At 68.3% G+C, this 55,635-nt stretch carries 60 protein-coding genes and 2 tRNA genes (1 of these 62 cut by a window edge); 32 read left to right on the top strand and 30 right to left on the bottom strand.

Going from position 1 to position 55,635, the window contains the following annotated elements:
* The 8 genes from AC069I_RS06230 to rpmH all read right to left on the bottom strand — a co-directional run.
* Positions 1-91 carry the start of a ParB/RepB/Spo0J family partition protein gene (locus AC069I_RS06230; RefSeq protein WP_478264937.1) on the bottom strand. Its footprint begins 926 nt before the window's first position, so only the first 91 of its 1,017 coding nucleotides appear in the window; its start codon is at positions 89-91; the stop codon falls past the left edge of the window.
* The gene (locus AC069I_RS06225; protein WP_125679348.1) at positions 88-1,017 is read right to left on the bottom strand and encodes a ParA family protein; all 930 of its coding nucleotides are present in this window, start codon (positions 1,015-1,017) and stop codon (positions 88-90) included. Before AC069I_RS06225 ends, AC069I_RS06230 begins: the two co-directional genes overlap by 4 nt.
* A 64-nt stretch (positions 1,018-1,081) precedes the next feature.
* Positions 1,082-1,762 (bottom strand): 16S rRNA (guanine(527)-N(7))-methyltransferase RsmG, encoded by a 681-nt coding sequence (rsmG, locus tag AC069I_RS06220; RefSeq protein WP_478264936.1) that lies wholly within the window; start codon positions 1,760-1,762, stop codon positions 1,082-1,084.
* Between the two features lie 212 nt (positions 1,763-1,974).
* Positions 1,975-2,532: a Jag family protein gene (locus tag AC069I_RS06215; protein ID WP_125679346.1), complete on the bottom strand. Its 558-nt coding sequence runs from the start codon at positions 2,530-2,532 to the stop codon at positions 1,975-1,977.
* A 30-nt stretch (positions 2,533-2,562) separates the two neighbouring features.
* A complete protein-coding gene (gene yidC / locus AC069I_RS06210; RefSeq protein ID WP_478223917.1) occupies positions 2,563-3,666 on the bottom strand; it encodes a membrane protein insertase YidC in 1,104 nt (367 codons plus the stop codon).
* A gap of 4 nt (positions 3,667-3,670) precedes the next feature.
* Positions 3,671-3,976, bottom strand: a complete 306-nt coding sequence (gene yidD / locus AC069I_RS06205; protein ID WP_340686101.1) for a membrane protein insertion efficiency factor YidD — start codon at positions 3,974-3,976, stop codon at positions 3,671-3,673.
* A 4-nt stretch (positions 3,977-3,980) separates the two neighbouring features.
* Positions 3,981-4,400: a ribonuclease P protein component gene (gene rnpA / locus AC069I_RS06200; RefSeq protein ID WP_478223916.1), complete on the bottom strand. Its 420-nt coding sequence runs from the start codon at positions 4,398-4,400 to the stop codon at positions 3,981-3,983.
* Positions 4,401-4,423: 23 nt separating this feature from the next.
* Positions 4,424-4,567, bottom strand: a complete 144-nt coding sequence (gene rpmH / locus AC069I_RS06195; RefSeq protein ID WP_005154511.1) for a 50S ribosomal protein L34 — start codon at positions 4,565-4,567, stop codon at positions 4,424-4,426.
* A gap of 603 nt (positions 4,568-5,170) precedes the next feature.
* On the opposite strand from rpmH, the gene dnaA reads away from it, so the two are divergent.
* The 15 genes from dnaA to AC069I_RS06120 all read left to right on the top strand — a co-directional run bounded on the left by dnaA (position 5,171) and on the right by AC069I_RS06120 (position 21,675).
* A complete protein-coding gene (gene dnaA / locus AC069I_RS06190; protein WP_125679342.1) occupies positions 5,171-6,805 on the top strand; it encodes a chromosomal replication initiator protein DnaA in 1,635 nt (544 codons plus the stop codon).
* Between the two features lie 1,083 nt (positions 6,806-7,888).
* Positions 7,889-9,022 carry a DNA polymerase III subunit beta gene (dnaN, locus tag AC069I_RS06185; protein ID WP_020632653.1) on the top strand — a complete coding sequence of 378 codons (1,134 nt, stop codon included), beginning with the start codon at positions 7,889-7,891 and terminating at the stop codon, positions 9,020-9,022.
* A gap of 37 nt (positions 9,023-9,059) precedes the next feature.
* Positions 9,060-9,950 (top strand): phosphogluconate dehydrogenase (NAD(+)-dependent, decarboxylating), encoded by an 891-nt coding sequence (gene gnd / locus AC069I_RS06180; RefSeq protein ID WP_016330461.1) that lies wholly within the window; start codon positions 9,060-9,062, stop codon positions 9,948-9,950.
* Between the two features lie 9 nt (positions 9,951-9,959).
* Entirely contained in the window at positions 9,960-11,114 is a 1,155-nt protein-coding gene (gene recF, locus AC069I_RS06175; RefSeq protein ID WP_478223915.1) for a DNA replication/repair protein RecF, read from the top strand.
* A 274-nt stretch (positions 11,115-11,388) separates the two neighbouring features.
* Positions 11,389-11,880, top strand: a complete 492-nt coding sequence (locus AC069I_RS06170; RefSeq protein ID WP_340688516.1) for a DciA family protein — start codon at positions 11,389-11,391, stop codon at positions 11,878-11,880.
* Positions 11,881-12,085: 205 nt separating this feature from the next.
* A complete protein-coding gene (gene gyrB, locus AC069I_RS06165) occupies positions 12,086-14,053 on the top strand; it encodes a DNA topoisomerase (ATP-hydrolyzing) subunit B (RefSeq protein ID WP_478223914.1) in 1,968 nt (655 codons plus the stop codon).
* A gap of 51 nt (positions 14,054-14,104) precedes the next feature.
* Positions 14,105-16,630 carry a DNA gyrase subunit A gene (gene gyrA / locus AC069I_RS06160; RefSeq protein ID WP_478223913.1) on the top strand — a complete coding sequence of 842 codons (2,526 nt, stop codon included), beginning with the start codon at positions 14,105-14,107 and terminating at the stop codon, positions 16,628-16,630.
* A 35-nt stretch (positions 16,631-16,665) separates the two neighbouring features.
* Positions 16,666-17,352 carry a DUF3566 domain-containing protein gene (locus AC069I_RS06155; RefSeq protein WP_125679336.1) on the top strand — a complete coding sequence of 229 codons (687 nt, stop codon included), beginning with the start codon at positions 16,666-16,668 and terminating at the stop codon, positions 17,350-17,352.
* 47 nt (positions 17,353-17,399) lie between these two features.
* A tRNA-Ile gene (locus AC069I_RS06150) sits at positions 17,400-17,473 on the top strand.
* 241 nt (positions 17,474-17,714) lie between these two features.
* On the top strand, positions 17,715-17,903 hold the full coding sequence (locus AC069I_RS06145; RefSeq protein ID WP_034321928.1) for a DLW-39 family protein: 189 nt from the start codon (positions 17,715-17,717) through the stop codon (positions 17,901-17,903).
* 37 nt (positions 17,904-17,940) lie between these two features.
* A tRNA-Ala gene (locus tag AC069I_RS06140) sits at positions 17,941-18,013 on the top strand.
* A 77-nt stretch (positions 18,014-18,090) separates the two neighbouring features.
* Entirely contained in the window at positions 18,091-18,531 is a 441-nt protein-coding gene (locus AC069I_RS06135) for a hypothetical protein (protein ID WP_478223912.1), read from the top strand.
* Between the two features lie 131 nt (positions 18,532-18,662).
* A complete protein-coding gene (locus AC069I_RS06130) occupies positions 18,663-18,998 on the top strand; it encodes a hypothetical protein (protein ID WP_478223911.1) in 336 nt (111 codons plus the stop codon).
* A 94-nt stretch (positions 18,999-19,092) separates the two neighbouring features.
* Positions 19,093-20,124: a hypothetical protein gene (locus tag AC069I_RS06125; protein ID WP_478223910.1), complete on the top strand. Its 1,032-nt coding sequence runs from the start codon at positions 19,093-19,095 to the stop codon at positions 20,122-20,124.
* A gap of 84 nt (positions 20,125-20,208) precedes the next feature.
* Positions 20,209-21,675, top strand: coding sequence for a DHA2 family efflux MFS transporter permease subunit (locus AC069I_RS06120; protein ID WP_478223909.1), 1,467 nt, complete (start codon positions 20,209-20,211; stop codon positions 21,673-21,675).
* On the opposite strand, the gene AC069I_RS06115 is transcribed toward AC069I_RS06120, so the two are convergent.
* The 5 genes from AC069I_RS06115 to AC069I_RS06095 form a co-directional block, all read right to left on the bottom strand.
* On the bottom strand, positions 21,590-21,988 hold the full coding sequence (locus AC069I_RS06115; protein ID WP_478223908.1) for a helix-turn-helix domain-containing protein: 399 nt from the start codon (positions 21,986-21,988) through the stop codon (positions 21,590-21,592). The two genes, AC069I_RS06120 and AC069I_RS06115, sit on opposite strands and share 86 nt — an antisense overlap.
* A 19-nt stretch (positions 21,989-22,007) precedes the next feature.
* Positions 22,008-22,943, bottom strand: a complete 936-nt coding sequence (locus AC069I_RS06110) for an alpha/beta hydrolase (protein ID WP_478223907.1) — start codon at positions 22,941-22,943, stop codon at positions 22,008-22,010.
* A 64-nt stretch (positions 22,944-23,007) separates the two neighbouring features.
* The gene (locus AC069I_RS06105) at positions 23,008-23,667 is read right to left on the bottom strand and encodes a response regulator (protein WP_478223906.1); all 660 of its coding nucleotides are present in this window, start codon (positions 23,665-23,667) and stop codon (positions 23,008-23,010) included.
* Positions 23,658-24,722: a sensor histidine kinase gene (locus AC069I_RS06100; protein ID WP_478223905.1), complete on the bottom strand. Its 1,065-nt coding sequence runs from the start codon at positions 24,720-24,722 to the stop codon at positions 23,658-23,660. Before AC069I_RS06100 ends, AC069I_RS06105 begins: the two co-directional genes overlap by 10 nt.
* 60 nt (positions 24,723-24,782) lie before the next feature.
* A complete protein-coding gene (locus AC069I_RS06095) occupies positions 24,783-25,634 on the bottom strand; it encodes an ADP-ribosylglycohydrolase family protein (RefSeq protein WP_478223904.1) in 852 nt (283 codons plus the stop codon).
* 53 nt (positions 25,635-25,687) lie between these two features.
* Here AC069I_RS06095 and AC069I_RS06090 point away from each other — a divergent pair, with 53 nt between their 5' ends.
* Positions 25,688-26,872, top strand: coding sequence for a DNA glycosylase AlkZ-like family protein (locus AC069I_RS06090; RefSeq protein ID WP_478264935.1), 1,185 nt, complete (start codon positions 25,688-25,690; stop codon positions 26,870-26,872).
* Positions 26,873-26,874: 2 nt separating this feature from the next.
* Here AC069I_RS06090 and AC069I_RS06085 read toward each other — a convergent pair whose 3' ends face one another.
* From AC069I_RS06085 to AC069I_RS06075, 3 genes are all read right to left on the bottom strand, one after another.
* Entirely contained in the window at positions 26,875-28,152 is a 1,278-nt protein-coding gene (locus tag AC069I_RS06085) for a M14 family metallopeptidase (protein ID WP_478223902.1), read from the bottom strand.
* A gap of 93 nt (positions 28,153-28,245) precedes the next feature.
* Positions 28,246-28,887 carry a pyridoxine/pyridoxamine 5'-phosphate oxidase gene (locus AC069I_RS06080; RefSeq protein WP_478264934.1) on the bottom strand — a complete coding sequence of 214 codons (642 nt, stop codon included), beginning with the start codon at positions 28,885-28,887 and terminating at the stop codon, positions 28,246-28,248.
* Positions 28,887-29,600: a hypothetical protein gene (locus AC069I_RS06075; RefSeq protein ID WP_478223900.1), complete on the bottom strand. Its 714-nt coding sequence runs from the start codon at positions 29,598-29,600 to the stop codon at positions 28,887-28,889. The genes AC069I_RS06080 and AC069I_RS06075 overlap by 1 nt, the downstream gene beginning before the upstream one ends.
* Positions 29,601-29,673: 73 nt before the next feature.
* On the opposite strand from AC069I_RS06075, the gene AC069I_RS06070 reads away from it, so the two are divergent.
* The 4 genes from AC069I_RS06070 to AC069I_RS06055 all read left to right on the top strand — a co-directional run bounded on the left by AC069I_RS06070 (position 29,674) and on the right by AC069I_RS06055 (position 31,597).
* Positions 29,674-30,198 carry a DUF2020 domain-containing protein gene (locus AC069I_RS06070; protein WP_340686065.1) on the top strand — a complete coding sequence of 175 codons (525 nt, stop codon included), beginning with the start codon at positions 29,674-29,676 and terminating at the stop codon, positions 30,196-30,198.
* 168 nt (positions 30,199-30,366) lie between these two features.
* Positions 30,367-30,819 (top strand): DUF6918 family protein, encoded by a 453-nt coding sequence (locus AC069I_RS06065; RefSeq protein ID WP_340686064.1) that lies wholly within the window; start codon positions 30,367-30,369, stop codon positions 30,817-30,819.
* Positions 30,820-30,986: 167 nt separating this feature from the next.
* Positions 30,987-31,388, top strand: coding sequence for a nuclear transport factor 2 family protein (locus AC069I_RS06060; RefSeq protein WP_478223899.1), 402 nt, complete (start codon positions 30,987-30,989; stop codon positions 31,386-31,388).
* Positions 31,385-31,597: a heavy-metal-associated domain-containing protein gene (locus AC069I_RS06055; RefSeq protein ID WP_478223898.1), complete on the top strand. Its 213-nt coding sequence runs from the start codon at positions 31,385-31,387 to the stop codon at positions 31,595-31,597. Before AC069I_RS06060 ends, AC069I_RS06055 begins: the two co-directional genes overlap by 4 nt.
* A 67-nt stretch (positions 31,598-31,664) precedes the next feature.
* On the opposite strand, the gene AC069I_RS06050 is transcribed toward AC069I_RS06055, so the two are convergent.
* A complete protein-coding gene (locus tag AC069I_RS06050; RefSeq protein WP_478223897.1) occupies positions 31,665-32,384 on the bottom strand; it encodes a hypothetical protein in 720 nt (239 codons plus the stop codon).
* Between the two features lie 89 nt (positions 32,385-32,473).
* On the opposite strand from AC069I_RS06050, the gene AC069I_RS06045 reads away from it, so the two are divergent.
* The 3 genes from AC069I_RS06045 to AC069I_RS06035 all read left to right on the top strand — a co-directional run bounded on the left by AC069I_RS06045 (position 32,474) and on the right by AC069I_RS06035 (position 34,632).
* Entirely contained in the window at positions 32,474-33,034 is a 561-nt protein-coding gene (locus AC069I_RS06045; protein WP_034321953.1) for a peptidylprolyl isomerase, read from the top strand.
* Positions 33,035-33,077: 43 nt separating this feature from the next.
* Positions 33,078-34,040, top strand: coding sequence for a rhomboid family intramembrane serine protease (locus AC069I_RS06040; RefSeq protein WP_478264933.1), 963 nt, complete (start codon positions 33,078-33,080; stop codon positions 34,038-34,040).
* A gap of 103 nt (positions 34,041-34,143) precedes the next feature.
* Positions 34,144-34,632, top strand: coding sequence for a hypothetical protein (locus tag AC069I_RS06035; protein WP_478223895.1), 489 nt, complete (start codon positions 34,144-34,146; stop codon positions 34,630-34,632).
* Here the strand turns inward: AC069I_RS06035 and AC069I_RS06030 are convergent.
* Both AC069I_RS06030 and crgA read right to left on the bottom strand, forming a co-directional pair.
* Positions 34,617-34,994 carry a PH domain-containing protein gene (locus tag AC069I_RS06030; RefSeq protein WP_478223894.1) on the bottom strand — a complete coding sequence of 126 codons (378 nt, stop codon included), beginning with the start codon at positions 34,992-34,994 and terminating at the stop codon, positions 34,617-34,619. The genes AC069I_RS06035 and AC069I_RS06030 overlap by 16 nt on opposite strands.
* A gap of 118 nt (positions 34,995-35,112) precedes the next feature.
* Entirely contained in the window at positions 35,113-35,379 is a 267-nt protein-coding gene (crgA, locus tag AC069I_RS06025) for a cell division protein CrgA (protein WP_034322048.1), read from the bottom strand.
* A 215-nt stretch (positions 35,380-35,594) separates the two neighbouring features.
* Between crgA and AC069I_RS06020 the strand changes: the two genes are divergently transcribed.
* From AC069I_RS06020 to AC069I_RS06010, 3 genes are read left to right on the top strand one after another with little or no spacing between them, the layout of a single operon-like run.
* Complete coding sequence (locus AC069I_RS06020) at positions 35,595-36,710, top strand: class E sortase (protein WP_478223893.1); 1,116 nt, start codon at positions 35,595-35,597, stop codon at positions 36,708-36,710.
* A complete protein-coding gene (locus tag AC069I_RS06015; protein WP_005161850.1) occupies positions 36,710-36,865 on the top strand; it encodes a hypothetical protein in 156 nt (51 codons plus the stop codon). Before AC069I_RS06020 ends, AC069I_RS06015 begins: the two co-directional genes overlap by 1 nt.
* Entirely contained in the window at positions 36,820-37,845 is a 1,026-nt protein-coding gene (locus tag AC069I_RS06010) for an LLM class flavin-dependent oxidoreductase (RefSeq protein WP_478264932.1), read from the top strand. Before AC069I_RS06015 ends, AC069I_RS06010 begins: the two co-directional genes overlap by 46 nt.
* Here the strand turns inward: AC069I_RS06010 and AC069I_RS06005 are convergent.
* The 3 genes from AC069I_RS06005 to AC069I_RS05995 form a co-directional block, all read right to left on the bottom strand.
* Positions 37,842-38,234 (bottom strand): SCO5389 family protein, encoded by a 393-nt coding sequence (locus tag AC069I_RS06005; protein WP_005161845.1) that lies wholly within the window; start codon positions 38,232-38,234, stop codon positions 37,842-37,844. The two genes, AC069I_RS06010 and AC069I_RS06005, sit on opposite strands and share 4 nt — an antisense overlap.
* Positions 38,235-38,344: 110 nt before the next feature.
* On the bottom strand, positions 38,345-39,079 hold the full coding sequence (locus tag AC069I_RS06000) for an ABC transporter permease (RefSeq protein WP_478264931.1): 735 nt from the start codon (positions 39,077-39,079) through the stop codon (positions 38,345-38,347).
* A 15-nt stretch (positions 39,080-39,094) separates the two neighbouring features.
* The gene (locus AC069I_RS05995; RefSeq protein ID WP_478264930.1) at positions 39,095-39,805 is read right to left on the bottom strand and encodes an ABC transporter ATP-binding protein; all 711 of its coding nucleotides are present in this window, start codon (positions 39,803-39,805) and stop codon (positions 39,095-39,097) included.
* 132 nt (positions 39,806-39,937) lie between these two features.
* On the opposite strand from AC069I_RS05995, the gene AC069I_RS05990 reads away from it, so the two are divergent.
* Together AC069I_RS05990 and AC069I_RS05985 are read left to right on the top strand one after the other, a co-directional pair.
* Positions 39,938-41,713 carry a sensor histidine kinase gene (locus AC069I_RS05990; protein ID WP_478223889.1) on the top strand — a complete coding sequence of 592 codons (1,776 nt, stop codon included), beginning with the start codon at positions 39,938-39,940 and terminating at the stop codon, positions 41,711-41,713.
* Complete coding sequence (locus AC069I_RS05985; protein ID WP_478223888.1) at positions 41,653-42,309, top strand: response regulator; 657 nt, start codon at positions 41,653-41,655, stop codon at positions 42,307-42,309. Before AC069I_RS05990 ends, AC069I_RS05985 begins: the two co-directional genes overlap by 61 nt.
* Before the next feature lie 52 nt (positions 42,310-42,361).
* Here the strand turns inward: AC069I_RS05985 and AC069I_RS05980 are convergent, their stop codons facing one another.
* Positions 42,362-43,681, bottom strand: a complete 1,320-nt coding sequence (locus AC069I_RS05980; RefSeq protein ID WP_478231407.1) for an FAD-dependent oxidoreductase — start codon at positions 43,679-43,681, stop codon at positions 42,362-42,364.
* 111 nt (positions 43,682-43,792) lie between these two features.
* Between AC069I_RS05980 and AC069I_RS05975 the strand changes: the two genes are divergently transcribed.
* Genes AC069I_RS05975 through AC069I_RS05960 form a run of 4 tightly spaced genes read left to right on the top strand, consistent with a single transcriptional unit; the run spans position 43,793 to position 46,414 of the window.
* A complete protein-coding gene (locus tag AC069I_RS05975; protein ID WP_378434910.1) occupies positions 43,793-44,437 on the top strand; it encodes an aminodeoxychorismate/anthranilate synthase component II in 645 nt (214 codons plus the stop codon).
* Entirely contained in the window at positions 44,434-45,240 is an 807-nt protein-coding gene (locus AC069I_RS05970; RefSeq protein WP_478264929.1) for an ATP-binding cassette domain-containing protein, read from the top strand. The genes AC069I_RS05975 and AC069I_RS05970 overlap by 4 nt, the downstream gene beginning before the upstream one ends.
* Positions 45,228-45,872, top strand: a complete 645-nt coding sequence (locus AC069I_RS05965) for a hypothetical protein (protein ID WP_478223886.1) — start codon at positions 45,228-45,230, stop codon at positions 45,870-45,872. The genes AC069I_RS05970 and AC069I_RS05965 overlap by 13 nt, the downstream gene beginning before the upstream one ends.
* Positions 45,872-46,414: an AAA family ATPase gene (locus AC069I_RS05960; protein WP_478264928.1), complete on the top strand. Its 543-nt coding sequence runs from the start codon at positions 45,872-45,874 to the stop codon at positions 46,412-46,414. The genes AC069I_RS05965 and AC069I_RS05960 overlap by 1 nt, the downstream gene beginning before the upstream one ends.
* A gap of 381 nt (positions 46,415-46,795) precedes the next feature.
* Here the strand turns inward: AC069I_RS05960 and pknB are convergent, their stop codons facing one another.
* The 7 genes from pknB to AC069I_RS05925 form a co-directional block, all read right to left on the bottom strand.
* Positions 46,796-48,757 carry a Stk1 family PASTA domain-containing Ser/Thr kinase gene (gene pknB / locus AC069I_RS05955; protein ID WP_478224440.1) on the bottom strand — a complete coding sequence of 654 codons (1,962 nt, stop codon included), beginning with the start codon at positions 48,755-48,757 and terminating at the stop codon, positions 46,796-46,798.
* Positions 48,754-50,049, bottom strand: a complete 1,296-nt coding sequence (locus AC069I_RS05950; protein WP_340686048.1) for a protein kinase domain-containing protein — start codon at positions 50,047-50,049, stop codon at positions 48,754-48,756. The genes pknB and AC069I_RS05950 overlap by 4 nt, the downstream gene beginning before the upstream one ends.
* 3 nt (positions 50,050-50,052) lie before the next feature.
* The gene (locus tag AC069I_RS05945; RefSeq protein ID WP_340686047.1) at positions 50,053-51,516 is read right to left on the bottom strand and encodes a peptidoglycan D,D-transpeptidase FtsI family protein; all 1,464 of its coding nucleotides are present in this window, start codon (positions 51,514-51,516) and stop codon (positions 50,053-50,055) included.
* Complete coding sequence (locus AC069I_RS05940; protein WP_340686046.1) at positions 51,513-52,991, bottom strand: FtsW/RodA/SpoVE family cell cycle protein; 1,479 nt, start codon at positions 52,989-52,991, stop codon at positions 51,513-51,515. Before AC069I_RS05940 ends, AC069I_RS05945 begins: the two co-directional genes overlap by 4 nt.
* Entirely contained in the window at positions 52,991-54,385 is a 1,395-nt protein-coding gene (locus AC069I_RS05935) for a PP2C family protein-serine/threonine phosphatase (RefSeq protein WP_478223884.1), read from the bottom strand. Before AC069I_RS05935 ends, AC069I_RS05940 begins: the two co-directional genes overlap by 1 nt.
* A complete protein-coding gene (locus AC069I_RS05930) occupies positions 54,382-54,849 on the bottom strand; it encodes an FHA domain-containing protein FhaB/FipA (protein WP_219146788.1) in 468 nt (155 codons plus the stop codon). The genes AC069I_RS05935 and AC069I_RS05930 overlap by 4 nt, the downstream gene beginning before the upstream one ends.
* Before the next feature lie 160 nt (positions 54,850-55,009).
* Positions 55,010-55,635 (bottom strand): FHA domain-containing protein (locus AC069I_RS05925; protein ID WP_478264927.1); only part of this gene is annotated, 626 nt, incomplete at its 5' end.

Below are 55,635 nucleotides of genomic sequence, written 5' to 3'. Positions count from 1 at the left end.
CGTTCTCGGCTGGGGCCGCCGAACCCGGCGGCGGGCCGGTGGGGATCAGGGCGGCGAGCCCGCGCCCGAGCCCCCCTCTGCGCTCGCTCATGCCGTACCGCTCCTTTCCTTCATCTCCACCCCACGTTGCGCGATCTCCTTGGCCGCGTCCACGTAGCTCATCGCACCCCGGGAACCCGGGTCGTACGCGAGGACCGTCTGCCCGTATCCGGGGGCTTCGGAGACCTTCACGCTGCGCGGGATCACCGTCTTGAGAACAGTGTCCCCGAAGTGGTTCCGGACCTCGTTCGTCACCTGATCGGCCAGCTTCGTCCGGCCGTCGTACATGGTGAGCAGGATCGTGGAGACGCTGAGTTCGCGGTTCAGGTGCGCCTGGACGAGCTCGATGTTGCTCAGCAGCTGACCCAGACCTTCGAGCGCGTAGTACTCGCACTGGATCGGGATCAGCACCTCCTGCGCGGCGACCATCGCGTTGACGGTCAACAGGCCGAGCGACGGCGGGCAGTCGATGAAGACGTAGTCGACGCCGATCTCGTCGAGGATCTCGGACGACAGCGCCTCCTTGAGCCGCATCTCGCGGGACGCCATGGAGACGAGTTCGATCTCGGCGCCGGCGAGGTCGATGGTCGCGGGCACGCAGTAGAGGTTGGGCGACTGCTCGCTCTGGGCCGCCGCCTCGGCGAGCGACACCTCGCCGATCAGTACCTCGTAGATCGACGGCGTGCCGGATCGGTGGTCGATATCGAGCGCGGTGCTCGCGTTGCCCTGCGGGTCGAGGTCGATCACGAGCGTCTTGAGCCCGTGCACGGCCAGGGCGGCGGCGAGGTTCACCGTGCTCGTCGTCTTGCCGACGCCGCCCTTCTGGTTGGCGACCGTCAGCACCCGCCGGCGGTTCGGCCGGGGGAGCGCACCCTCCTTGGGGTGCAGCACGCTGGCGGCGCGGACGGCTTCTTCGGCGATGGGCGTCCAGCCGAGTTCCTGGCCGACGCTCGCAGGGTCGGACGGCGGGGGAGTCACCGGTCTCGAGCCTCCTCTGTAGTGGACGTGAGAGTCGTTCTGCGTTGTTTCACGTGGAACCGGTCTAGCTGCGCCTGCCGCGCGATCGAGACGGTTTGGGGGGCAGACGGTGGATCACGACGACCGTGCTCGGAACCTCGAGCACCTTGGCGCCGCACTCGAAGACTTCCGGTTCGCCGCCGCCGGCCTTCCGGACGGCGGCGCGATCGCGTTCGATTTCCTCTCCAGCGCTCGCTCCTTTGAGGGCGACCAGAGCACCTTGGGAACGCACGAGCGGGAGGCACCAGTTCGCGAGGCGGGCCAACGGAGCGACCGCCCGGGCGGTGACGACATCCGCGCCACCGAGCTCCTCACGTACCTGCCGCTCCTCCGCGCGCCCGCGGACAACGGTGATGGGGAGTTCCAGCTTCTCGGCAACCTCGGCCAGCCAGTCGACGCGGCGGGCCATCGGTTCGAGCAGAACGATATCGAGGTCCGGTCGGCTGATCGCGAGCGGTACACCCGGAAGGCCCGCGCCTGAGCCGACGTCGACCACGCGGGCGCCGTCCGGGATCCGTTCGCCGATCACGGCGGAGTTGAGGACGTGGCGCTCCCACAGCCGGTCGACCTCCCTGGGGCCGATCAGCCCGCGCTCGACGCCGTGCCGCTCCAGGAGTTCGACGTAGCCGACGGCTTGCTCGACGCGGTCTCCGAATACTTCCGACGCCGCGCTCCGTACCGATGCGGCGACCCCGTCCAAGCCCACTCTCGCTCCTCAACCCTCGACGCCGTTTCACGTGAAACGCGCTCCACTGATTGTCCATGACGCTGACCGCAAAGCGGGGAGACAGTCCGAAGTTGTGGACAACTCCACTCGCCCTCGCCCGTTTCACGTGAAACGCCACGCGTGTAATTCATCCGGACAACAAAGAAGCGGCCCGCCGGATGACCGGCGGGCCGCTTCGTTCGAGAAAACCGTCAGGCGGGGAAGATGACGACCCGGCGCTTCGGGTCCTCTCCTTCGCTCTCGCTCTTGACCCCGTCGACGGCGGCGACCGCGTCGTGCACGACCTTCCGCTCGAACGGGCTCATCGGCTGCAGCCGGACACGCTCGCCGGAGGAGACCACCGTCTCGGCGGTCGAGCGGCCGAGCTCGCGGAGCTCCTCGCGGCGGTCCGCTCGCCACCCCGCGATGTCCAGCATCAGCCGGCTCCGCGAACCGGTCTCCTGCTGCACCGCCAGTCGAGTCAGCTCCTGCAGCGCCTCAAGGACGGTGCCGCGGGGGCCGACGAGCTTCTCCAGGTCTTCGCCGCCGTCGATGCTGACGATCGCGCGGCCCGCTTCGACATCGAGGTCGATGTCGCCGTCATAGTCCAAAAGGTCGAGCAGCCGCTCAAGGTAGTCACCGGCGATGTCGCCCTCCTTCACGAGGACGTCGTCGTCGACACCTCCCTTGCGAGCGGTCTCTTCAGCGGCGGCCTCAACGTCGGCCGCGCTGTTCTCCTCGGCGTCGATCGTGTCGATCGTCTCCGCCATTACTGGTCTCCTCTCCGGCCCGGATCGGCGTCAGCGACGCTTCCGGCCCGATTTCTTAGTCGAGTCCGAGATGAGACCGGGCACGTCCGCACCGTTCTCCTTCGAGCCGTTCGTCGACGACTCGGCCGTTCCGTCTTTGGCGTCCTTCTTCTCCGCGGTGGAGGATTCGGTCTGGGCGAAGCCGTGCGGCGAGCCCGCCTTCTTGACCTGACCGCCGGAGGACTGCTTGTTCCTCTTCTGCTGGACCGGCTTCTGACCGGGGCGCGGCGCGGTCGGCTTCTGGCCCGGCTTCGGGCCGAGGTTCGCGCGCTTCTCCTTCTCGGCCGCCTTGCGGGCCTCTTCTTCCTTGTCGATCTTCGTGTAGACGAGGCGCTGCTGCATCAGGGTCCAGCCGTTGTTGGCGAGCCAGTAGATGAGCAGACCGATCGGGAACAGCGCACCGAAGACGAGGACACCGATCGGGAAGACGTACATCGTGAGCTTGTTCATCATCGCGGTCTGCGGGGTGGCCGACTCGGGGTTCTGGCGCTGGACCGAGTGCCGCGCGGTGAGGTGCGTCGCGATACTCGCGACGATCATCAGCGGGATCGCGACCGGAGCGACGCCCCAGTGGAACCCGGGAGCCGCGTTCCCTCCGCTGACCATGTCGACGCCGGTGTAGATGGCGTCGCCGAGGTTGACGCCGAACAGCTTCGCGTGAACGTAGGACTCGACACCGGCCTGGTCGAAGAAGTAGTTCTCGGTCTTCGGGCCGCCATACGGGTTGATGGTGAACATCCGCAGGACGTGGTTAAGGCCGATGAAGACCGGGATCTGAAGCAGCATCGGCAGGCAGCTGCCAAGCGGGTTGACGCCGTGCTCCTTCTGGAGCTTCTGCATCTCCATCGCCTGGCGCTGCCGGTCGTTGGAGTACTTCTTCTGGATCTTCTTCATTTCCGGCGCGAAGTCCTGCATCTTCTTCATCGACCGGACCTGGTTCACGAACGGCTTGAACATGATGCCGCGGACGGTGACCGTCAGGAAGACGATCGCGAGGACCCAGGAGATCGCGTTCGCCTCACCGAACACGAGCCCGAAGACCTTGTGCCAACACCACAAGATGAAGGACACGGGGTAGTAGATGAAGTCGAGCACTGAGCTACTCCTCGATCGGTGTTTCAGGTCGGCGGTGGCGCCACGAGAACGTCTCGGGTACCGGGTCGCGGCCGGGCATGGTCCACGGGCCACAGCGCAGCAGACGCCGGGCCGCGAGATAACTACCGCGGCCGGCGCCGTGCCGGGTCAGTGCCTCGACGGCGTACGCGCTACAGCTCGGGTAGAACCGGCACGCCGGAGGAAAGAAGGGGGAGATCGCCTTGCGGTACAGCTTGATGGGCAGGAGCAGCACCCATGCCACCGGGCCGGGGCGGGCGTCTTCGGTGGTCTCGTTCTCGGTGGCTCGCATGCCGTTACACCGCTGATCCGTTGTCGGGGGCTCGCGTCTGGCGGGACTTCCCGGTGACGGCAGAATGCGCCGAGTGCCCGGACAGCCCGAGGCGTCGCAACGACGCGTCGAGGTCCGAGCCGAGTTCCGCGCTGGACGCGTCCGCGGCCGGTGGTAGTGCCCGTATCACCAACGAGCTCCCCGGCGGCAGTGTTCCGAGCCTGGCGGAAATGAGATGCCTCAACCTGCGGGTGACCCGGTGACGGACCACCGAATTGCCGACGGCCTTGCTCACCACAAAACCCGCCCGTGCCGCTTCGGCGGCATCGGGCGGGTCCGTGGTCAACGCATGGACGACGAGGCGGCGCCTGCCTGCCTTGGCCCCACGCCGCATCACGGCACGGAAATCCTCACTGCGCCGCAACCTCGCGGCGGCCGGCAGCACGACGTCCCTCGACGGCGACCGGATCAGGCGGACAGCGCGCCGCGGCCCTTGCGACGGCGAGCCGCCAGGATGGCCCGGCCGGCGCGGGTCCGCATCCGAAGCCGGAACCCGTGGACCCGGGCGCGTCGGCGGTTGTTCGGCTGGAAGGTGCGCTTACCCTTGCTCACGACTAACTTCTCCTGTTTCTCGGCCGCCGGGAACGGTTCGACCCGTTCCTGGCGTGTCGTGCTGACGCACGGCAGTCTCTGGTGTCTCCTACCAACGTGTGGCCTCGTCACGTCGAGCGACGACAACGTGGGCACGCGAAACGCCCCCGCTGTATACGGGAGACCTTACGAGGGTACGCACCCGCCCCCCGAGCCCGGCAGGCACCCCCTCGACCACGCACCGCGACGGTACGTGGAGAGTGATCACCGACGACGCGAGGGCATCGAATGGCAACACGCCGTACACCGTGAAATGCTTGCGCGCGAGGATGCCTTGTGGCAACGAGCGGGGCTTGTTAGCGTGCCCCTCCCGGGTTTTCGCCGAGGTGGAACGGTGCAGGCGCCCGGGTGTCCTTGGGGATGTGGAGGCGTCCCGTCGGCATACGTCGAGCCCGCAGGTGACGTCACCGCGGGCCGCCGTACATTAGTGCACAGCTGTGGACAACTATGTGGATATTTGCTGTGCGCATGAGTCGATCGGGCCAGGATGACGCTCGACCCGGCGTTTCGGGCCGCTGAGTGATCTCGCCGCAGCGCACCGATGAGGGGAGGGGAGTCAGGCAGGTGTCCGATCACCAGCACAATCTTGGCGTCATCTGGGAACAGGTCGTGCGCGAGCTGTCGGATGGCACCCTCTCCCCGCAGCAGCGCGCCTGGATGCGGGTGACCCGGCCGATCGGCCTGCTCGACGGCACCGCGCTTCTCGCCGCCCCCAGCGACTTCGCCAAGGAAGCGATCGAGCGCGCTCTCCGCGGCGCCATCACCGAAGCCCTTTCGCGCCGGCTCGGCCGCGCGGTCTCGCTCGCGGTGAAGGTCGACAGCACCGAGCCCTCGATGCCTCCGCCTCCGCCCTCGCCCGGCCCCCGCTACGAACCGACGTCACCCAGCCGGGTGGAAAACGGTTCCGGACCGGTGCCGGGTACTCCTCCGCTGCCCGAAGGCGACGGCATGCTGTCCCCGACCAGGCCCCGGCCCGAGCCTCCGAAGCCGAGGCCGCCGAGGCAGCAGCCGGTGGACAACAGCCTCAACGATGGCGATGACAGCGATGAAGAAGTCGACGAAGAGGGCGAGGCCCTCGCCGCCGTGACCGAGATCTGGCCGACGTTCTCCGGCCAGCCGATCGCGGGTCAGCCCTACACCGCGCCGGCGCAGCCGCAGACGTCGAAGACGAAGCTCAACGAGAAGTACACGTTCGACACGTTCGTCATCGGCGCGTCGAACCGCTTCGCGCACGCGGCCGCGGTCGCCGTCGCCGAAGCACCGGCGCGCGCGTACAACCCGTTGTTCATCTGGGGAGAGTCCGGACTCGGGAAGACCCACCTGCTGCACGCGGTCGGGCACTACGCCCAGCGGCTGTTCCCCGGCATGCGCGTGCGGTACGTGTCGACCGAAGAGTTCACCAACGACTTCATCAACTCGCTGCGCGACGACCGCAAGGTCGCCTTCCAGCGCCGCTACCGCGACATCGACATCCTGCTCGTCGACGACATCCAGTTCCTGGAAGGCAAAGAAGGTACGCAGGAAGAGTTCTTCCACACCTTCAACACCCTCCACAACGCGAACAAGCAGATCGTCGTCTCTTCCGACCGCCCGCCGAAGCGCCTCGAAACGCTGGAAGACCGGCTGCGCACACGGTTCGAGTGGGGCCTCATCACCGACATCCAGCCGCCGGAACTCGAAACGCGGATCGCGATCCTTCGCAAGAAGGCCGCCCAGGACCGGCTCGCGGTTCCCGGCGAGGTCCTGGAGTTCATCGCTTCGCGCGTCGAGGCGAACATCCGGGAACTCGAAGGCGCGCTCATCCGCGTCACCGCCTTCGCATCGCTGAACCAGCAGCCCGTCGACGTGGCGCTCGCCGAAATCGTGCTCCGGGACCTCATCCCGGATTCGCACGCACCGGAGATCACCGCGCCGACCATCATGGGCGTCACGTCCGAGTTCTTCGACGTGACGCTCGACGACCTCTGCGGCCCCGGCAAGACGAAGGCGCTCGCGACCGCACGCCAGATCGCGATGTACCTCTGCCGCGAACTGACCGACATGTCGCTGCCGAAGATCGGGCAGACCTTCGGCGGCCGCGACCACACGACCGTCATGCACGCGGACAAGAAGATCCGCAAGGAGATGGCCGAACGACGGCGCATCTACGACCAGGTGCAGGAACTGACCTCACGGATCAAGCAGCGCGCACGGCAGTAGTTTTTAGTCGAGCGCTGACGTAAACGTGCCGAAGGGGCGTCGTTCCGCTTCCCACTCAGGTGGGGCGGAGAGGCGCCCCTTCATCGCGTTTACGTGGGCCTTCGGCCCGAAAGAGGGCGCTCGACGGTGAAGTCTCCGTCGGGCGCGGGGCGCCCTTGGGGAGACCCTGGGGTCACCAGGCATCAGTTCCTTGGCGCACAAGGGTTTCGGGGCTCTCACCGTCCGGGTGGGAGCCCTTCTTCGTGTCCAAAGTGGTCCGGTGGCCGTGTAGGGGCGCGAAGGGTGGGTATGTGGGGAGAAGCGGCGAAGGGCGCGAAGTGGGCGAAGCAGCTTAAGGGTGCTTCGGGATTTTCCTTGTGTACAAAGGAATCCACATGCTGTGGGTAGCTTGTGCACAACTCCGGTGGGCCTGAGAGCTGCGGCGACCAGGATTCCGTCCACATCGCACTCACAGGCAATCCACAGCATTTCCACACCAAGATCCACACGCTGTCCCCAGGTTGCCCACATCTTGTGCACAAGGGTGACGCAGGCTGCACGGATCACTCTCCCGAGCGATTCCGGTCACGAACGCCGCCCACAACCCTGGGTACAAACCGCCCCACAACTGGGGATAACCATGGGGGCAACTGTGGATGACTGTGGACAGATCGAGCGCCGCCCGAATCCATCCACCGACGGCCCGAGCTGTCCACCGTCCGTACACACCAGGAGTCCACAGCCTGGGAGGCGCTCGGACCTGCGCGAACGAGCCTTGTCCACACAATCCACAACGCCTATTACTACTGCTGTCTTTTCTTCTTCTCTAGAAGAGAACAAAACAAAAACAGGCGAAGGACGAATCTGGGGACAGCCGATGAGCCGTGTCGTCTTGTCGACAAAAGCAAGGGGAGGCCGAGGTGACGCGGACCCCGGGGACGGCCTAACGTGGGTCCCTGCACCTGGTCTGCGTGTCGACGTGCGTTCGCGTCCTCGCTCGGGCCGAACAACACCTGCGAGGCACCTGGCCATCGCGCTCTCCGGCCGAGGTGACCCGTTGAGCTTTCGAGCCGTCAGGGGCTCGGCTGTCGAAAGGAAGCGCGCATGAAGATCCGCGTCGAGCGTGACGGGCTGGCCGACGCCGTCGCGTGGGTGGCGAGAAGCCTCCCGTCGCGGCCTCCGGTCCCGGTGCTGGGCGGCGTCCTGCTCGATGCGGGATCCGACGGGACGAGTGACGCCCTCACCGTCTCCGGATTCGACTACGAGGTCTCCGCCACGGTCGGCGTCCCGGCCACCATCGCCGACGGCGGCCGTCTGCTGGTCTCCGGCCGCCTGCTGGCCGACATCACGAAGTCGCTGCCCGCGCAGCCGGTCGAGATCTCCGTCGACGGCGCCCGCGCGACCATCACCTGCGGCTCCGCGCGCTTCTCCCTGCCGACCATGCCGGTCGAGGACTACCCGCAGCTTCCGTCCCAGCCCGCCTTCGCCGGTGAACTCACCGGTGACGCGTTCGGCCAGGCCGTCACCCAGGTCGTCGTCGCGGCGGGCAAGGACGACACCCTCCCGATGCTGACCGGCATGCGGCTGGAGATCTCCGGCTCCTCGCTGACCCTGGTCGCCACCGACCGCTTCCGCCTCGCGATGCGCGAGTTCACCTGGGAGCCGGCCGAGGGCCTGTCCGACGCCGCGGTGCTCGTCCCGGCCCGCACGCTCGCCGAGGCCGCGAAGACGCTCGGTGCCAGCGGAGCCAAGATCCGGCTCGCGCTCGCCAGCGGCGAAGGCCTCCTCGGTCTCTCCGGCTCCGGCCGCTACACCACGACCCGCCTCCTCGACGCGGAGTTCCCGCCGTACCGGCAGCTGTTGCCGGCGCAGCACACGTCGCGCGCGGTCATCGAGGTCTCCGCGCTCGCCGAGTCCATCAAGCGTGTTTCGCTCGTCGCCGAGCGTGGCACCCAGGTGCGGCTGGAGTTCAACGACGGTTCGCTGCGGCTTTCCGCCGGCGGCGACGACGAGGGTTCGGCCGAAGAAGAGCTTCAGGTCGACTACGAGGGCGAGCCGGTGACCATCGCGTTCAACCCGGGTTACCTCGTCGACGGGCTCGGTGCGCTGAACGCGAACCGGGCGGAACTGACGTTCACCACCCCGAACCGGCCGGCGCTGATCAAGCCCGCCGACGAGGAGGGCAACGTCGTCCCCGGCTACCTGTACCTCCTGATGCCGGTTCGCCTCCCGGGCTGACCGGCAGCCACTTCTGTTCGCACCAAAGGGGATCTTCATGGCTCAGCTGGGACTCATCGGCCTCGGCAAAATGGGGTTCAACATGCGTGAGCGGCTGCGCGCGGCCGGTCACGAGGTGGTCGGCTACGACCGCAACCCCGACGTCACCGACTCCACCTCACTCGAGGACATGGTGTCCAAACTGGACGGTCCCCGGATCGTCTGGATCATGGTGCCCGCCGGTGAACCCACCCGGCAGACCGTCGCGGAGCTCGGCAACCTGCTGTCCGAGGGCGACCTCGTGATCGACGGTGGCAACTCGAAGTACACCGACGACAGGATCAACGCGGACCTGCTCGCCGCGAAGAAGATCGGCTACCTCGACTGCGGGGTTTCCGGTGGCGTGTGGGGCAAGGACAACGGCTACGGCCTGATGGTCGGCGGCGCGGCTTCGGATGTCGAGAAGGCCATGCCGATCTTCGACGCGCTTCGCCCCGAAGGCCCGCGTGACGAGGGCTTCTCGCACGCCGGCGCCGTCGGCTCCGGTCACTACGCGAAGATGATCCACAACGGCATCGAGTACGGCATGATGCAGGCCTTCGCCGAAGGCTTCGAGCTGCTCGAAGCCGCGAAGGTCGTCGAGAACGTGCCCGCGGTGATCAAGGGCTGGCAGCGGGGGACCGTCGTCCGCTCGTGGCTGCTCGACCTGCTCGTTCGCGCGCTCGACGAGGACCCGGAGCTGGACGACCTCGAGGGCTACGTCGAGGATTCCGGCGAAGGCCGGTGGACGCTGGAAGAGGCGATCAACAACGCGGTCCCGGCGCCGGTCATCTCGGCCGCGCTGTTCGCGCGGTTCGCTTCGCGCCAGGAGGACTCCGCCGCCATGCGGGCCGTCGCCGCGCTGCGCAACCAGTTCGGCGGGCACTCGGTCAAGAAGGCCGGCGACTAGGCAAGCAGGTTGTATTTAAGACATCTGCAGGTCACCGACTTCCGGTCCTGGCCACAAGCCGATCTCGCGCTCGAACCCGGCCCGACCGTCCTCGTCGGACAGAACGGCCGCGGCAAGACGAACCTCCTCGAGGCGATCGGCTACATCGCGACCCTGGGCTCGCACCGCGTCGCGACCGACGCGCCGTTGGTGCGGCACGGGTGCGAACGCGCGCTGATCAGGGTCGCGGTGGTCAACGAGGACCGCGAGCTGACGGTCGAGCTGGAGATCACGCCCGGCAAGGCGAACCGTGCGCGGGTCAACCGCGGCGCGGTCGGCAAGCCCCGTGACGTGCTCGGGATCCTCCGCACGGTGCTGTTCTCCCCGGAGGACCTGGCGCTCGTGCGCGGGGATCCCGGGGAGCGCCGCCGCTTCATGGACGAGCTCCTCGTGCTGCGCGCGCCCCGGTACGCAGGGGTCCGCGCCGACTACGAGAAGGTGCTGAAGCAGCGGAACGCCCTGCTCAAGACGGCGGGTAAACGGCGTACGGGACGCGAAGACCCGTACGCGTTGTCGACGCTCGACGTCTGGGACGACCACTTGTCGGTGGCGGGGGCCGCGTTGCTGGCGGCCCGGCTCAACCTGATCGCGGACCTCGCGCCGTACGCGGCCGCCGCGTACATGGGGGTCGCGCCCGACTCGAGACCGGCGAAGATCGCGTACAAGTCAAGCCTGGGCGAAGCGATGCCAGAGGGCTACGGCACTCCCGACGGCCCTCGCGCCGACCAAGCGGTCCTCAAGGAAGTACTGGTCGAGGCGCTGAAACGGTCCCGGAATCTGGAGCTGGAGCGCGGGGTGAGCATGGTCGGCCCGCACCGGGACGAGCTCGATCTCATCCTCGGCGAAGCGCCGGCGAAGGGCTACGCGAGCCATGGGGAGTCCTGGTCGTTCGCCCTCGCGTTGCGTCTGGGAAGCTACGAGCTCCTGCGTGGCGAGGCCGGGGAACCGGTGCTTCTGCTGGATGATGTGTTCGCCGAGCTGGACCGGCGTCGCCGGGCCCGGCTGGCGGAGGTGGCGGCAGGCGCCGAGCAGGTGCTGGTGACCGCCGCCGTGGACGAGGACGTGCCCGCCGAACTGGCCGGACATCGATTCCTCGTGGCGGATGGTGAGGTCAACCGAGGGTGATCCCGCGAAGCGGACACCCCGGGTGATCGGCGCCGCAGCAGTTGCCCACCGATCTGGGGACAAACCTGTGGACAGTGTGGATAACACCGTGAACGCGTTATCGCCCCGCGTGACCAAGGGGCCTGATAAGCGGCTTGACACCCCCCGCCCGGGCGGTAACCCGGGTGAGGGAGCTTTGTTCGACACGCAGCGTGAACCGACCGCGGTATCGAACGGCGCAACCGATACTGAAGGCAAGGAACCGGCTACCGGTCGTGACCTCGCGCGCGCCGCTCTGGACGCCGCGAAGGCCAAAGCCAAGGCCCGCGGCGTTGAACCGGGCGTGCGCCGCGGCCGTATCACCGGAGGGGGAGCGGGTTCGGCGGGCCAAAGCCCGCGACGTCGTCGCTGGTCAGGGCCGGGTGCCGACGCCCGCGACCCGCAACCGCTCGGCAGGCTCGCCTCCCGGATCGCGGTCGACCGCGGCTGGAACACGCGGCTGGCCAACGGTCAGGTCTTCGGCAGCTGGGCACGGCTTGTGGGCGAAGAGGTCGCCGAACACGCCCAGCCGGTGGCGCTGAAGGACGGCGAGCTGACCGTCCGCGCGAGCTCGACAGCGTGGGCGACGCAGCTTCGCCTGCTCCAGGGGCAGCTGCTGGCGAAGATCGCGAAGGGCGTCGGGCACGGCGTGGTGAAGAAGATGCGGATCCAAGGGCCGACGGCGCCGAGCTGGCGGAAAGGGCCGCGGCACGTGCCGGGACGCGGCCCGCGTGACACGTACGGCTGATCCGAGTTGCGCTTCGCCGGGACTGTGCCACCAGCGCCCCGAGAACGCGCCCAGAGCGCTTCGCGAACGTCAAGACTCTTCTTTGAACGAATTAGCGCGCCTGTGAGCAAATCAGGGGTGTCCTTGCCGCATGTCTGCGAACGCGGCCAAGTACACTGGGGATGAGCGAGCGTCCGCTCGGGCGAGACGAGGAGAATCAACGCCTGTGACCGAGAACAAGAGCGAGTACAACGCGTCGTCGATCACGGTGCTCGAAGGCCTCGAAGCCGTCCGCAAGCGTCCCGGTATGTACATCGGTTCCACCGGTGAACGCGGCCTCCACCACCTCGTCCAGGAGGTGGTCGACAACTCCGTCGACGAGGCGATGGCCGGTTACGCGACCAAGGTCGAGGTTACCTTGCTGGCCGACGGCGGGGTGCGCGTCGTCGACGACGGCCGTGGCATCCCGGTCGACATCCACCCCAAGGAGCAGAAGCCGACCCTGGAGGTCGTGCTCACCGTGCTCCACGCGGGCGGCAAGTTCGACAGTGACTCCTACGCGGTCTCCGGTGGTCTGCACGGCGTCGGCGTCTCCGTGGTGAACGCGCTCTCGACCAAGCTGATCGCCGAGGTCAAACGCGGCGGGCACAGCTGGCGGCAGGTGTACACCGACCAGATCCCCGGTGAGCTGGAGGATCTCGGCCCCGCCGAGGACACCGGCACCACGATCACCTTCTGGGCCGACGGCGACATCTTCGAAACCACGACGTACAACTTCGAGACGATCTCCCGGCGTCTTCAGGAGATGGCCTTCCTCAACAAGGGCCTGACCCTTTCGCTGCGCGACGAGCGCGTCGCCGACGAAGAGACCGAAGCGGACGCTTCCGGCCAGGCGGCGCGGGTCAAGGAGAAGACCTACTGCTACCCGGGCGGTCTCGAAGACTTCGTCAAGCACATCAACGGCAGCAAGGACCCGATCCACGCGTCCGTGATCTCCTTCGAGGCCAAGGGCACCGGCCTCGAGGTCGAGGTCGCCATGCAGTGGAACAACGGCTTCACGCCGTCGGTGTACACCTTCGCCAACACGATCAACACGCACGAGGGCGGCACGCACGAAGAGGGCTTCCGCGCCGCGCTCACCCGCGTCGTCAACGCGTACGCGCGCGAGAAGAAGCTGCTCAAGGAGAAGGACGCCAACCTCTCCGGTGACGACGTGCGCGAGGGGCTCGCCGCGATCGTCTCGATCAAGCTCTCCGAGCCGCAGTTCGAAGGCCAGACCAAGACCAAGCTGGGCAACAGCGAGGCCAAGACGTTCGTGCAGCAGACCTCGAACGAATGGCTGGCCGACTGGTTCGAGCGCAACCCCACCGAGGCGAAGACGATCATCAACAAGTCGATCTCCTCGGCGCAGGCGCGGATGGCCGCCCGCAAGGCGCGTGACCTGGTCCGCCGCAAGGGCGCGCTGGAGATCGGCGGGCTGCCCGGCAAGCTCAAGGACTGCCGCTCGACCAACCCGTCGGAATGCGAGCTCTACATCGTCGAGGGTGACTCGGCGGGCGGTTCGGCCAAGGAAGGCCGCGACTCGATGTACCAGGCGATCCTGCCGATCCGAGGCAAGATCATCAACGTCGAGAAGGCCCGGATCGACCGCGTCCTCAAGAACACCGAGGTCCAGTCGCTGATCACCGCGCTCGGCACCGGTATCCACGAAGAGTTCGACATCGAGAAGCTGCGCTACCACAAGATCGTGCTGATGGCCGACGCCGACGTGGACGGCCAGCACATCACCACGCTGCTGCTCACCTTCCTGTTCCGGTTCATGCCCCCGCTGATCGAGCACGGGCACGTGTTCCTCTCGCGTCCGCCGCTGTACAAGATCAAGTGGCCGCGGCAGGAGCCGGAGTACGCCTACTCCGACCGGGAACGCGACGCCGTCATCCAGGCGGGTGTCGAGGCCGGCCGGAAGCTGCCGAAGGACGACGCGATCCAGCGCTACAAGGGTCTCGGCGAGATGAACGCCGAAGAGCTGTGGGAGACCACGATGGACCCGGCGAACCGGCTGCTCGGCCAGGTCACCCTGGACGACGCCGCGCAGGCCGACGACCTGTTCTCCGTCCTGATGGGCGAGGACGTCGAAGCGCGCCGTTCCTTCATCACGCGTAACGCCAAGGACGTGCGGTTCCTCGACGTCTAGCGACGTCCCGCTCTTTTGTCCCCTTAGGACTGCTCCCACGAGAAGGACCTCATGACGGAAACCTTGCCGCCGGCTCCGGACCACGACCGGATCGAACCGGTCGACATCCAGCAGGAGATGCAGCGCTCCTACATCGACTACGCGATGAGCGTCATCGTGTCGCGGGCGCTGCCGGACGTGCGGGACGGCCTCAAGCCGGTGCACCGCCGCGTGCTGTACTCGATGTTCGACTCCGGCTTCCGCCCCGACCGCGGGTACAACAAGTGCTCCCGCGTCGTCGGCGACGTGATGGGCAATTACCACCCGCACGGTGACTCCGCGATCTACGACGCGCTGGTGCGGCTCGCGCAGCCGTGGTCGTTGCGGTACCCGCTGATCGACGGTCAGGGCAACTTCGGTTCGTCGGGCAACGACCCCGCCGCCGCCATGCGGTACACCGAGTCCCGGCTGGCGCATCTCGCGATGCACATGCTGCAGGACATCGAAGAAGAGACCGTCGACTTCTCCGACAACTACGACGGCCGCACCCAGGAGCCCGACGTCCTGCCGTCGCGGTTCCCGAACCTCCTGGTCAACGGTGGTTCCGGGATCGCGGTCGGCATGGCGACGAACATCCCGCCGCACAACCTGCGCGAGGTCGCCGACGGCGTCAAATGGGCGCTGGAGAACTTCGAGGCCAGCGACGACGAGCTGCTCGCCGCGCTGCTGGTCCGGATCAAGGGCCCGGACTTCCCGACCAAGGCGATGATCCTCGGCAACTCCGGGATCGAGGACGCGTACCGCACCGGCCGCGGCTCCGTGCGCATGCGCGCGGTCGTCGAGGTCGAAGAGGACGCCAAGGGCCGCACGATCCTGGTCGTGTCCGAGCTGCCGTACCAGGTGAACCCGGACAACCTGGTCGAGAACATCGCGAACCTGGTCCGCGACGGCAAGCTCACCGGCATCTCCGACATCGCCGACGAGTCCAACAGCCGCAGCGGGATGCGGATCGTCGTCACGATCAAACGTGACGCGGTCGCGAAGGTCGTGCTGAACAACCTGTTCAAGCACACCCAGCTGCAGCAGAACTTCGGTGTCAACATGCTGGCCCTGGTCGACGGCGTGCCCCGCACGCTGCGTCTCGACCAGATGATCCGGCACTACGTGAAGCACCAGATCGACGTCATCGTCCGCCGGACCCGTTTCCGGTTGCGCAAGGCCGAGGAACGCGCCCACATCCTGCGCGGTCTGGTCAAGGCGCTGGACATGCTCGACGAGGTCATCGCCCTCATCCGGCGCTCGCCCTCGGCCGAAGAGGCCCGGCCCGCCCTGATGAGCCTGCTGGACGTCGACGAGATCCAGGCGACCGCGATCCTCGACATGCAGCTCCGCCGTCTCGCGGCACTGGAGCGGCAGCGGATCATCGACACCCTCGCCGAGATCGAACTCGAGATCGCCGACCTCAAGGACATCCTCGAGAAGCCCGAGCGGCAGCGCGCGATCATCGCCGAGGAACTGCAGGAGATCGTCGACAAGTACGGCGACGACCGGCGCACCAAGATCATCCCGTTCGACGGCGAGGTCTCGGTCGAAGACCTCATCGCGGTCGAGGACGTCGTCGTCACGATCACCCGCACGGGTTACGCCAAGCGGACGAAAACCGATCTGTACCGCTCGCAGAAACGCGGTGGCAAGGGCGTCCAGGGCGCGACCCTCAAACAGGACGACATCGTCCAGCACTTCTTCGTCTGCTCGACGCACGACTGGATCCTGTTCTTCACGAACAAGGGCCGCGTGTACCGGGCCAAGGCCTACGACCTGCCCGAAGCCAACCGCAACGCGCGCGGCCAGCACGTCGCGAACCTGCTCGCGTTCCAGCCCGATGAGCAGATCGCCCAGGTCATCGAGATCCCGAACTACGAGGTCGCCCCGTACCTCGTGCTCGCGACCCGCCGCGGCCTGGTGAAGAAGACCAAGCTCACCGACTTCGACTCCAACCGCGCCGGCGGCCTCATCGCCGTCAACCTGCGCGAAGGCGACGAACTGGTCGGCGCGGTCCTCGCGGCCGCCGAGGACGACCTGCTCCTCGTGTCCGCGGAAGGCCAGTCGATCCGCTTCCACGCCACCGACGAAGCCCTGCGCCCCATGGGCCGCGCGACGTCCGGTGTGCTGGGCATGCGGTTCAACGACGGCGACGAACTGCTCGGCATCAACGTCGTCCAGCCGGACCGGTTCCTCCTCGTCGCCACCGCCGGCGGCTACGCCAAGCGCACGCCGACCGACGACTACCCGGTGCAGGGTCGCGGCGGCAAGGGCGTGCTCACCATTCAGTACGACCAGAAACGTGGCAGGCTGGTGGGCGCGGTCATCGTCGACGCCGAAGACGAGCTGTACGCGATCACCTCCAGCGGCGGGGTGATCCGGACTTCGGCCGGACAGGTGCGCAAGGCAGGCAGGCAGACGAAGGGAGTGCGGCTGATGAATCTCGACGAAGGAACAACTCTTCTCGCGGTCGCACGCAACGCGGACGAGCCCTCAGACGTCGCCACTGCAGGTAGTGCTGAAGGAGAAGAAACCCCGGCGTCGGAGCAGGAGTAGACGACGCCCACGTACTGGGTAAGGACTGACACCTCGTGACACCATCCGAGAAGCCCGAAGCAGGCGGCGCGCAGGCGGGTTCGTCGAGCCCGCCCTGGCAGCGCGACAGCGGCGCCGGGGAGCCCGAAGGCTCCAGCGAGCAGACGGTCTCGGTGTCTTCGGTCGCCACCGAAGACGTGGCCCACTCGGACCCGAAGCGGGACGCGACGACCGTGACCGACTATCACGGTGTCAGCGGCACTGCCGCGAAGAGGCTTTTCGGCGACAGCGGAGAGGGCGACCCCGCCCCCTCCGCCATCCCGTCGGCCTCCCGCACCCGTGCCGCGCCCACCGCTCTCCGCCGCCCCGGCCGCGGACCGCGTCGCGCCAGCCTGCAGATCAAACGCTTCGACCCCTGGTCGGTGCTGAAACTGTCCCTCGTCCTCGGCGTCGCGCTGTTCTTCGTGTGGCTCGTCGCCGTCGGCGTCCTGTACACCGTCCTCGACGGCATGGGCGTCTGGGACAAACTCAACGGAACCTACTCGTCGCTCGTCGGCGGCGAAGGGGCCGACGCGCCGGCCGACCCGTTGATCAGCGCCGGCCGTGTCTTCGGGATCGCGGCCATCCTCGGCGCCATCAACATCGTGCTGATCTCGGCGCTGGCCACCGTCAGCGCCTTCATCTACAACGTCTCCGCCGACCTTGCCGGAGGCCTGGAAGTGACCCTTTCCGAACGAGAGTGACCCGGTTGCAGGGCGCCGAAAGGCGTCCTGTAATCTTCTCCTCGTTCGGGCCCATAGCTCAGGCGGTTAGAGCGCTTCGCTGATAACGAAGAGGTCCCAGGTTCAAGTCCTGGTGGGCCCACCCGGTTGGCCCGGTCGTGTTTGTGGAAAGCACAAACCACGACCGGGCGTTTGTCATTTCTGGGGGTCGAACCCCCAGACCCCCGCCAGGGAGGGCTTCGCCCCCCTGGACCCCCCAACGTTTGGGCGCGTGGCCGTTGTCGGTGCGGGCCCATTGCCGTGGGGGATCGGTTCCACGTGGAACGTGGTGCAGTAGCATCGGTGGGTAGGCGGAGCAAATCGGCGGAAAGAGGGGGCTTCTGATGAAGAAGCTGTTGGCACTCGCGGTCATCGCGGGCGGCGTGCTGTTCGTGATCAAGCGCAACAAGGCCGCCAAGGCCGAGGCCGACCTCTGGCGTGAGGCCACCGCCCCCACCGAGCGTCCCCTGGGATCCGCTTCCACGAACGGAAGCGCTCCGGCCAAGGCCGCGGACGCGTCCCGCAACAACTGATTTCGGCGCGGGCGGTTATCATGATCGCCTGCGATCCGGGGCTGTAGCTCAATTGGTAGAGCACCGCCTTTGCAAGGCGGGGGTCAGGGGTTCGATTCCCCTCAGCTCCACTCTGGGATTCACGAAGGGGATTCACGAAGGCCACCCGCACCGCGGGTGGCCTTCTCATTTCCGCCAGAATGCGCGCATGGGTGTGCTCTTCGACTACTTCGCCGCACCGGACAACGACGCCGCGGCCGCCACTATCGACCTCGTCGGCGGCCCCGCCGAGGCGTCCTTGCCGACCGTCCAACTCAAGGGTGTGGACCCGTTCGTGCAGCTGGGCACGCTGGAGTCCCTGCTCACCGGTGTCGACTACGAGACCATCATCGGACGCTCCGTCGAACCTGTCGCCTTGGCCGGTGACGGCGTACGTCTGGTCGTCCCGCTGACCGAAGAGCTGTCCGCCGCGCTGTCCGACGCCGACGAAGCGCGCTTACGCGAGGTGGCCGAGCCCTGGTCCCGGACCGAGGAGTTCGATGGCCAGGCCGACCCCGCCGACTTGGCCGCCGTGCTGACCGGCCTCGCGGAACTCGCCCGTACCGCCACGACCAGGGGCGACCGCCTCTACTGCTGGGTCTGCGTCTGAGGAATGACGTTCGTCACCGTACGCGGATGACAAAGTCGTGCGCCCAGCCAAGTCAACGCTGCTTACATGGGGGTGAATCCGGACAGCGAGGTGAACATGGTCAGTTTCGAGACCGACCTCGACGATCTCAGTTGTCGAGCAAGGAACTGCAGAATGCCGCGGACATAGTCAGTACCGCCCATACCGGTGTGCGAGGGCAGGACGTGCCCGCTCCCGACCCGGTCACGGGAGGCCTTCTCCCCGGCTTTTTCGCGCCGGACACCGCTTTCGGGAAAACCCTGGGCATGCGCGGGGTTTCGGCGGCCTACGAGGAACATCGCCAGGCCGTCGAGAAGATGCTCGCGAAGCTGCACCGCAGCACGCAGGACGCGTCCCGTGCCTTGGAGCGGGTTGCCGAGCTGTACGAATCCGTGGACGAGGACAACAAGCAGCGAATGAACCGCGCGGCGTACGGGAACCAGGGGTAGCGCGACTACAGCGAACTCCTCGAGGGGATCTCCCACGATCTCACCGCGGGTGCCGAAAGGCCTTCGCGGCGGTCGATCTCCTTTCCAGAACTGGATGTTCGGCAGCGACGTCGACATGAGCGGCGGTCGCAAGGAACAGGTCCGCGACTTCTTCCTCGAGTTCTCCGAGGCGGCGCTCGTCGGCGAGAACAGCCTGCAGACCATGATCGAGGCCTACGAAGGTCTCTGGAACGCTTTCCAGGACACGAAAGCGCCGCTCGACCGGTCCTTGGTGCTGCTTCTCAAGTGGCGTGGTGAAGGCGCCGAGACCGCCAAGAGCTACATCCAAGGTCTCGTGAACACCTACGCCCGGGTCGGCACCAAACTCACCGTGCTGGAAGCCGACATCGTGGCCGCGCGGGACGCCATCGCGACCGCACGGGCCGATCTGAGCACTCTCGCCGCTTCCTTCCTGACCGCCGCGGAAAAGTACCGGGACGACAAGGAACGGCAGGACGAATCCGCCTTGCAGAAGGCGCTGGCCGCGACCTTCGCCGCCGCTGTCACCGCTCTGCTCGTGGCGGCCGTGCCACCGGCGGCCGGGGCCGGGCTCGCCACGGCGGCCACCTTGCAGGCCGACATCGTCGGGGACAGCCCCGAAATGATCTACAACAGCTTCCACGACGGTGTGGTCAACCTCAGGGAAAGCATGTTCCGCGCGTCGGAGTCGCTGATCTCGAAGATCGACACCGAGATCAACAACCTGCCGATCATTCCCGAACCGCCGGACGTCAGTCCCGGCGAGACCTTCGATCCCGGCAACTTCGCAACGGAGAACACCGACAAGGGATTGCCGATCGGCGCCATCAGCTCCGCACTGCGTTTCGCGGATCCTTGCTGCGCTTCCTACGCCGGCTACATCACCGACCGGCTCCGCTGGCGGCTCGGGTTCACCCCTTCGTTCCAGGAGGCAGGGGAGACCGTCACGCCGCCGGTGCCGCACCGGCCGACGGCGGGCGCCGAAAACGTGGTGCTCAAGGACCGTTCGGAAGAACCGGCTGGACCCGCCGAGGACGAGCGGCCCGAACCGGCCGAATCCGACGATCAGTACTACGAGCAAGGCCTGCGGTACCGGCCTTCCTGGTAGCGAGGCTTGCCCTCAAGCGCGCTTCAGCGTGCACGCTGGCCCGGCGGCGGAGATCATCCGCCGCCGGAGGCGGAGGGTGACGGTATGAAACGTGAAGGCGTCCTGCTCGCGTTGGCGTGCGCCGGATCCTTTGTGGTCATCCTCGACGCGACGATCGTTTCCGTCGCCCTGCCCGCGATCCGGTCCGGCCTTGGTTTCCCCGACGGCGCGCTGACCTGGGTGGTGAACGCGTACACCCTCGCCTTCGCCGGTTTCCTGTTGCTGGGCGGCCGGTTGTGCGACGAATTCGGGGGCCGGCGGATCTTCGTGCTCGGGATGAGCGTCTTCACCGTCGCGCGGCTCGCCGCCGGGCTGGCCGGTTCACCGGAAACGCTGCTCGTGGCCCGCACGGTGCAAGGATTCGGTGGCGCGCTGCTGATGCCGGTGACGTTGTCCTTGCTGACCACGACGTTCACCGAACCCGCCCGTCGCGCGCGGGCCTTGGGAACCTGGAGTGCGGTGGGCGCGGCCGGTGCCGCGGCGGGGCCGGTGATCGGCGGCCTGCTGACCCAGTGGGCGGGCTGGCGCTGGGTGTTCTTCGTCAGCGTCCCGATCGGTGTGGTGGCCGTTCTCGTCGCCGGGGCGGTGCTGCCGCTCCGGGATCGAAGCCGTCCTCGCGGCAGGCTGGACGTGCTCGGCGCGGTGCTGTCGGCGGCGGGACTCGTCGGCGTGGTCTACGCGGTGATGCGCTCTCCGGTCGACGGCTGGGGAAGCGCGTCCGTGCTGCTCCCGCTGTTCGGCGGGCTCGTCCTGCTCGGTGTGTTCCTGGTGCACCAGCACCGGTGGGCGGACGAACCGCTCGTCGCGCTCGGGATCTTCCGGCTGCGTTCGGTCACCAGTGGGAACGTGGTGATCTTCTTGCTGGGGCTGGGTTTCCTCGCCAGTCCGATCCTGCTTTCGCTGTACCTCCAGGACGTCCACGGGTACTCGCCACTGCGGGCGGGACTGGCCTACCTGCCGGTGGGAGTGGCGATGTTCGCCGGCGCGCGGACCGCGAGCGGGTTGTCGGTGCGGATCGGGCCGAGGCGGGCGGCGGCGTTGTACTGCGCGATCGGTGCGGCGGGTTTCGCCGGGGTCGCGGCGCTGGCCGGTGCGCACGCTTCGTACGTCGTTTCCGTGCTGGTGCCGGGAATGGTCTTCGGATTCGGGACGGCCGCGGCCTTCACACCGATCACCGTGGCCGCCACCAGCGGGGTGCCGGAAGGCCAGAACGGCCTGGCCGCCGGTCTGCTGAACACGGTCCGGCAGACCAGCGGCGCGCTCGGCCTCGCCGCGTTGACCGCGCTCGCGGCGGCCGTGACCGCGAGCTCGCCGTCCGGCCTGCCGAAGGGGGAGGCGCTGGTGCACGGCTACACCGCCGCGTTCCTCGCCTCCGCCGCCTGCCTCGCGGCCGCCGCGGTGGTCGCGGCGCTGGCGATGCCGGGACTCAGCTCGCCGCCGCATGGGCGGGCAGGTCGACCCGGTCGCGGAACCAGGGGCAGTCCTCAAGGTTCCCCTCGCGGCGGCAAGTGAGGAGCTCGACCAGGTAGTCGTGCGCGGTGTCGAGCCGCGCACGCTCCCGTTCGATCTCGGCGATCCTGCCCGTCACCACCTCCCGCCAGCGGTGCTGTTCGGCGAGCAGTTCGGTGATCCTGGTCAGGCCGAGCCCGCCGATCTGCCGCCAATGCTTGATCAGCGCGATGCGGTACAGCTGGTCGTCGTCGTAGTACCGCTTGCCCGAGCGGCGGAAGGCCGTGATGAGTCCTCGGCGTTCCCAGTAGTGCAGGGTCGAGATCGCCAGCCCGAAATGGTCGGCGGCCTCGCGAACCGGCGTCAAGGAATCCATGCGACCAGTCTAAGTTAGGTCACCCTAACTTTCGAGCCAGCCAGGTGAAGGTCCACCGGTAGAACTCCGGCGCGGCGAGGCTGGTGTTGATCGAGTGACCGCTGCCCCGCACGATCTTGTCGGCGCCGCAGTCGCCGCTCCCACAGACCAGGGTGTCGTGCTCGCCGAGCACGTACGCCGTCGGGACTGTCGGTGCCGATCGGTTCGCCGCACCGGATCCCACCGAGCGGAGTTCCGCCGACGCCAGCGTGTCCTTGAGGGCTTCTTCGACGGGAATGATCGCGGGGTCGTAGGTGCCGGGGTGGTGGAAGGTCTGCGCGCGGGTGCCGGGACGTGTCGTGAAATAGCCGCGGGCCCAAGGCTTTCCGGCGAACTTCGGGTCCAGTTCGGCCGGGAAGAAGGGTGATTCCGTCGCCGCGGACCGTGCGCCGGGCCGGTCGCGGGGGATGCCGCTGACGATCACGGCGTCGACGCCGCCCCGTCCGGCGGCCCGTTCCGCGACGAGCCCGCCCATAGAGTGTCCATTGAGGACGATCGTGCGGAACCGCGGGCGCAGCTGCCGGACGACCTGGTGGACGGCCTCGCCGCCGGCGTCGAAGTCGAGGGTCTCCGGATCCGGACGGCTGCTGCGGCCGTACCCGAGCCTGTCGAGGTTGAGCGTCGCGTAGCCCGCGCGGGTCGCACTGTCCACATAGGAATAGCGACGCGGCTGGTACGGCCAGTCCCAGTAGGCGCGGTCGTAGGTCCCGCCGTGCAACAGGATCTGGATCGGCGTGCGCGGGGTGAGCTTCCCGCGGACGCAGAGTTCGCCGGCGACCGTCTGACGTTCGCCGTTCACCTGGACCGCGAAGCGGTGTTCGGCGCAGCGGGCCGGTCTTTCCGCGGCGGTCGCCGTCGTGATCCCGGTCAAGGAAAGGAGCGCGGTGAGCAGAGCCGCTTTCGCAGTGAGTTTCATGGCGGAAGCGTCGCTCGCGGGCCGGGGTCGCGTCGTCGTGCCGGCGTGGGGATCGGTGGCTACGTCAGGCGCGCACCATCCCGCTCTGATAGGCGAAGACCACGAGCTGCGCGCGGTCGCGGGCGTGGACCTTGGTCATCGCCCGGCTGACGTGGGTCCGGACGGTCGCCGCGCTGATCACGAACTCCCGCGCGATCTCCTCGTTCGACATTCCCTGCGCGACGCGAAGGACGACTTCGTGCTCTCGTTCGGTGAACGCCGAGCCGTCGGCACGGGGCAGCGAAGGTGACGGCCGAGCGGTGAATTCCGCGATCAGGCGCCTGGTCACGCTCGGGGAGAGGAGCGCGTCTCCCGCCGCCACGACGCGGACCGCCTGGATCAGATCGGCGGGCCTCGTGTGCTTGAGCAGGAAGCCGCTCGCTCCGGCGCGTAGCGCGTCGAAGACGTATTCGTCGAGGTCGAATGTCGTCAGCATGAGGACGCGGACACCGGGAAGCCGTTCGTCCGCCATGATCCGGCGGGTGGCTTCCAGCCCGTCCGTCCCCGGCATCCGGACATCCATCAGCACCACGTCGGGCACGGTTTCCGCGACGACGGCGACCGCCGCCTCGCCGTCGTCCGCTTCCCCCACCACGGTGATCCCGGCTTCCACCCGGAGCAGTGCCGCGAACCCGGACCGCACCAGGAGCTGATCGTCGGCGAGCACCACCCTGATCACGGCCATCGCGCGCTCACCCGGAACCTCCCGTCCTCACGGCCCGCGGTCAGTGTGCCGCCGGTCGTCCTGGCCCGTTCACCCATTCCCCTGATCCCGGCACCGGGGACGTCCGGCCCCGGCGTGCGGACTTCGTTGACCACGTCGAGCCGCAGGCCGCTTTGGTCGGCTCGCACCATCACCTCGGCGGCCGCCCCACCGTGTTTCGCGGCGTTCGTCAGGGATTCCTGGACGATCCGGTACACCGCGCCACCGACCGGCTGCCCGATCCCGGGAGCGTCGAGGTCCAGCGTGACGGCCAGGCCCGCCTGGTTCGCCGACGCGACCAGCGCGGGAATGTCCGCCACCTCGGGCGCCGGCCGGAGCGGGGCGGAGTCGTCACGCAGCAGCCGCACCATCGCGTTCAGCTCGTCCAGGATCGTCCCACTGACCGTGCGGACGACACCGAGCGCTTCCTTCGCCACTTCGGGGTGATCGTCGATCACGTGCTCGGCCATCCCCGACTGGACGTTGATGACCGCCATCGCGTGGCCGACGCTGTCGTGCAGATCCTGGGCGATGCGCAGCCGCTCGCCGAGGACGCGATCGCGTTCCGCCTGTTCTGCGGCCGCGGCCCGCTCACGCCGTCCTCGAAGCGCGTCGGCCGCGAAGACCGCGAAGCCTGCCCAGCCGACGAAGACCAGATCGAGGGCGCCCGCCCCGCCGGTGGCCAGGTTCGCGCCGACGACAATCGCCGCCGTACCGCTCGCGACGGCGTACGCGAGCCGTCGCGGACGCAGGGTTCCGAGCGCGAACAGCGGCACGAGACCGGCGAACAACACCGGACCGTCGGGATAGCCGAGCCCCAGGTAGAACAGCAGCGCAAACGCTTCCGTTCCGGCCGTGACAACCGGAAGCCGCCACGCTGCCGCGAGTGCGAGACAAGCGAGCGCGACGACGGCGAAGCCGAACGCGTCGACCGGGCGTTCCCCCGGCCCGGGTTCGAGATTCGCCGTGCCGACGACGAGCAGCGCGCTCACCGCGAGCCATGCGGCGATTGCTCCGCCCCTGATCAGCCACTTCACCCGCCCAGTCTGCCGAAACCGGACGGCGTGCGCGTCCGCGTTCCGTGGAGCCCGCCTACGTCAGATGTGCAGCAGCCGCTCGTCGAGCGCCGCCAGATGGTCGCGGCCGAACTCGCCGTTCTCCAGGTCGCACCACAGCACCGGCGGCAGATCCTGAGCCACCTCGGGCGAGCGCGACGCGGCGGCCAGCGCGATCGTCGCGACGGTGTCGACGTCACCGGTGAGCGCGACGGCGGCGTGGAGCATTCCGCTCAGGCTCCGGCCGGTCGCGAGGGTGGTCAGCGCGGCGCGCACGCTCATCCAACCCTGCGGCCCGACCTTGCCCGACCACGGCAGCGCCCAGCCGCCGTGCCCGACGTCCTCCGGAAGGATCCCGTCGATCCACCTCGCGACCTCGGAAAGCGGACCCACCCGATGGTGGCAGTAGTGCACGGCCAGCGCGGCGGCCTGCGCCGCGGCGATCCCGGCCGGGGTGTCGTGCGTGATCCTGGCCTGCAGTTTCGCGTGGTAGAGGACGTCGTCGACGGTCGGCAGGAGCCCGATCGGCCCCGCGCGCATGGCCGCACCGCTCTTGTCGCTTTGCGGCTGGAGGCGCCGTAGCAGCTCTTCGCCGTCCCGGACCTCGCTGAGCAGCTGATGGAAACGCGGCGCGTAGCCGTCGTGCGGATCGCGGTGATACGCCCGCACGAACTGCTCGGCGAGCAGCAGCGGCGTCCATCGCCGTCCCGACACGAGCACCTCGGCGATCGCGATCGTCATCTGCGTGTCGTCGGTGTAGCGACCGGCCGGGGCGCCGGGCTGACCGTGATGCGGCACGTAACCGGTCAGCTTGTTGTGTTCGGCGACGAAGCTCGGGTACGCGTGCTCGAAGGATCCTCCGTACGCGTCGCCGATGGCCAGTTCGACCAGCATCCGGTAATCCTGCCAGGCTGCGGGGTGTCGCCCGATACCCATACCGTGGAGTCATGGCGACCGACAAGCTGCGCGCGTGGTGGGCACATCGGCAGGGGCTCGACGGAACGCCGCGCGGATCCTCGGCGGCCGCCGTGCTGGAGCGGACCGGCTGGATGCGCTCGGTCGGCGGATCGGCGCCCTATCTCGGGTTGTTCGCCAGGGCGGGCCTCGATCGCGAAACGGTCGACGCGGACGTCGCGCGGCTCGCCATCCACGAACTGCCTTCGGCGCGTGGCTGCACCTACGTCCTGCCGTCGGTGGATTTCGAACTCGGCCTGACCGTCGGCGCCGCGGCGCCCGCCGGTGAACTCGCGGCCGCGGAGAAATACCTCGGCGTCACGCAGGCCGAGATCGAGCAGTTGTGCGTCACCGTCGCCGATCTGCTCGACGGCGCCGGCGAACCGCTCGCCCCGGCCGCGATCAAGGACGCCGCCGGACCGGTGGTGCGCAATCTCGGGGAAGCGGGCCGCAAACGCGGCACCACCACGACGTTGCCGCTCGCGCTCGGCCTGCTCCAGGCCCGCGGCGACATCCGCCGGGTCCCGGTCGACGGGCGGCTGGACCAGCAGCGTTACGGCTACGTCCGCTGGGCGCCGTCCCCGCGCGGTGGACTGTCCGATATGGACACCGCGCGGACAGGCCTCGCCCGGCGGTACTTCTCGTGGGCGGCCCCGGCGTCGCTGAAGCATTTCCGCTGGTTCTCCGGTTTCACCGCGACCAGTGCGAAGAAGATCGCGGAACAGCTGGAACTCGTGCCGCTCGACGGCACCGATCTCTTGATGCCCGAGGAGATCGCCGACGAGTTCGCCGCGTTCACCGTGCCGGCCGAGCCGTCGTACGCGCTGCTCGCCGGGATCGACGGCGTCCATCTGCTGCACCGCGACCTGCCGCGGCTGCTCGCCGACGCCGACGTCGAACGCCCGGTGCCCGGAGGCCGCGCGGGGGAGACGCTGGGCGGGCAGGCGGACCCGCCGAGTCACGTCATCGTCGACCGGGGGCGCATCGCCGGCTTGTGGGAATTCGACACGGAGACGCGCAAGATCGTCCACAAGTTCTTCGGTGATGAGGACGCCGCGTTGCGCGAGACGATCGCGCGGACCGAGGAATTCGTCCGTGATCAACTGGGCGACGCCCGGAGCTTCGGCTTGGATTCGCCGAAGAGCCGGGCGTCGCGAGTGGCCGATCTCAGGAACTGAGGTCAGCCCTTCGCCTCGTTGATCAGGATGTCGACCGCCTTGTCGTTGCGGGCGGTCTGCTCCGGGATCACCGAAGCGGGCGGGTAGAAGCCGTCGATCCCGCCGTCCTTCGGGTACATCTCGAAGGTGTAGCTGAGGATCTTGTGCTTGCCCCACAACCAGTCGTTGACGTCGCCGTCGGTGACGTACAGATCGCTGGACTGCTCCGGCGTGTAGCCGTTGGTGGCGGCCATCTGCTTGCCGACGTCGGCGAAGCGCTTCGCTTCCTCTTCGTTCAGGCCCGTGTCGGTGTCGGCCTTCGTGTAGCCGTACGGCCAGAGCACCAGTTCCGAGAAGGTGTGGAAGTCGATGTGCGTCTTGATCTGCTGCGCGCCACCGACCACGCGGGAGTCCACGAAATCCGCGACCGCCTTGGTCTCGGGCTCGGAGAACGCCGACGGACCGTGGTAGTCCTCGGCCGACGGGCTGTTGCTCGACCCGCCGCAGCAGTTCCACTTGTAGTCCCAGTTGCGGTTCGGGTCGGTGCCGATCGCGCTGCTGCCCGGCACGGGCTTCCGCGTCTTGCGCCAGCCCTGGTACTCGCCGCCGGAGATGTCGTACTCCGAGCCGTCCGGGTTGACGTTCGGGATCACGTAGATCTCGTGCTCGTCGACCATCTTCTTGATGGCCGCGTCGGTCGCGTAGCCGCTGGTGAACCGCTGCACGATCCGCAGGCACATCTCGGTGGTGAGGTGTTCGCGCGCGTGCTGGTTGCAGGTGAACAGGACCTCGGGTTCGTTCTCGTCCGTGCCCGCGTTGTCGCTGATCTTCAGCAGGTTCAGCTCGCGGCCCTCGTGGGACTTGCCGACGCTGGACAGCGTCGCGATGTCGCTGTGGTCCTTCGCGGCCTTCTGCAGCTCAGCGGTCGTTTCGGCGTAGGTGTGGTACGCCTCGTCGCCCGGAGGGAAGTCGCCCGCGACCGCCGCGGTGCCCGCGCGACCGCTCCGCTGCTTGAGCATGCTGTCGAAGTCGCCGAGCGGTTTCAGGCCGAAGCCGTTCGCGCGCAGGGCCGCGGCCTGCCCCGGCGTGGCGACGACGGTCAGCGCGCCGCCGCGCGAGCCCGCGACGTCGACGCCGGTTCGAGCGACCTCGGTGCGTTTGTCCGGCGTGGACGCGCCCTCCACCGAGTACAGCCCTCTCGCCGGGTCGCCGGTCTGGGCGCTCGCGACGGGCGTCGTGACGGCCAGCAGGGCGAGCCCTGTGGCGGCCAAGGCGCCCCCGATGCGACGGCGTGTGGACATTTCGCCTCCGAACGATCTGGGACAAGGTGTCGTTCACCGTCGCCGAAGTTAATCATCCACGACAACCCGACGATCGTCGTTCCCAGTTACCGTTTACGGCCAGAGGCGTTCTTTGCGCCAGCTTCCGTTCTCGCGCCGGTAGCGGAGCCGCTTGTGCCGCCGGTCGTGGCTCGCCTGCCAGAACTCCACTTCGGACGGCGTCACCAGGTAGCGGGTCCAGGTTTCCGGTGCCACGCCGGGATTCTCCTCGACCCACCGCTCCGCTTCCGCGGCGGCGCGGTCGAGATCGGCCGGTTCTTCGAGCACCTGGGACTGCCTGCCGATGAACGCCTCCACCCGGGACGCCGGCGGCCTGGCGGTGAAATCGGCGGCGGACACTTCGGGATCGGCTGCCGAGACCGGACCGCGCAGGCGCACCTGACGGCCTCGTCCCGGCCAGAAGAAGGTCAGCGCGGCGAACGGATTCTTCGCCAGCTGAACCCCTTTCGGGCTTTCGGAACTCGTCGCCACCGCCCAGGTGTCCCCGTCGACGTCCTTGAGGATCACGACCCGCGCGTCCGGCACCCCGTCGGCGTCCACTGTGGACAGAGTGACGGCGTGCGGTGCCAGTACGTGTGCGCCCGCTTCGTCGAGCCATTCCAGGAAAAGCTCCCGCGGGGTCGCCGGTGCGGCCTCGATGCCGAACTCCGGAAGTTCCTCGGGGAACGAAGGCCAGCCGCGCAACGTGCGGTTCATCAGTACCCCGGCGGGCGCTGCGGCGGATAGCCGGGCGCGGGCGGCGGATAGTGCGGCGGATGCTGACCCGGCGGCGGACCCTGCGCGGGCGGTGGCCCGACCGGGTACTGCGGCGGCTGCTGTGGCTGCCAGCCGGGCGGCGGCTGCTGACCGGGTGGAGGAATGGGCGGCCCTGGCGGCATGGGTGGCTGCTGGCCCTGCGACTGCGCCCACTGCACCTGCTGATAGACCTCGGCGGGCTGCGGGAAACAGAACGTCAGCTTCGCGTTGACCGAACCCTGCACCGCCGCGCCCCACAGCTTCCCGCCGACGAACGCGTACATCTGGGCCGCTGAAACGTCGACGGCCACCATGCGCGTCTCGCCGCCGAACTGGTTGCCGGACTTCGCCGACGCGGCCTGCGCGGCGTCCGGGTACACCCGGTCGCCGATCAGCCCGGCGATGACCACCGAAGCGGCCGTCCAGCCGACCGTGCCCATCACGTTCGCGCGCGCGTGCTGCGTCGCCAGCCCGGTGAAGTCGTACAACGCGGGCGCGGTCACCTCCGGGATCGCCGCGGCGACCACGCAGTAGTTCATCGTCGACATCATCACGGACTCGGTGAACAGCCCCACGACGGCCGCGCTCGGCCCGATCTGCACGGTGTTCAGCCTGCCCCCGCTGCGCTGGATACGTTCTGCCACCGCACCCAGGTACTGCTCCTTGCTGAGCACTGACCCTCCCGAAGACTCCTCGCGCAGCGCCATCGTCGCACGAAAACGGCGATCTGCTTCACTGGACGCCACTATGCGACGTCTTCTGATCTTGCCGCTCGTCGTGCCGCTGCTGGCGGCCTGCGGGCCGACGGAACAGCCGCCGCCCGCGGCGAGTTCGCCCGCGCCGTCGAGCACCGCGGCGCCCAGCATCCCGCCCGCCCCGGAACCCACCGGCAAAGGCCCGTGCCCGTACCTCGGTACCGACTTCGTCTCGGACGCCAACGGGCAGAAGGTCTCCAAGGTCAAGACCTCGGCCGATCAGCCGCATCCGACCTGTTTCTTCTATGCGCTGAGCGGGAAACTGCAGCTCACCGTGCGCGTGTACGTCGGGGAACCCGCCGTGGCCAAGGCGCTGGTGGACCAGGCCGCGCCCATCGACACCTCGAACCCGGCCGACGAACCGGCGGGCTGGAAGGGCGGCTACCAACCTTCCGGGGAAGGCGCCGTTTACGCGGTCGCGAAGGGTGGGAACGCGGTTGTCGTGACCACCAACCAGAAGCAGAGCATCAAAGCACGTACGGTGGCGAAGGAGGCTATCGGTGAGCTGAAGCTCTAGGTAGTGGTATCCACACGTCAGAGTGAAGTTGATCTTGTACTACCCTGTGCCGCACGCGCGAGGTTTCGCGGGACCAGCGCGGGCGCCAGATCCGGCGGAGGCCGCCTTGCGGTGTGGCTCGGCGGCACAAAAGATCATTTCTCCCCATAAGACAAAAGGACAGGTTTCGTGGCTGACACCCTCAAGGAAATCTTGCTCGACTCCAGCCGTCGCCCGGCGGTCGTGAGCGACTTCGAAGGTCTCGTCGACGCCGAGGTCTCGGACAAGGGCGGCGTTTCGGGTGCCGTCGTGAAGACCGGCTTCGCCGCCGTCAAGAAGATCAAGCCGGGCATCATCCCCGCCGCCGTCGACACCCTGCTCGACGACTTCACCGTGGCCCTCGAGCCGTTCTACGGCGACTACAAGGCCAAGGGTGGCAACGACTTCGGCGCCTACCTGGTCGGCCGCAGCGACGAGGCTTCGGACGCGCTCCTGTCGGTCACCGACTCGCGCGCCGAGAAGAGCAGCCGCGACAGCATCAAGAAGGTCTACTCGAAGCTGCGCCCGAACGGCAAGAAGAACGTCGAGGAGGCCCTTCCCCGCCTCGGCCAGCTGATCGACAAGCACGCCGCGAACGCGTGACCCGTTCAGCCACGCGCTGAGCCGAACACCCGAAGGGGCGCCGTCCACTCTCGACATCACGTCGGGAGTGACGGCGCCCCTTCGTAATTCTGACACCTTGTCAAAGCTCGTGCTCCGCAGATATCTTACAGCGTGTAAGAGTTAACTCAGGCGGCTTGGGGAGCACGATGACGCCCTTTCACGGCACCGATCCGAAGAAGTTCATCGCGGACTTCCACGAGTCCTTCCACGACGAACTGGTGAACGGCGACGAAGACGCGGGCGTGATCGTCGACCGCTATCACACGCCGGACATCGTGCAGATCGCCGACGGGCACCGGATGGACCGGGACAAGCTCATCGCGCACACCCGCCCGGTCCGCAAGAACCGGCCCACCGCCCGGATGGAGGTGCACGACGCGGTGGCGGACGGGAACCGGATCGCCGCGCGGAGCACTCTCCACGTGACGAATCGCAAGAGGGACCTCAAACTGGAGGTGTACTTCTTCGGGGAGTTCACCCCCGACGGCCGGATGCGCCGGGGACATACGCTCACCCGCACCGTTCCCGCCGAAGCGGCGACGGCATGAGCACGAGCACCTATGCCGTGCGCGGCATGGCCTGTGGGCACTGCGCGGGTTTCGTCACCGAGGAGATCGAGACCATCGCGGGGGTCACCGCCGTGGCGGTGGACGTCGACAACGGCATGGTGACCGTGACCAGCGACCAGGACCTCGACGTCGCAGTCGTCCGCGCCGCCGTCGAAGAAGCGGGCTACGAACTCGTCCCCGGAACGTGAAAGGGTCGCCCAGGACCGGACAGTGGTCCTGGGCGACCCTTCGCGACAAGCAGAAAAGCGTGAGGCGTCAGTTCTTCTTGTCGGCGGAGCCGGCGTTCGAAGCCTGGTGCCCGTTCTTCGGAGCCGCGGGCTTGGCCGCACCCGAACCCCCAGCCGGACCGGAAGCAGCGGGCTTCGCGGGAGCGGCAGGCTTCGCCGGAGCGGGCTTCGGAGCGGCCGCGGCCGGAGCCGCGGGCTTGGCCGGAGGAGCGGGCGGAGCCTTCGGCGGCGCGGGCGCGACCGGCGGCTCCTGCTTGGAACGCAGCGCGTAGGCGGCACCGGCGCCGACGACCGCGATACCGATCACCCACGGCCAGCGACGACGCTTGCGCGTCCCCTTGGCCGCCGACTTCGCCTCGACGAGCGCGGCCTTGAAGTCCTTCTTCGCCGCCTTGAAGTCCTTCTTGCCCCGGCGCTTGGACTCACCGGCGGACTTCGCGGCCTGGATGGCGGCCTTGCGCGCCTTGCGGCCCGGCTTCCGCATCTCGGAAATCCTGGCCAGCGCCTCCTTGCGAGCCGCCTTGGAGCTGCGCTTGAGCTCCTTGCGGGTCAGTTCCGTCTTCTTCGCGAGCTTCTTGCGCGCGCGACGGCTGGTCTTAGCGATCTCACCGGCGCTCTCGGAGAGCTTCTGCTCGGCTACCTCGACGGCGTGGGCGGTGGCTTCCTTGCCCGCCTCGACAGCACGTTTGCGCAGGCCGAGCGCGCCGGCCTTCGCCGACTCGCTCACCGAATCTGCGGCCCGGGTCATGGCCTTCACCTCATCAATCGTTTTGATTCTGCTTCGTTGCTTGTAACCTATCGTGCCCCTTTTCCCCAGATCTTGCCGCAGATGGCACGATGAAGCTCGTGACTGAAAGCAAGGGATCCCTCATTGGTGGCGCGCTGAAGGCCACTCTGCACACCAACCAGGGTGACATCAACCTGAACCTGTTCCCCGACCACGCGCCGAAGACGGTCGCGAACTTCGTCGGGCTCGCCGAGGGCAGCAAGGAGTACACCCAGCCCAACGCGCAGGGCACGAACTCGGGCCCGTTCTACGACGGGTCGATCTTCCACCGCGTCATCGACGGCTTCATGCTGCAGGGCGGCGACCCGACCGGCACCGGCCGCGGCGGCCCCGGCTACAAGTTCGGCGACGAGTTCCACCCGGAGCTCCAGTTCTCCAAGCCGTACCTGCTGGCCATGGCCAACGCCGGGCCCGGCACCAACGGCTCGCAGTTCTTCATCACCGTCGCGCCGACGACGCACCTGAACTTCAAGCACACCATCTTCGGTGAGGTCGCGGACCAGGCGTCCCGCGACGTCGTCGACGCGATCGGCCGCACGGCGACCGGTCCGGCGGACCGTCCGCTGCAGGACATCGTCATCGAGAAGGTCAGCATCAGCCGCGAGGGCTGATCGTAGAGCCGGTTACGGGGGATTTCGGTAGGTTGGTGGCATCGTGAGCCAACCACCGAATCCCCAGTACCAGCAGGCCGCCATGCCCGGCTGCTGGTGGCACCCGAACCGGCCGACCGGGCTGAGCTGTTCACGCTGCGAGCGTCCGGCCTGCCCGGATTGCCTGCGCGAAGCCGCCGTCGGCTTCCACTGCACCGATTGCATCCAGGCGGGCCGCCAGCAGGACCGCGTCCAGCAGAAGCAGTACCGCGACGCGGGCTACGGCGCGCGCACCCTCGCGGGTGCCCAGCCCGTTCAAACGGCTGTCGTGACGCCGGTCCTCGTGGCGGTCAACGTCGCACTCTTCTTCATCACGGTCGCCCTGGCCGGAAGCCTCGCGAGCAACAACATCTCGGAGTTCTTCCAACTCGGCAATCTGGCCAACGCGCCGACGCTCGCGGGCAACGAATGGTGGCGGATCTTCACCTCGGGGTTCCTGCACTTCGGCCTGCTGCACATCGCGAGCAACGCCTTCTCGCTGTGGTTCGTGGGCCGCCCGCTGGAGATCGCGCTCGGTCGTGTCCCGTTCACCGTGCTGTACTTCGTGTCGATGCTCGGCGGCTCGGCCGCCTGCCTGGTGTTCTCGGACCTCGGAGCGCGCCCCGTGGTCGGCGCGTCCGGTGCCATCTTCGGCCTCATCGGTGCCTACGCGGTCATCGTCGTCAAGCTCAAGCTCAATCCCACCTGGCTGCTCATCATGCTGGGGCTGAACGTCTTCATCACCTTCCAGGTGCCGGACATCTCGATCCTCGGGCACGCCGGTGGGTTCGTCGCCGGTCTGCTGGTGACGTTCGCGCTGCTCTACGCACCGGAGAAAGACCGGCTCAAGTGGCAGATCGGCGGGATCGTGCTCGTCGTCGTGGCGATCATCGGCCTCATCGTCTGGAAAGACGCCCAGACCGTCACCGCCGCCTACTGCGAGTTCACGCCGTTCCAGGGCCAGCAGGTCTACGCCTGCTACCGGTAGTGGCCGATCTTCCCCTGAGTGGGTTATCCGAATACCCGGTGGAGAAGCAACAAGTCCGGGTACCTTCGAGTTGATCATTGACATCATCAACTTGGGGGTTGAGATGAAGATCCGGAAAGCAGCAGCTCTCGCCGCCGTCGCCGTGCTGGCGTCGGCATTGGCGCCGTCGATCGCGCAGGCCGGTCAAGCCGCCGAGACCTGCCAGACGTACACCAAACGCTATTTCCTCGGCTCCGGCAGCGCGATCACGCTGCGTGTCGCCTACGTCGACGCGGCGTTGAAAATCTGCTTCGGCGATCCCGGAGTCACGTCGTCGGCGGCGACGCAGACCGTCGGCACGACGGGGCCGGGCGCGGCCACCGGCTGGGAGATCACCGCGGGCCAGGCGGTGGTCGAGGACCAGCGGCCTCGGCACGTCAAAGCGAAGTTCAGCGGGTCGCTCCGGAACTGCGTCGTCAAGATCAACCCGATCTGCTCGCCGGCCGCGCCGTACGAGATCTTCGGGGAATACGCGCCGCCCGCGGTCGGCCCGGCCGTCCCTGGCTGGTCACACGGCCCGAACGGCGACGTCCACTACTACGACAACGCCTGACCCTTGAGAGCGGTGAGGACGTCCAGGACGTCCCTGGGGTCCTCACCGAGGTCGATCCGGCCGAACACCAGCAGGTGTTCGCCGGATTCGACCTCGAGGGTCAGGCTGTCCCGGCCGAGCCGTCGCGTCGTGCGCACCCGCAGCCGGGCTTCGGACCAGGAGTAGCGGCGCGTGCCACCGACGGTCCTGGCCAGGATTCCGTCGGGTCCGGCGGCCAGCCGGGGACGGAGCAGGGTGCCGTGCAGTGCGAGCGCGCCCACGGAGAGCATCGCGAGCCCGGTCAGGATCGTGCCGCCGGCGTCACCGCCGATGGCCAGCCACAGCACGCCTGCCAGCAACAACAGGGTGATCACCCAGGCCACTACCACAACGTTCCGCTGCGGCGCCCACGAGGTGGGGTAGTTATCCACAGGGGTTATCCACACTGGGGATGAGTCACACCGGTGTAATTAGGCGTCAAGCCGCCATCCGGGGTAATGCTCACCGCCACCGCATCGTCATGAGCAACCCGGCGATCATCAGCACGAAACCGATGGCGAAGTTCGTGTTGCCCAGATCCGCCATGAAGGGGATCTTGTCGCCCGCGATGTAGTTGACGACCAGCCACATCAGGCCGATCAGCATGAGGCCGAACATCACGATCTTGTAGAACAGGTTCGACGGGCCCGCGGCCTTGACCTTCACCGGCGTGCGGCGGTCGGTCGGCGGGGTGTACGCCGTCTTCTTGCGGACCTTGGACTTCGGCATCGTGTTCCTCGCGTACTGTTCGGCTTCCCTGGTGGCGATGACCCGCTTTCGGGTGCGCAACCAGCGCCACGTGCACACGTTAACGTAAACGAGCGCCGCTGGGCACCGTCCGGGACCGGTCGATTTCCCGCACTGTGACAATGGTGTCACACACGGTTCGACACACTGTGCTGGTTCGACACTGCGGCTTGGTTCGAGACTGAGGAGCTTGGGTGGTGGCTGAGCGGGAAGAGCCGGGCGGGGACCGGCGGCGGTACTCCGAACGACCACCCGGTGGCGGCCGTCCGGCCCCCCGGCGTAGGCCGGAGGACGCAATTCCGCCGCGCCGGGCACCGGGAGAGGCGCCGACGCCTCGACGGAGGCCGCCGGACGGCAGGGCGTACGACGGACCTCCGCCGCGCCGCCGGACGGACGCGCCGCCGCCTCGCCGTCGTCCCGCGCCGCCGGGGTCGACCGAGGAGACCGTCGTCTTCGAACCGGTCGGCGGTGGCACCGCGACCGAGGAACGGCCGCCGCCGCGCGAACTGGGCAAGGGCGGCGCCGCGATCCGGACCGTCGGCGAGCTCCTCATCACCGCGGGCCTCGTGGTGCTGCTGTTCATGGTCTACGAGGTCTACGTGACCGACCTCTTCTCCGCGGGCAAGCAGTCCGAGGCGAGTTCGGAACTGGACGGCGAGTGGGGCAAGGACCGGCAGCTGCACCCCGATCTGGTCGACGGGAAGGCGTTCGCCAGGATCCACATCCCGGTGTTCGGCGCCGACTTCAACTTCACCATCCAGGAAGGCACCACCGAGGCGGCGCTCGAAGTCGGCCCCGGCCACTACAAGGGCACGGCGCTGCCCGGCGAGCCGGGTAACTTCGCCATCGCGGGCCACCGTGTCGGCAAGGGCGCGCCGTTCAACGATCTGGACAACCTCAGCTCGTGCGACCAGATCATCATCGAGACGCAGACCGACTTCTACATCTACAAGGTGCTGCCGTACAAGGACGAGGTCGAGGGCTGGGCGGCGGGCAAGGGCGCACAGCCGAAGTGCAAGAACGTCGGGACCCTGCGCGACCCGAACGCCGTCGACGGCGGCCCCTACGGCGAGACCAACGGCCGCCGCATCGTGTTCCCGTCCAAGGGTGAGACGGTGAACCCGGTGCCGTACAAGGACCCGGAGATCCTGCCGAAGGCCGAGCAGGTCTCGCTGCTCACGCTGACGACGTGTCACCCGAAGTTCTCGGCGAAGGAACGGCTCATCATCCACGCGGTGCTGGCTCAGCAGGTTCCGAAGAACCAGGTCGGCTCCTACGCCGAACTCCTGCCCAAGATCTCGGAGGCGCGCTGATGTACGGCTGGATCTGGCGCAAGCTGCCGGGCCCCTTCGCGGTGAAGCTCGCGACGGCCGTCGTGCTGGCGCTCGGGATCGTGGCGCTGCTGATGTTCGTCGTCTTCCCGTGGCTGGAACCCCGGCTCTGGTTCAACGAAGTGAGCGTCCAGTAGACGCGCGGTTCGGCGTCTTCCTTGTCTCCGGGCGGTTTCCCGGGCAGGAGGACGCCGATGTCCTGCGCCGGTCGGTCGACGCCGCCATCGCCGCGGAACGGGCCGGGTTCGACGACGTGTGGTTCGCCGAGCACCACTTCATGCCGTACGGCGTCTGCCCGTCCGCGATCACCCTCGCCGCGCACGTGCTGGGCCGCACCGAGCGGATCGCCGTCGGCACCGCGGTGAGCGTGCTGTCGGTCGCGCATCCGGTGGCGCTCGCCGAACAATGGTCGCTGCTCGACGCGGTTTCGGGCGGTCGGCTGCGGATCGGTGTCGGCCGGGGCGGGCCGTGGCAGGACCTGGAGGTCTTCGGCACCGGCGCGGCCCGCTACGAAACCGGGTTCGAGGAGAGCCTCGATCTGTTACTCGCCGCGATGACGTCGAAGACTGTCTCGGCGGACGGGGAGCACTTCCGGTTCCGGGAGGTGCCGATGGTGCCGCGGCCGGAGCGGGCTCCGCGCATGGTCGTGGCCTGCGGGGACGCCGGCTCTCGCGCGGTCCGGCTCGCCGCCGATCGCGGGCTGCCGATGCTGCTCGGGCTGCACACCGACGACGACGGCAAGATCGAAACGCTTGCCGCGTACGGGGATTCCGCCGCTGAACACGTCTCGACGGTGATGTGCCAGGTCGGGGACGACGCGCTGGACGTCGTGCGGTCCGCGCTGCCGGGCTCCCTCAAGGAGGGATTCGCCGGGCATGTGTACCTCGACGGCAAGCGGGGGCTGGACAAGGATCCGGTCTCCTACACCGACCGGCTGTGCGAGATGCACCCGATCGGCGGCGTGGAGTACTGCGTCGACCGGCTGGGAACGAGCATCCGGCGTACCGGGGTCTCCCACGTGATCATGATGGTGGAAGCGTCCGGTACGCCGGAGGGAACGCTCGAGAACATCACGCGGATCGGGGAAGAGGTCCTTCCCGCGCTACGCAGGGGTTAGCAGTCGCGGAGTTCCGGGCTCTGGTTCAGCAGCTGGCCGCGGACGGAGACGAACGCGCGGTAGCGGTCACTGTCCACTTGGGACTTCTTGAACACGGCGACGCGGTGGCAGTTCTGGAACGCCAGCTTCACGCCGAAGTGCCGTTCCAGCCCGCCGCGGATGGCGTCCGAGGCCAGCGCTCGCAGCAACTGGCCGCGTTCGGCCTCGCTCGGCGGCGGCGTCTCGTTGTCGGCGAACCCATCGGCCGCGCCCTCGGCCTCCGCGATGACACCGGTGATCACAGTCCAGGCGTAGGGCAGGGACTCCCGGACACAGGCGACGAATTCGGCGTCGGAGACCTCCCCGCGCTCGGCCTTCTCCAGCAGCGCGGGCGATACATCCAGAGACATCGAACCTCCGAGAGAGACACAGTGAACGTGGGCCATCTCCCTGACTACTCACCCTCGGCCCCAGCCACAAGAGAAAACGATCATCATCACCACTTTGGCGGAAGCCGTCGTCACTCCCAGCGAAAGAGCTTCGCCGCCACGACACAACTGCCCACCGCGAAAGCCGCCAGTACGGCGAGTTGCAGCGGCTGGGCGCCGGTGCCGGTCCAGGCGTCTTCGAGGGCTTTGACGCCCGGCGGGATGTACGCGCCGATGTCCCGGACGGCCTCCGGAAGCAACGGACGCGGCAGCCAGACGCCGCCGAGGAACATGATCGGGACGTAGGCGATCATCGCGATCCCGCCCGCGGCGCGGCTGGTCTTGGCGACCGCCGCGGCGATCAGGCCGAGACCGAAGATCGCGGTCGTGCCGAGGACGAACGTCAGCAGGAAGCCGAGTGGGTGACGCGGGCTGGGGACGTCGAAGACGACGCCCGCCGTCACGAGGAGGATGCCGACCCCGCCGATCGTCACGGTGACGTTGATGATCAGCTGCGCCACCAGCAGCTGGGCCGGGTGCACCGGGGTGGTGGCGAAGCGGCGGAGGATGCCCTGTTCGCGGTAGGACGCGATGATCCCGGGGATCGCTTGCAGGCCCATCATCGCGATGGTGAGCACGATCATCGACGGCACCCAGGCGTCGAGGAAGCGCATACCCGTCGTTGTCCCGCTTTCCGCGCGAATGCCGGGGATCACCCCGAGCACGGCCGTGATGGCGGTCGGCAGCACGAGCCCGCCGATGACGAAGCCGGGCGTGCGGAAGGCGAGTTTCGTTTCGGTGAGGGTGATTTTGGCGAGTGTGTTCATTTTCCTCTCCTCCGATCAGTCGCGGCCGGTCAGGGTCACGAAGGCTTCGTCCAAAGTGGATTTACCGGCGCGGTCACGGAGCTCGCCGGGGGTGCCGGTGCCGACCACGCGGCCGGCGTCGAAGATCGCGAGCCGGTCGCAGAGGCGTTCGGCCTCGTCCATGAAGTGCGTGACGAGGAGGACCGTGACGCCGGTGTCGCGCACGGTCTCGACGAGCTTCCAGGTGTCGCGGCGGGCGTGCGGGTCCAGTCCGGTGGTCAGCTCGTCGAGAACGGCGACCTCGGGGCGGCCGACCAGCGCGAGCGCGATCGAGACGCGCTGTTTCTGGCCGCCGGAAAGCTTGCCGAAGTACTTGTCCCGCTGCTCGGTGAGACCCAGTTTCGCGAGCAGCTCGCCGGTGTCGGCGGGGTTCGCGTAGAAGGACGCGTAGAGGTCGAGCGCTTCGTGGACCTTGATCTTGTCCGGCAGGCGGCTCTCCTGGAGTTGCGAGCCGAGGCGCTGCCGGAGGGCGCCGTGATCCTTGCCGGGGTCGAGGCCGAGGATCGACATGGTGCCGGAGTCCGGCGTCCGCAGGCCCTGGAGGCATTCGACGGTGGTGGTCTTGCCCGCGCCGTTGGTCCCGAGGATCCCGAAGATCTCGCCCTGTTCCACGTGGAACGAAACGTCGTCGACCGCGACGTGCTCCCCGTACGTCTTGCGGAGGTTGCTGATTTCGATGAGTGGCATGCGAAAACGTTATGGCGCAAGGGACTTCGCCAGAATGGCGCTGAACCCACACCTGGGGTGGGGCTGGGCCCACCCTGATCGGGGGCCTGTGATCACTGTGCCGGGCCGGGGCGGTGGGGAAGACTTCGCCGCATGATCCGCACCTACCTCACCTCAGTGCGCCGGGGCTGCGTGCTCGCGGCCTTGGCGCTGGTGAGCTGGCTGGACCTGCTGCTCGAACTGGTGGGTTTCTGCCTGCTCTGTGTCGGCCTGGTCTTCGCGTACACGCTGGCGCTCGAAGGGACGCGTCCGCGAGCCGCGTTCACCCGGCGGCTGGCCGGACGCTGGTGCGGTGTCGACGTCGAACCGCCCTACCGGCCGGCGCCGCCGGAGCCGGAACGCGAGCGCGACGGCTGGTATCGCGACGGGAACAGCCTGTTCAAGCGGTCGTGGTTCATCAAGTGGACCAAACGGTTCGAGTGGATCTCCGACGATCCGGCCACCGGCCGCGACCTCGGCTGGCAGCTGTGGAATCCGCTCGCTGGCCTGCTGCTGGTGCCCGCGGTCCTGCTGACCGGGCAGCGCGCGCTCCGGCTGTACGGGAAGTGGACGCGCTGGTGGCTCGGACCCCGCCCGGCCCGCGACCGGGACGGTTGGATCAAGAAGGGGTTGAAGGCGCTGGGATTCCAGCTGGGCCTGTTCGCGCTTTCGGTCGCACAGCTCGGGATGGTGATCCCGACGCTGCTCAGCCTGATCTGGCCGTCGCCGCTGTTCCCGACGATGGTCGTCGCCGGCCGTTCGGTGACCGACACCCTGCGCCGCGAGGCCAAGAACTGGACCGGTGTGCGGATCGACCGCCCGTACCTGCCGGAGCCGCCGTTCCCCGTCCCGCGCGCGGACGGGATGTACCAGCATGGACGGCAGCTGTACGACACACCGTGGTGGCCGGCGCGGCTGGCGCGCTGGCGCTGGGCGATGTCCGACCGCGCGACCTGGCGCGACATGGCGGCCGCGGTGGTCAACTCCGTGGTGCTGCTGCTGATGGTGGTGCCGACGGCGGCGCTGGTGTTCTTCGGTCTCTGGGGCGTGGTGGCGCTCTGGGTCTTGCGGCCGTTCGGGCAAGCGCTCGCGCTGACTCCGGTCGCCGTGGCGGCGTTCGTCGCCGGACTGGCCGCGGCGCCGTGGCTCGCCCGCCAAGGAGCGCGTTTCGCGAAGCTGCTGCTGGGGCCGACAGAGGCTTCGCGGCTGGCGCAGCGCGTCGAACGGCTGAAGCAGACGCGGACGGACGCGTCTGTCGCGCAGGCCGCCGAGCTGCGGCGCATCGAGCGGGACCTGCACGACGGGGTCCAGTCGCGGCTGGTCGCGATGGGGATGAAGCTGGGCGCGGTCGAAGCGCTGATCGACGGCGATCCGGCCGCGGCGAAACGGCTGGCCGCCGAGCTCCGGCAGACGTCGTCCGAGACGCTGACCGAGTTGCGGCTGCTGGTGCGCGGGATTCATCCGCCGGTGTTGTCCGAGCGCGGGCTCGGTGACGCGGTGCGGGCGATGGCGCTCGACAGTCCGTTGCGGGCTTCGGTGAACGGCGTCCTGCCTCGACTGGAGCAGCCCGCGGAGGCGTGCGCGTACTTCGCGGTCAGCGAGCTGCTGGGCAACGCCGCGAAGCACGGCGAGGCGCGGCGAGTGTCGATCGACCTCGACTACGACGACGGTCTGTTGCGGATCGAGGTGACCGACGACGGCAAGGGCGGCGCGAACGCGGCCCGGGGGAGCGGGATTCGCGGGATCGAACGCAGGCTGGGCGCGTTCGACGGTACTTTTGCCCTGACCAGCCCGCTCGGCGGGCCGACGAAGGCGATCATGGAGATCCCGTGCCAGCTCGACCCCGATGCGTCGTCGCCGAAGACCAGTACCTCCTCCGAGACGGCTTGACGCATTTGCTGACCGCGCACGGTTTCGACGTCGTCGAGGCGGTGGGCACCGGGCCGGAACTGGACCGGGCGCTGCGCACGCACCGGCCCGACGTCTCGGTCGTCGACGTCCGGATGCCGCCGACGCTCACCGACGAGGGGCTTCAGGTCGCCCTGGCGGTGCGGCGTGACCTCCCCGGACTGCCGATTCTCGTTCTGTCACAACACGTCGAGCAGCTCTACGCGCGTGAGCTGCTCGCCGACGGCGCAGGCGCGATCGGCTACCTGCTGAAGGACCGCGTCTTCAACGCCGGCCAGTTCATCGACGCGGTCCGGCGCGTAGCGGGCGGCGGGACCGCGATGGATCCCGAAGTGATCGCGAAACTGGTGGCGGGCAACGCATCCGACCCACTCGCGGCGTTGACCCCACGCGAGCGCGAGGTGCTCGGCTTGATGGCGGAGGGTTGTTCCAACGCGGCCATCGCCGGACGGCTGCACTTCAGCGAAGGGGCGGTGGGGAAGCACACCGCGAACATCTTCGCGAAGCTCGGCATCGTCGCCTCGGACGACACGAACCGGCGCGTCCTGGCGGTCCTCGCTTACTTGGGCACGCCGTGAAGGCCTCCTTCCCTACCTTGAGCGTAGGGAAGGAGGCCTTCACGGAACGGGTTCAGGAGCGCGAGATGCGGGTCATCTCGTCGCGCTCGACGACCTTGACGCGTTCCCGGCCGTGCGGAGCGCCGAGGGACTTCTCGTGGGCGTCGAGCTTGCCCCAGCCTTCCCAGGTCGTGAAGGGCACGCCGCGTTCGGTGAGGAAGCCAAGGATCGCGTCGGGGTCGTCCACGGCCGGGGCCGTCAGTGCGTCGGCGTCGGCCAGCAGGCTCGCGATCGTTTCGGCCGCGTCGCCCTTGGTGTGGCCGATGAGGCCGACCGGACCGCGCTTGATCCAGCCGGTCACATAGACGCCCGGCACCTGCTCCTCATCGATGTCCAGCACCCGGCCCGCCTGGTTCGGCACGGTGCCGGTGGTGTGGTCGAACGGGATCTCCGGCAGATGCGACGACAGGTAGCCCACCGCGCGGTAGACGGCCTGGACGTCCCAGTCGTGGAATTCGCCGGTGCCGCGCACGTTGCCGTCACCGGTCAGTTCGGTGCGCTCGGTCCGCAGGCCGGTCACCTTGCCGTCCTCGCCCACGATCTCGCAGGGCGAGTGCAGGAAGTGCAGGTGCAGCCGCTTCGGCCGGTCGCCCTGGTCGCGGATCGCCCACTCCTGCAGCGTCTTCACGACCATGTCGATCTGCTTCGACGCCCGCAGCGCGGCGATGCTGCCCTCGTCGAACTCGATGTCCTCGGGGTAGACGATGACCTCGACGTTCGGCGAGTGGTCCAGCTCCCGCAGCTCCAGCGGCGTGAACTTCGCCTGTGCCGGGCCGCGGCGGCCGAACACGTGCACGTCGGTGACCGGGCTGGCCTTCAGCCCCTGGTAGACGTTGTCCGGGATGTCGGTGCTGAGCAGCTCGTCGGCGGTCTTCGCGAGGATCCGTGCCACGTCGAGCGCCACGTTCCCGACACCGAGGACCGCGACCGAGGTCGCGTTCAGCGGCCAGGTGCGCGGCACGTCCGGGTGCCCGTCGTACCAGGAGACGAAGTCGGCGGCGCCGTAGCTGCCGTCGAGGTCGATCCCGGGGATGTCGAGCGCGCGGTCGGCCATGGCGCCGGTCGAGAAGATCACCGCGTCGTAGAACTGGCGCAGGTCGTCGAGCTTCAGGTCGGTCCCGTAGTCGACGTTGCCCAGCAGCCGGATGTTCGGCTTGTCGAGGACCTTGTGCAGGGCGGTGACGATGCCCTTGATCCGGGGGTGGTCGGGCGCGACGCCGTACCGGATCAGCCCGAACGGCGCCGGCATGCGCTCGAACAGGTCGATCGTCACGTCGGCGTCGGACTTGTCGAGGATGTCGGCGGCGTAGATGCCGGCCGGACCGGCACCCACGATGGCTACACGAAGAGAACGGCTCACTCCTACCACGGTAAGTTAGGCAGCCCTAACAATCATTGTGATCTGGCGTACGGTCCACCTGGTGGGAGCCGCTAAGCTGGCTCCATGCGCGTGCTCGTCGTCGACAACTACGACAGTTTTGTCTACAACCTGGTCCAGTACCTGGCCCAGCTCGGCGCCGACTGCACCGTCTGGCGGAACGACGTGGTGGACGTCGGCAAGCTCGGCGAGTTCGACGCGGTGCTCGTCTCTCCCGGCCCCGGCACCCCGGAACGCGCTGGTCAGAGCATGGACGTCATCCGCGAATGCGCCGAGAAGCGCATCCCGATGCTCGGCGTCTGCCTCGGTCACCAGGCCCTCGGCGTCGTCTTCGGCGCCACCGTCGACCGCGCCCCGGAACTGCTGCACGGCAAGACCAGTCAAGTCCACCATTCGGGCGACGGAGTGCTCGCCGGGCTCCCCTCGGAATTCACCGCCACGCGGTACCACTCGCTGACCGTTCTGCCCGAAACCATCGACGACGCCGTGTTCGAGATCACAGGCCGCACCGAATCCGGTGTCGTGATGGGCATGCGGCACCGCGAGCTGCCGCTCGAAGGCGTCCAGTTCCACCCCGAATCCGTGCTCACTCAGGGCGGGCACCGGATGCTGGCGAACTGGATGGCTTCGGCCGGGCACCCGGTCCCCGACGCCACGGTCAACGAACTCGAGCAGGAGACCCGCGCGCTGCAGAAGGCCGCTGCTGCGTGACCTCGCTGATCCGGCTCGAAGGAGTCGGTAAGCGCTACGGCCGCGGCGAACCCGTGCTCGCCGACGTCGACCTCGACGTACCGGCGGGTCGCGTGATCGGCGTCCTCGGCTCGAACGGTTCGGGGAAGTCGACGCTGCTCAGGATCCTCGCGGCACTTTCACGGGTGACTTCGGGAAGCGTCGTGGGCAGCCCGCGTGTCGGCTACCTGCCGGACCGCTTCCCGGCGGGACAGCGGATGAGCGCCAGGGCGTACCTGCGGCATATGGCCCGCATCGACGGCCATGTCGACTTGTCGGCGATCGATCCGCTGCTGGACCGGCTGGCACTGGTCGGCGGCCCGGACGCGCCCTTGCGGACCCTGTCGAAGGGCAACGCCCAGAAAGTCGGCCTCGCGCAGGCCGTCCTCGCCGAGCCGGACCTGCTGATCCTCGACGAGCCTTGGTCCGGGCTCGACGTCGAAGCCCACACCGTGCTCGGCGAACTCGTCGCCGAGACCAAGGAACGGGGCGCGAGCGTGGTCTTCACCGACCACCGCGCGGCCGCCGTGCACGCCCACGCGGACGACGTCTATCGGATGGACGGCGGCCTCCTGACCCGCGTCGAAACGAGAGCCGAAAACGCGACGAGGATCGTCCTTCACGGGCCCGCCGGCGACTGGTCCTCGGAACCCGGCGTCAGTCAAGCCGTGGCCGAAGGCGGGAAGGTCGTCCTGACGGTCGAAGCCGGGCACACGGACGCGGTCCTGCTGCGTGCGCTCAACCGGGGCTTCTCGGTCCGGGAGGTGGCGCCGTGCTCGCCATGACCCGCTACTACCTCGCGCTGCTCGGCCATTCCCAGCGCTACCTTCCCGCGATCCTCGCCTACCTCGCGGTGAACACCGTGCTCTACACGGATCCGAAGTCGCCGCTGCTGCCGCAGTACGGGATCAGCGCCGGTTCGCTCCTGGTGGTCTCGTGCTGGCTGACGATCGCGATGCTCGACGTCGAGGACCCGGTCCAGCGGCTGGTGACCTTCAGCCACGCACGACGCTGGCGATCGGTCCTCGGCGGCGCCACCCTGGCCGTCTTCGGCTGCGCCGCGGTGCTGATCGTCGTGACACTGGGCTGGTCGGGCCTCCGCTCCGGCGGCTTCCCGATCGGCGCCCTCGCTCTCGGGGCCGCGGCGCACGCGTTGTGCGCGCTGTTCGGGATCGCTATCGGACTGCCCTGTTCGCGGCTGCTGGTCCCGCGCGTCGGTTGGTCCGTGCTGGCCGCGATCTTCGCGCTCGCGGCCGTGCTCCTGATCAAGTGGCTGCCGCTGGCCAACCCGCTGTTGCGGGCCCTGACCTCGCAACAACCGCTTGCCGTCCCGTTCACGGTGGCCGCGGTGGCGGCGGTCGCCGCCCTGCTGCTGAGCGCGACGGCCGTCGGACACCTGCTGCGGCGCAACGCCTGATGCCGCGTCTCATCGTGCTCAACGGCCCACCCGCCTGCGGGAAGTCGACGCTCGCCCGGCGGTACGCCGAAGATCACCCGTTGACGTTGGATCTCGACATCGACCGGATCCGGGGCCTGCTCGGTGCCTGGCGCGACGACCCCGCGAAAGCCGGAACGCTCGCCCGCGACCTCGCCGTGAGCGCCGCGCGGACCCATCTGCTCGCGGGCCGCGACGTGATCGTCCCGCAGTTCCTCGGCCGCGCCCCTTTCCTCGAACGACTGGAAACGCTCGCCAGGGAGACGGGCGCGGAGTTCCACGAGACCGTCCTCCTCGACACCAAGGACAACGTGCTCCGGCGGTTCGCCGAGCGCACCCGCGCCGCGGCCGAACCCGAACACGTCGAGGCGCACGAGATGCTGGGCGGCCCCGAGCGGCTCGCGGCCATGTACGACAGGCTCGTGGCACTCGTCGCGACGCGACCGAAGGCGGTCGTGGTGCACACCAGCGCCGGGCGGGTTCAGCAGGCCTACCAGGGACTTCTTCGCAGCTTGGCGCCTTAATCCCTGCTTCCGGCGACAGGCGTGCCGTCACAGGTGAGGACAAAGCTGTCCCTTCTTCGACGGCACGCATGATGTTCGGCATGTCGTCGCACAGCTCGCGGTGGAGTCCTTGTGCGTGGTTCGAGCCGGCCCGACAGGTGCCGGCCGTGCCCGCTTGATGCCTCTATGTGCGGTGTCGCGAGGGGTCGTGAGTGGCAAGGGCGGTTCTAACACTCTTTTTCACTCACGACCCCTCGTGAAACCGTGCAAATCGGGCATCACCCTCTGGGAACGAGTCCCTTATGGATGGTTGAGAAGGTGCCAGGTCTCTTTGGCGGGATCAGCCGGCATGAAAAGGGCCCCGCACGAAACCGTGCGGGGCCCTTTCGCGTCAGCGATCGATCACGGAGGCGGGAAGAGCCGCGAACTTGACGACGTCGGCGTCTCATCGCCTTCGACGATGAACAGCGTGATCGGCGCGTTCTTCGCGACCTTCGAACCGGCCTGCGGGTTGGTCTTGCTGACCTTGCCCGCGTCGTCCTTGTCACCGTTCTTGTCCGCCTGGGTGTTCAGCTGACCGCTCCAGCCCAGCTGCTGCAGCTGGCGCGTCGCCTGCTCCTCGGTCATGCCCTTCAGGTTCGGCATGTCGAAGGTCTCCTGGTTGCCGTTCGACACCGACAGCTTGACCACACTGCCGACGGGGACCTTGCCGCCGTTCGGGGTCTGGTCGATCACGGTGCCCTTGGGCTGGTCGGAGTCCACGGTGGTGACCTGCGGGGTGAATCCGGCCGCCTTCAACCCGGCCTCGGCCTCGGCCTGAGTCTTGCCCTTGTAGTTAGGGACCGTCTTCAGTTCCTGGGACTTCGCGACCGTGATGTCGACCTTGGCCCCCTGGTCGACCTCGGCCTGCGCGGCCGGGTTCTGTGACGTGACCTTGCCGGCTTCGTTCGGGTCGTTGCTCTCTTCCTCAGTGGTCGCACCGAGCTTCAGGCCTGCTTCGGTCAGGGCCGCAAGGGCCTCGGCCGCGGTCTTGCCCTTGAGGTCCGGCGTCTTGACCTTCTCCGGTTTCGCGCCGACGGTCAGCGTGATCTTCTCCGAGGTCGGCGTCATCTGCCCCTCGGCCGGGCTGATCGCGATGACCTTGTCGATCAGGTTCTCGTCGCAAGCGGGCAGGCCGTTGACGGCCTCACCGGTGCAGGGCACCTTCTTGGTGGGTTCGAACGAGTTGAACCCCGCGGCCCGGAGCGTGTCCTTCGCCGCGGACTCGAACTGGCCCGTGACCTTCGGGATCGCCTTGCTCTCCGCGCCGGTGCTGTTGAACGCGTTGGACAGCCACATGATCAGCAGCACCACGGCGGCCAGCGAGACCACGAGACCGGCGATGAGCCAGGCACGCCGCTTCTTCTTCGCGGCCGGGTCCTCTTCTTCGTCCTCGTACTGGTCGTAGCGCGGCGGCACCCGGCGGTCGGAGTCCATGACCTGGGTGCGCTCGTCCTCCGACATCACCATCGGCGCGGCCGGACGCTGGCCGGACAGCGTGCGGACCAGGTCCGAACGCATCTCCGCCGACGACTGGTACCGGTTCGCCGGGCCCTTCGCGAGCGCCTTGAGCACGACGGCGTCGAGCTCGGGCGCCACCGCCGGGTTCACCGACGACGGCGGGTTCGGGTCTTCCCGGACGTGCTGGTACGCCACCGCCACGGGCGAGTCGCCGGTGAAGGGCGGCTCGCCGGTGATGAGTTCGTACAGCACACAACCGGCGGCGTAGACGTCGGAACGCGCGTCGACGGACTCACCGCGCGCCTGCTCCGGCGAGAGGTACTGCGCCGTGCCGATCACCGCGGCGGTCTGCGTCATCGCGGACTGCCCGTCGTGCATGGCGCGCGCGATGCCGAAGTCCATCACCTTGACGGCGCCGTTCTTCGTGATCATCACGTTCGCCGGTTTGACGTCGCGGTGCACGATGCCGTGCCGGTGCGAGAAGTCCAGTGCCGCGCAGACGTCGGCCATGACCTCCATCGCCCGCTTCTGCGACATCGGCCCTTCGGTCTTCACGATGTCCCGCAGAGTCCGTCCTTCGACGTACTCCATGACGATGTAGGGCAGCGGGCCGAACTCGGTGTTCGTCTCGCCGGTGTCGTAGACGGCGACGATCGCCGGGTGGTTCAGTGCCGCCGCGTTCTGTGCCTCGCGACGGAAACGTTCTTGGAACTGGGGATCCCGCGCCAGATCGGCACGCAGGATCTTGATCGCCACCTCCCGGCCCAGGCGCACGTCGTGGCCGTGGTGGACCTCCGACATGCCTCCGTAGCCGAGCGTTTCGCCCAGCTCGTAGCGGTTGCTGAGCAGTCTTGGTGTGCTCATCTCTGCGTGCCGTTCCATTCCGTCCAAGGTTTGCTGCTCATCATTCCCGGATTCGCCTGTCCGGCCGGCTCCTCGGTGCCGCCCTCCGTCGGCACCGCTGGGTATGCGGATGTCGGCGAAGGACCTTCAGACTCCTTACCCGGAGCCGGCGCGTGTTCACTGGTTTCCACGCCGCCCGACTGCGGTCCGTTGCCCGAACCGACCAGTCTCACGATGAGGAAGGCGCCTGCCACCAGTACTGCGATCAGGATCACCGCGAGCAGTACCCACCAGCCCCATTGTGGCCGTCTGCCCGGCAGGCGGCGGACCGCCATCGGCGGCGGGCCGCTGACCGGGTGCATCGCCGGATGCGACGCAGGCCCGACGGCCACCATCGGGTTCGGCGGCGAATGCGGGCCGGGCTGCATCACGGGCTGACCCGCGGAGTACGCCACGTTCACCAGCCCCGACGGTGTCGGCAGCGGAAGCCCGGCGCGGACCGCGGCCACCGCGGCGGCGAACTCGCCACCGCTGTTGTACCGCTGTCTCGGATCCTTGATCAGGGTCGCTTCGATCACCGCGCGGGCGCCCGGTGGCACGTCCGGCGGCAGCGGCGGCGGGAGGTCGCGGATGTGCATCATCGCGACGGTCACCGCGTTCTCCGAAAGGAACGGCCGGTGCCCGGTGAGGCATTCGTAGCCGCATACGGCCAGCGAGTAGACGTCGCTCGCCGGTTCGGCGTTGTGCCCGAGCGCCTGCTCGGGTGCGATGTAGTGGGCGGTGCCCATCACCATGCCGGACCTGGTCACGGGGGCGGCGTCGGCGGCCTTCGCGACACCGAAGTCCGTGATCTTCACCTGCCCGGCCGGGGTCACCATGATGTTGCCCGGTTTGACGTCGCGGTGCACAAGACCGGTTTCGTGCGCGGCCTGGAGCGCGTTACCGGCCTGCTCCAAGATGTCCAAGGTGCGCTCGGCGTTCAGCCGTCCTTCGCGGGTGATGATCGCGGCCAGCGGATCGCCTTCGACCAGCTCCATCACCAGATACGCGATCGACAGCTCGTCCGCGACCGTCTCGCCGTAGTCGTGCACCGCGGCGATGCCGGGATGGTTCAGCGACGCGGTCATCCGCGCCTCGGTCCGGAACCGGTGCAGGAACTCCGCGTCGCCGGACAGCTCCGCCTTCAGGATCTTGACCGCGACCGTCCGGTCCAGCCGCGTGTCACTGGCCTGCCAGACCTCGCCCATCCCGCCGACGGCGATCCGGTTCGTCAGCTTGTACCGGTCGGCCAGCAGCTGACCCGAGGACAGCATCCGCTATCCACCCCCGAGCATGGCGTTGACGGCGGCGCGGCCGATCTCCGCGGCCACGGTGCCACCGGTCGCTTCGAGCCCGCGGTTACCCCCGGATTCGACGATCACCGAGACGGCGATCTTCGGGTCCATCGCCGGCGCGAACCCGGTGTACCAGGCGTGCGGCGGGGTGTTCTTCGGGTCGTTGCCGTGCTCGGCGGTGCCGGTCTTGGAGGCGATCTGGATGTCGCCGCGTTTGCCGGCGCCCTTCGTGTTCTCTTCCGACGCCAGCATCATGTCGCGCAGGATCGCGGCGTTCGCGCTGGACATCGCGGCGTCACCGGTCAGTTCGATCGGGGTGTAGTCCTCGATGGTCGACAGGTTCGGCGCCAGCAGCGACTGCACGAGCTGCGGTTTCATCGCCATCCCGTTGTTCGCGATGGTCGCCGAGAGCAGGCAGTCCTGCAGGGGCGTCAGCCGCACGTCGCGCTGGCCGATGGCGCTCTGGTACAGGGCCGCCTTCGATTCGAGCGGGCCGAGGGAGGATCCGGCGACCCGCATCGGCACGGTCAGGTCCTCGCCGACGCCGAAGTTCTTGGCCGTCGCGTTCAGCTTGTCCTTGCCGAGCTCGCCGGCGATTTCGGCGAAGGGCACGTTGCACGAGTACCGCAGCGCTTCCTTCAGCGTGCTGCCCTTGCAGGCCGCGCCGCCGTAGTTCTCCAGCGTCGTCTGCGTGCCGGGGAGCTTCACGTTGGGCGCGGTGTTGACCGGCATGTCCGCGGTCTTGCCGTCCTCGAGCGCGGCCGCGGTCACCAGCAGCTTGGCCGTCGAACCCGGCGGGTACGTCTCCGAGATCGCGCGGTTCAGCATCGGCTTCTTCGGATCGTCGCGCCACTGCGACCAGGCCGCGACCTGCTCCTTCGTGGTGTGCGAGGCCAGCTTGTTCGGGTCGAACGACGGCGTCGACACCATCGCGAGGATGCGCCCGGTCTTGGGCTCCATCGCGACCACCGCGCCGGTGTAGCCCTTCCGCGTCATCAGGTCGTACGCGGCCTTCTGCACGGCCGGGTTGATCGTCAGCCGCACGTTCCCGCCGCGCGGGTCGCGGCCGGTGACCATGTCCGAAAGACGCCGCACGAACAGCCGCGGGTCGGAACCGTTGAGGACGTCGTCCTCGGACCGCTCCAGACCGCCCGAGCCGTAGTTGATCGAGTAGTAGCCGGTGACCGGCGCGTACATCGGGCCGTCGGCGTAGGTCCGGATGAACTTGTACTTGTCGTTCGACGGGTCGACCTTCGCGAGCGCGGCGCCGTCGGGCGTCACGATCAGCCCTCGCTGGCGGGAGTACTCGTCGTAGAGCACGCGCACGTTGCGCGAGTCGGTGCGGTAGTCGTCGGCCTTGACCACCTGGATGTAGGTGGCGTTGGCCATCAGGAGCACCACCATGACGAGCATGGCGACACCCACCTTGCGGAGCGGGGTGTTCACGACGGGCTCCCCTCACCGGTCGCGGGCGGCCGCTGGACCATCACCGTGTGCGCTTCGGCGAGCGGCGCCTGCGGCTGCTGCGGCTTCGGCCGCACCGCGGGTTTGCGGGCGGCGTCGGAGATTCGGAGCAGGAGAGCCACCAGGATGTAGTTCGCGAGCAGTGAAGAACCACCGCGGGAGAGGAACGGGGCGGTGATCCCGGTGTTCGGGATCAGGTTCGTGACGCCGCCGACGACGACGAAGATCTGCATGACCAGGGCGAACGACAGACCGCCGCCGAGGAGTTTGCCGAAGGTGTCGCGCACGGCGAGGGCGCTGCGCATCCCGCGCATCGCCAGGATCAGGTACAGCATCAGCATCGCCGTGAGCCCGATCAGGCCGAGTTCCTCGCCGATCGCGGTGGTGATGAAGTCCGTCTTGGCCTCGGGGACCATATCCGGCCGCCCGGCGCCGAGGCCGGTCCCGCCGACCCCGCCGGTGCCGAGCCCGAACAGCCCCTGCGCGACCTGGTAGCCGCCGCCGGGGTCGTCGTAGGTGGCCAGCGGGTCGATCCAGTTCCGGACGCGCTGCTGGACGTGCGTGAACAGGTTGTAGGCGATGATCGCGCCGGCGGCGAAGAAGCCGACACCCAGCACGACCCAGATGACCCGCTCGGTGGCGACGTACAGCATCACCAGCGTGACACCGAAGAACAGCAGCGACGTGCCGAGGTCCTTCTCGAACACCAGCACGCCGAGGCAGGCGGCCGCCGCGATGAGGATCGGGCCGAGGTCACGCGCGCGCGGCAGCTCGACGCCGACGATCCGCTTGCCCGCGACCATGAACAGGTCGCGTTTCGTCACCAGGAACGAGGCGAAGAAGATCATCAGCAGGATCTTCGCGAACTCGCCCGGCTGGATCGAGAAGAACGGCAGCTTGATCCAGACCTTCGCGCCGTTGACCTCGGACAGGCTCGACGGCAGCACCGCGGGCAGCGCGAGCGCCACGATCCCGACCAGACCGCAGGTGTAGCCGTAGCGGGTCAGCGTGCGGTGATCGCTGATCACGACCAGCACCACCACGAACAGCACCAGCGAGATCGCCGTGAACAGCACCTGCTTGGTGACGTCCGGCGTGTACTCCCTGCCCTGCTGGATCGCGCGTTCCGCGAGCGCCAGGTCGATCCGGTGGATCATCACCAGGCCGAGCCCGTTCAGCAGCGCGACGCAGGGCAGGATCACCGGGTCCGCGTACGGCGCCCAGCGGCGGACCGCCAGATGCGCCGCCGTCAGCACCGCGAGGTACGAGAGCCCCAGCCAGATGATCGAGCTGGTGAGTTCCTGCTCCTGGTTCGCCTCCACCAGCACGAGCGCGACGGTGACGATGAAGGTCGCGAACGCCAGGAGGACGAGTTCGGTGCCGCGCCGCTTGGGCAGCTCGCGCGGAGGGTTCGTGGCGAACTGGGCCGAAGCCGGATCGGCGAGCGGCGTGCTCATCAATTACCGCCCCCTGGTGCTGCCGTGGTCGGCGTCGAGCAGTCCCTCCCCGCTGGCTGATTCGCCGGACTCGGCGAGGCGGGGGTAGAAGGGGCGGCAGCCGACGACGACACCGGCGGTGCCGGTTCGGTAGGCGGCGTGGAAGTCGAGCTGGAGTTCGGTTTGCAGTCGGCCAGCTGCTTGTGCGGCCGCAGGAAGTCGTCGATGTACTTGCGGGCGTCGTCGAGGTTGTCCTTCTTGACGCCGTTCTTCACCGCGATCCGCGCGTCCTCCTGCAGTGCCGGCACCAAGAGCTTGTCGGTGCACAGCCCGCCCGGCGGGCACGAGCCCTGCTCGAAGGCGTGCAGGTCGATGCCGAGGACACTGCCGGGGACGCCGCGATAGATCACGACCTCCTCGCCGGGACCCTCGCCGACGTAGTACTGGCTCAGCACGAAATACCGCGTGGCGATCGCCGCCGCGGCCAGCACGATCAGGACGACCACAGCTCCCGCCAGCCAGCGAAATCGCCTCCGGCGCTTGACCTTCGGGTCCTCCTGTTGGGGCTGGACCTCGGGCCGCGGCTGCGGCGCGGGCTGGGTCAGCGCGCGGGCGCGGGCGGCGGGGGAGTCGCCCTGGTGGAACTCGTCACTGCCGTCCCCGGCGGCGCCGCCCACGATGGGCGCGTCCTCACCGAAGTCGACGTCGACGACGTCGGCGATGATCACCGTGACGTTGTCCGTGCCGCCGCCCTTGAGCGCCAGCTCGATCATCCGGTCGGCGCAGGCCTGCGGATCCGGGATCTGGATCGCCTCGGACAGCGTCTCGTCACTGACCATGCCGGACAGGCCGTCCGAACAGATCAGGTACCGGTCACCGGCGCGGGCCTCACGCACGGTCAGGCTCGGCTCGACCTCATGGCCGGTGAGCGCCTTCAGCAGCAGCGACCGCTGCGGGTGCACCGCGGCCTCTTCCGGCGTGATCCGGCCCTGTTCGAGAAGTTCGTTGACGAAGCTGTCGTCCCGCGTGATCTGCGAGAACTGACCGCCGCGCATCAGATACGCCCGCGAGTCGCCGACGTGCACGACACCCATCCGCGAACCGGCGAACAGCACGGCGGTCAGGGTGGTGCCCATGCCGTCGAGGTCCGGGTCCTGCTGGACCAGTTCGGCGATGGCCGCGTTGCCGTTCTGGACGGCCTCACGCAGCTGAGCGAGAAGATCGTCGCTCGGATCGTCGTCGTCGAGTGGGGCGAGGGAGGCGATGACGACCTTGCTGGCCACCTCACCCGCGGCGTGACCGCCCATGCCGTCGGCGAGGGCGAGCAGGCGGGGACCGGCGTACACGGAGTCCTGGTTGCTGGAACGCACCAGGCCCCGGTCGCTGCGAGCCGCGTAGCGGAGGACGAGAGTCATGGGCGAAGCTCGATCACCGTTTTGCCGATCCGGATGGGGACTCCGAGCGGGACCCGGAGGGGTGCCGTGACCTTAGCCCGGTCGAGGTACGTCCCGTTCGTCGAGCCAAGATCTTCCACGTACCAATCCTCCCCGCGCAGGGCGATCCGGGCGTGGCGGGTCGACGCGTAGTCGTCGTCCAGCACCAGGGTCGAGTCGTCGGCGCGGCCGATCAGGATCGGCCTGCCGTCCAAGGCGATCCTGGTTCCTGCCAGCGCACCATGGGTCACGAGCAGCTGCTGCGGCGATTTCCCGCCGCGCGGCTTCTTGGTTTCCTTCTTCTTGCGACCGAACGTCGGGACGGCGACTCGCAGCCCGGAGGCCGCGTACAGATCCGAACGGACGACACGCAACGCGGCGAACACGAAGAGCCAGAGCAGCACGAGAAAGCCCACCCTGGTGAGTTGAACGACCAGCTCTGGCACTTGTTGTGTCCGCTCCCGTTTCTCCTGTACGCCGCGGAGAGCCCGTGCCGTCCGGGATGGTCGGCTCCGGACAGCGCTGCTCTCCGCGTACGACCCGAGGTGCCGATCCACCACAGGTCCCGCACCGCAATTCTGCGATACCCCCTCCGGACGCCGCCGGTCAGCCCTGCGTACGGAACACGAGAGACGAGTGGCCCACGCGGATCACGTCGCCGTCGGCCAGCTGCCAGGTCTGCACCGGGGTGCCGTTGACCGTCGTGCCGTTGGTCGAACCGATGTCCGCGAGCGTCGCGCTCTGGCCGTCCCAGGTGATCTCCAGGTGACGGCGCGAGACGCCGGTGTCCGGGAGCCGGAAGTCGGCGTCCTGGCCGCGGCCCACGACGTTCCCGCCCTGCTTCAGCGAGTACGAACGGTTCGAGCCGTCGTCGAGCTGGAGGCTCGCGGTGAGCTGACGCCCGGCCGCCGGCTGGCCGCCGTAGCCGCCACCCTGCGCGTACGGGTCCGCGGCGGGCTGGCCGTACTGCTGCTGGCCGCCGCCGTACTGGTCGTACCCGCCCTGCTGCGGCTGGCCGCCGTACTGGTCATAGCCGGGCTGCTGCGCGGCGCCGCCGTAACCTTGGTCGTAGCCGGGCTGCTGCTGTGCGCCGCCGTATTGGTCGTAGCCCGGTTGCTGTGCGCCGCCGTAGCCCTGGTCGTAGCCGGGCTGCTGCTGTGCGCCGCCGTATTGGTCGTAGCCCGGTTGCTGTGCGCCGCCGTAGCCCTGGTCGTAGCCGGGCTGCTGCTGTG

The organism is Amycolatopsis sp. NPDC043885, from assembly GCF_056435685.1.
Note: the sequence above shows the minus strand (reverse complement) of the source record. Positions and strands in the feature narration are given on the sequence as shown.

Bases quoted from the DNA above. Each gene is read 5' to 3' on its own strand.
- AC069I_RS06215 (WP_125679346.1), bottom strand. From the start codon at position 2,532: ATGGCGGAGACGATCGACACGATCGACGCCGAGGAGAACAGCGCGGCC.
- yidD (WP_340686101.1), bottom strand. From the start codon at position 3,976: ATGCGAGCCACCGAGAACGAGACCACCGAAGACGCCCGCCCCGGCCCG.
- dnaN (WP_020632653.1), top strand. From the start codon at position 7,889: ATGAAGATCCGCGTCGAGCGTGACGGGCTGGCCGACGCCGTCGCGTGG.
- gnd (WP_016330461.1), top strand. From the start codon at position 9,060: ATGGCTCAGCTGGGACTCATCGGCCTCGGCAAAATGGGGTTCAACATG.
- gyrA (WP_478223913.1), top strand. From the start codon at position 14,105: ATGACGGAAACCTTGCCGCCGGCTCCGGACCACGACCGGATCGAACCG.
- AC069I_RS06145 (WP_034321928.1), top strand. From the start codon at position 17,715: ATGAAGAAGCTGTTGGCACTCGCGGTCATCGCGGGCGGCGTGCTGTTC.
- AC069I_RS06135 (WP_478223912.1), top strand. From the start codon at position 18,091: ATGGGTGTGCTCTTCGACTACTTCGCCGCACCGGACAACGACGCCGCG.
- AC069I_RS06125 (WP_478223910.1), top strand. From the start codon at position 19,093: ATGTTCGGCAGCGACGTCGACATGAGCGGCGGTCGCAAGGAACAGGTC.
- AC069I_RS06120 (WP_478223909.1), top strand. From the start codon at position 20,209: ATGAAACGTGAAGGCGTCCTGCTCGCGTTGGCGTGCGCCGGATCCTTT.
- AC069I_RS06115 (WP_478223908.1), bottom strand. From the start codon at position 21,988: ATGGATTCCTTGACGCCGGTTCGCGAGGCCGCCGACCATTTCGGGCTG.
- AC069I_RS06110 (WP_478223907.1), bottom strand. From the start codon at position 22,943: ATGAAACTCACTGCGAAAGCGGCTCTGCTCACCGCGCTCCTTTCCTTG.
- AC069I_RS06105 (WP_478223906.1), bottom strand. From the start codon at position 23,667: ATGGCCGTGATCAGGGTGGTGCTCGCCGACGATCAGCTCCTGGTGCGG.
- AC069I_RS06095 (WP_478223904.1), bottom strand. From the start codon at position 25,634: ATGCTGGTCGAACTGGCCATCGGCGACGCGTACGGAGGATCCTTCGAG.
- AC069I_RS06090 (WP_478264935.1), top strand. From the start codon at position 25,688: ATGGCGACCGACAAGCTGCGCGCGTGGTGGGCACATCGGCAGGGGCTC.
- AC069I_RS06085 (WP_478223902.1), bottom strand. From the start codon at position 28,152: ATGTCCACACGCCGTCGCATCGGGGGCGCCTTGGCCGCCACAGGGCTC.
- AC069I_RS06080 (WP_478264934.1), bottom strand. From the start codon at position 28,887: ATGAACCGCACGTTGCGCGGCTGGCCTTCGTTCCCCGAGGAACTTCCG.
- AC069I_RS06070 (WP_340686065.1), top strand. From the start codon at position 29,674: ATGCGACGTCTTCTGATCTTGCCGCTCGTCGTGCCGCTGCTGGCGGCC.
- AC069I_RS06060 (WP_478223899.1), top strand. From the start codon at position 30,987: ATGACGCCCTTTCACGGCACCGATCCGAAGAAGTTCATCGCGGACTTC.
- AC069I_RS06055 (WP_478223898.1), top strand. From the start codon at position 31,385: ATGAGCACGAGCACCTATGCCGTGCGCGGCATGGCCTGTGGGCACTGC.
- AC069I_RS06050 (WP_478223897.1), bottom strand. From the start codon at position 32,384: ATGACCCGGGCCGCAGATTCGGTGAGCGAGTCGGCGAAGGCCGGCGCG.
- AC069I_RS06045 (WP_034321953.1), top strand. From the start codon at position 32,474: ATGAAGCTCGTGACTGAAAGCAAGGGATCCCTCATTGGTGGCGCGCTG.
- AC069I_RS06035 (WP_478223895.1), top strand. From the start codon at position 34,144: ATGAAGATCCGGAAAGCAGCAGCTCTCGCCGCCGTCGCCGTGCTGGCG.
- crgA (WP_034322048.1), bottom strand. From the start codon at position 35,379: ATGCCGAAGTCCAAGGTCCGCAAGAAGACGGCGTACACCCCGCCGACC.
- AC069I_RS06015 (WP_005161850.1), top strand. From the start codon at position 36,710: ATGTACGGCTGGATCTGGCGCAAGCTGCCGGGCCCCTTCGCGGTGAAG.
- AC069I_RS06005 (WP_005161845.1), bottom strand. From the start codon at position 38,234: ATGTCTCTGGATGTATCGCCCGCGCTGCTGGAGAAGGCCGAGCGCGGG.
- AC069I_RS06000 (WP_478264931.1), bottom strand. From the start codon at position 39,079: ATGAACACACTCGCCAAAATCACCCTCACCGAAACGAAACTCGCCTTC.
- AC069I_RS05995 (WP_478264930.1), bottom strand. From the start codon at position 39,805: ATGCCACTCATCGAAATCAGCAACCTCCGCAAGACGTACGGGGAGCAC.
- AC069I_RS05990 (WP_478223889.1), top strand. From the start codon at position 39,938: ATGATCCGCACCTACCTCACCTCAGTGCGCCGGGGCTGCGTGCTCGCG.
- AC069I_RS05975 (WP_378434910.1), top strand. From the start codon at position 43,793: ATGCGCGTGCTCGTCGTCGACAACTACGACAGTTTTGTCTACAACCTG.
- AC069I_RS05960 (WP_478264928.1), top strand. From the start codon at position 45,872: ATGCCGCGTCTCATCGTGCTCAACGGCCCACCCGCCTGCGGGAAGTCG.
- pknB (WP_478224440.1), bottom strand. From the start codon at position 48,757: ATGAGCACACCAAGACTGCTCAGCAACCGCTACGAGCTGGGCGAAACG.
- AC069I_RS05950 (WP_340686048.1), bottom strand. From the start codon at position 50,049: ATGCTGTCCTCGGGTCAGCTGCTGGCCGACCGGTACAAGCTGACGAAC.
- AC069I_RS05940 (WP_340686046.1), bottom strand. From the start codon at position 52,991: ATGAGCACGCCGCTCGCCGATCCGGCTTCGGCCCAGTTCGCCACGAAC.
- AC069I_RS05935 (WP_478223884.1), bottom strand. From the start codon at position 54,385: ATGACTCTCGTCCTCCGCTACGCGGCTCGCAGCGACCGGGGCCTGGTG.